This window comes from Moraxella macacae 0408225 (genome assembly GCF_000320365.1).
Lineage (GTDB): Bacteria > Pseudomonadota > Gammaproteobacteria > Pseudomonadales > Moraxellaceae > Faucicola > Faucicola macacae.
Window position 1 is genome coordinate 57,672 of sequence record NZ_ANIN01000001.1, and the last position, 57,671, is coordinate 115,342.

48 protein-coding genes and 2 tRNA genes (1 of these 50 only partly in view) are annotated in these 57,671 nt (G+C 39.0%); 25 read left to right on the forward strand and 25 right to left on the reverse strand.

All coding sequences use genetic code 11. The features are described 5' to 3' along the window. Positions 1-1,110, forward strand: partial view of a restriction endonuclease subunit S gene (locus MOMA_RS00230; RefSeq protein WP_009501175.1) — the 3' portion only. The gene continues 81 nt to the left of window position 1, outside the view; the window shows 1,110 of its 1,191 coding nt (coding positions 82-1,191); its start codon lies off the left edge, out of view; its stop codon occupies positions 1,108-1,110. A gap of 2 nt (positions 1,111-1,112) precedes the next feature. On the opposite strand, the gene gspF is transcribed toward MOMA_RS00230, so the two are convergent. Then, complete coding sequence (gspF, locus tag MOMA_RS00235; protein ID WP_009501176.1) at positions 1,113-2,318, reverse strand: type II secretion system inner membrane protein GspF; 1,206 nt, start codon at positions 2,316-2,318, stop codon at positions 1,113-1,115. A gap of 124 nt (positions 2,319-2,442) precedes the next feature. Here gspF and MOMA_RS00240 point away from each other — a divergent pair, with 124 nt between their 5' ends. Both MOMA_RS00240 and ligA read left to right on the forward strand, forming a co-directional pair. Continuing rightward, positions 2,443-3,054 carry a 5-formyltetrahydrofolate cyclo-ligase gene (locus MOMA_RS00240; RefSeq protein ID WP_009501177.1) on the forward strand — a complete coding sequence of 204 codons (612 nt, stop codon included), beginning with the start codon at positions 2,443-2,445 and terminating at the stop codon, positions 3,052-3,054. 94 nt (positions 3,055-3,148) lie between these two features. After that, positions 3,149-5,152, forward strand: coding sequence for an NAD-dependent DNA ligase LigA (ligA, locus tag MOMA_RS00245; RefSeq protein ID WP_009501178.1), 2,004 nt, complete (start codon positions 3,149-3,151; stop codon positions 5,150-5,152). Positions 5,153-5,184: 32 nt separating this feature from the next. On the opposite strand, the gene MOMA_RS00250 is transcribed toward ligA, so the two are convergent. The 3 genes from MOMA_RS00250 to lon form a co-directional block, all read right to left on the reverse strand. Then, entirely contained in the window at positions 5,185-6,318 is a 1,134-nt protein-coding gene (locus tag MOMA_RS00250; RefSeq protein ID WP_040624859.1) for a restriction endonuclease subunit S, read from the reverse strand. Between the two features lie 122 nt (positions 6,319-6,440). Next, positions 6,441-6,516, reverse strand: a tRNA-Lys gene (locus MOMA_RS00255). Between the two features lie 74 nt (positions 6,517-6,590). Then, positions 6,591-9,065 (reverse strand): endopeptidase La, encoded by a 2,475-nt coding sequence (lon, locus tag MOMA_RS00260; RefSeq protein ID WP_227498074.1) that lies wholly within the window; start codon positions 9,063-9,065, stop codon positions 6,591-6,593. A gap of 319 nt (positions 9,066-9,384) precedes the next feature. On the opposite strand from lon, the gene MOMA_RS00270 reads away from it, so the two are divergent. Next, positions 9,385-10,767 carry an FAD-binding oxidoreductase gene (locus MOMA_RS00270; RefSeq protein ID WP_009501182.1) on the forward strand — a complete coding sequence of 461 codons (1,383 nt, stop codon included), beginning with the start codon at positions 9,385-9,387 and terminating at the stop codon, positions 10,765-10,767. Between the two features lie 128 nt (positions 10,768-10,895). On the opposite strand, the gene MOMA_RS00275 is transcribed toward MOMA_RS00270, so the two are convergent. The 3 genes from MOMA_RS00275 to ndk form a co-directional block, all read right to left on the reverse strand. Next, positions 10,896-11,819, reverse strand: a complete 924-nt coding sequence (locus tag MOMA_RS00275; RefSeq protein WP_009501183.1) for a cell division protein ZipA C-terminal FtsZ-binding domain-containing protein — start codon at positions 11,817-11,819, stop codon at positions 10,896-10,898. 202 nt (positions 11,820-12,021) lie between these two features. After that, a complete protein-coding gene (locus MOMA_RS00280; protein ID WP_009501184.1) occupies positions 12,022-15,798 on the reverse strand; it encodes a chromosome segregation SMC family protein in 3,777 nt (1,258 codons plus the stop codon). Between the two features lie 261 nt (positions 15,799-16,059). Next, positions 16,060-16,491: a nucleoside-diphosphate kinase gene (ndk, locus tag MOMA_RS00285; protein WP_009501185.1), complete on the reverse strand. Its 432-nt coding sequence runs from the start codon at positions 16,489-16,491 to the stop codon at positions 16,060-16,062. Between the two features lie 157 nt (positions 16,492-16,648). Between ndk and MOMA_RS00290 the strand changes: the two genes are divergently transcribed. Beyond that, positions 16,649-16,725, forward strand: a tRNA-Ile gene (locus tag MOMA_RS00290). Between the two features lie 239 nt (positions 16,726-16,964). Next, a complete protein-coding gene (dapE, locus tag MOMA_RS00295; protein WP_009501186.1) occupies positions 16,965-18,143 on the forward strand; it encodes a succinyl-diaminopimelate desuccinylase in 1,179 nt (392 codons plus the stop codon). Positions 18,144-18,244: 101 nt separating this feature from the next. Here the strand turns inward: dapE and purH are convergent, their stop codons facing one another. From purH to MOMA_RS00315, 3 genes are all read right to left on the reverse strand, one after another. Next, the gene (gene purH, locus MOMA_RS00300; protein WP_009501187.1) at positions 18,245-19,828 is read right to left on the reverse strand and encodes a bifunctional phosphoribosylaminoimidazolecarboxamide formyltransferase/IMP cyclohydrolase; all 1,584 of its coding nucleotides are present in this window, start codon (positions 19,826-19,828) and stop codon (positions 18,245-18,247) included. A gap of 196 nt (positions 19,829-20,024) precedes the next feature. Continuing rightward, positions 20,025-20,801 carry a pteridine reductase gene (locus MOMA_RS00310; RefSeq protein ID WP_009501189.1) on the reverse strand — a complete coding sequence of 259 codons (777 nt, stop codon included), beginning with the start codon at positions 20,799-20,801 and terminating at the stop codon, positions 20,025-20,027. Between the two features lie 3 nt (positions 20,802-20,804). Then, a complete protein-coding gene (locus tag MOMA_RS00315; RefSeq protein WP_009501190.1) occupies positions 20,805-21,611 on the reverse strand; it encodes an HNH endonuclease in 807 nt (268 codons plus the stop codon). Between the two features lie 174 nt (positions 21,612-21,785). Here MOMA_RS00315 and MOMA_RS00320 point away from each other — a divergent pair, with 174 nt between their 5' ends. Together MOMA_RS00320 and MOMA_RS00325 are read left to right on the forward strand one after the other, a co-directional pair. Beyond that, the gene (locus MOMA_RS00320; protein WP_009501191.1) at positions 21,786-22,958 is read left to right on the forward strand and encodes an acyl-CoA dehydrogenase family protein; all 1,173 of its coding nucleotides are present in this window, start codon (positions 21,786-21,788) and stop codon (positions 22,956-22,958) included. A 108-nt stretch (positions 22,959-23,066) separates the two neighbouring features. Further along, the gene (locus MOMA_RS00325) at positions 23,067-24,428 is read left to right on the forward strand and encodes an FAD-dependent oxidoreductase (RefSeq protein WP_009501192.1); all 1,362 of its coding nucleotides are present in this window, start codon (positions 23,067-23,069) and stop codon (positions 24,426-24,428) included. 127 nt (positions 24,429-24,555) lie between these two features. On the opposite strand, the gene MOMA_RS00330 is transcribed toward MOMA_RS00325, so the two are convergent. Continuing rightward, positions 24,556-25,323, reverse strand: a complete 768-nt coding sequence (locus MOMA_RS00330) for a hypothetical protein (RefSeq protein WP_009501193.1) — start codon at positions 25,321-25,323, stop codon at positions 24,556-24,558. Positions 25,324-25,566: 243 nt separating this feature from the next. On the opposite strand from MOMA_RS00330, the gene MOMA_RS00335 reads away from it, so the two are divergent. The 4 genes from MOMA_RS00335 (at position 25,567) to MOMA_RS00350 (ending at position 29,658) form a co-directional block, all read left to right on the forward strand. Beyond that, positions 25,567-26,460 (forward strand): energy transducer TonB, encoded by an 894-nt coding sequence (locus tag MOMA_RS00335; protein ID WP_009501194.1) that lies wholly within the window; start codon positions 25,567-25,569, stop codon positions 26,458-26,460. A 44-nt stretch (positions 26,461-26,504) separates the two neighbouring features. Beyond that, positions 26,505-27,311: a tRNA pseudouridine(38-40) synthase TruA gene (gene truA, locus MOMA_RS00340; RefSeq protein WP_009501195.1), complete on the forward strand. Its 807-nt coding sequence runs from the start codon at positions 26,505-26,507 to the stop codon at positions 27,309-27,311. 66 nt (positions 27,312-27,377) lie between these two features. Continuing rightward, on the forward strand, positions 27,378-27,599 hold the full coding sequence (gene infA, locus MOMA_RS00345) for a translation initiation factor IF-1 (protein WP_009501196.1): 222 nt from the start codon (positions 27,378-27,380) through the stop codon (positions 27,597-27,599). A 460-nt stretch (positions 27,600-28,059) separates the two neighbouring features. Further along, entirely contained in the window at positions 28,060-29,658 is a 1,599-nt protein-coding gene (locus tag MOMA_RS00350; RefSeq protein WP_009501197.1) for an aromatic hydrocarbon degradation membrane protein, read from the forward strand. A 117-nt stretch (positions 29,659-29,775) separates the two neighbouring features. On the opposite strand, the gene ruvB is transcribed toward MOMA_RS00350, so the two are convergent. The 3 genes from ruvB to MOMA_RS00365 form a co-directional block, all read right to left on the reverse strand. Continuing rightward, entirely contained in the window at positions 29,776-30,807 is a 1,032-nt protein-coding gene (gene ruvB / locus MOMA_RS00355; protein WP_009501198.1) for a Holliday junction branch migration DNA helicase RuvB, read from the reverse strand. Positions 30,808-30,855: 48 nt separating this feature from the next. After that, complete coding sequence (locus tag MOMA_RS00360; RefSeq protein WP_009501199.1) at positions 30,856-31,335, reverse strand: hypothetical protein; 480 nt, start codon at positions 31,333-31,335, stop codon at positions 30,856-30,858. 194 nt (positions 31,336-31,529) lie between these two features. After that, complete coding sequence (locus MOMA_RS00365) at positions 31,530-32,000, reverse strand: hypothetical protein (RefSeq protein WP_009501200.1); 471 nt, start codon at positions 31,998-32,000, stop codon at positions 31,530-31,532. Positions 32,001-32,176: 176 nt separating this feature from the next. Here MOMA_RS00365 and MOMA_RS00370 point away from each other — a divergent pair, with 176 nt between their 5' ends. From MOMA_RS00370 to tuf, 6 genes are all read left to right on the forward strand, one after another. Next, positions 32,177-32,440, forward strand: a complete 264-nt coding sequence (locus MOMA_RS00370) for a helix-turn-helix domain-containing protein (protein WP_009501201.1) — start codon at positions 32,177-32,179, stop codon at positions 32,438-32,440. A 56-nt stretch (positions 32,441-32,496) separates the two neighbouring features. Next, positions 32,497-33,564, forward strand: a complete 1,068-nt coding sequence (locus MOMA_RS00375; RefSeq protein ID WP_009501202.1) for an EcsC family protein — start codon at positions 32,497-32,499, stop codon at positions 33,562-33,564. Positions 33,565-33,859: 295 nt separating this feature from the next. Continuing rightward, positions 33,860-34,234, forward strand: a complete 375-nt coding sequence (rpsL, locus tag MOMA_RS00380) for a 30S ribosomal protein S12 (RefSeq protein WP_007116468.1) — start codon at positions 33,860-33,862, stop codon at positions 34,232-34,234. Between the two features lie 151 nt (positions 34,235-34,385). Beyond that, the gene (gene rpsG, locus MOMA_RS00385) at positions 34,386-34,859 is read left to right on the forward strand and encodes a 30S ribosomal protein S7 (protein ID WP_009501203.1); all 474 of its coding nucleotides are present in this window, start codon (positions 34,386-34,388) and stop codon (positions 34,857-34,859) included. A gap of 146 nt (positions 34,860-35,005) precedes the next feature. Then, entirely contained in the window at positions 35,006-37,132 is a 2,127-nt protein-coding gene (gene fusA, locus MOMA_RS00390) for an elongation factor G (protein WP_009501204.1), read from the forward strand. A gap of 190 nt (positions 37,133-37,322) precedes the next feature. Then, positions 37,323-38,513 carry an elongation factor Tu gene (tuf, locus tag MOMA_RS00395; protein ID WP_009501205.1) on the forward strand — a complete coding sequence of 397 codons (1,191 nt, stop codon included), beginning with the start codon at positions 37,323-37,325 and terminating at the stop codon, positions 38,511-38,513. 174 nt (positions 38,514-38,687) lie between these two features. Here the strand turns inward: tuf and MOMA_RS00400 are convergent, their stop codons facing one another. From MOMA_RS00400 to MOMA_RS00435, 8 genes are all read right to left on the reverse strand, one after another. Next, positions 38,688-39,410 carry a histidine phosphatase family protein gene (locus MOMA_RS00400; RefSeq protein WP_009501207.1) on the reverse strand — a complete coding sequence of 241 codons (723 nt, stop codon included), beginning with the start codon at positions 39,408-39,410 and terminating at the stop codon, positions 38,688-38,690. Between the two features lie 82 nt (positions 39,411-39,492). Next, positions 39,493-40,194 (reverse strand): orotidine-5'-phosphate decarboxylase, encoded by a 702-nt coding sequence (gene pyrF, locus MOMA_RS00405; RefSeq protein ID WP_009501208.1) that lies wholly within the window; start codon positions 40,192-40,194, stop codon positions 39,493-39,495. 72 nt (positions 40,195-40,266) lie between these two features. Beyond that, positions 40,267-40,617, reverse strand: coding sequence for a lipopolysaccharide assembly protein LapA domain-containing protein (locus MOMA_RS00410; protein WP_009501209.1), 351 nt, complete (start codon positions 40,615-40,617; stop codon positions 40,267-40,269). 177 nt (positions 40,618-40,794) lie between these two features. Continuing rightward, a complete protein-coding gene (locus tag MOMA_RS00415) occupies positions 40,795-41,094 on the reverse strand; it encodes an HU family DNA-binding protein (RefSeq protein ID WP_009501210.1) in 300 nt (99 codons plus the stop codon). Between the two features lie 340 nt (positions 41,095-41,434). Next, the gene (rpsA, locus tag MOMA_RS00420) at positions 41,435-43,108 is read right to left on the reverse strand and encodes a 30S ribosomal protein S1 (RefSeq protein WP_009501211.1); all 1,674 of its coding nucleotides are present in this window, start codon (positions 43,106-43,108) and stop codon (positions 41,435-41,437) included. A 182-nt stretch (positions 43,109-43,290) separates the two neighbouring features. Next, entirely contained in the window at positions 43,291-44,019 is a 729-nt protein-coding gene (cmk, locus tag MOMA_RS00425; RefSeq protein ID WP_009501212.1) for a (d)CMP kinase, read from the reverse strand. A 225-nt stretch (positions 44,020-44,244) separates the two neighbouring features. After that, positions 44,245-44,592, reverse strand: a complete 348-nt coding sequence (locus MOMA_RS00430; protein ID WP_009501213.1) for a PilZ domain-containing protein — start codon at positions 44,590-44,592, stop codon at positions 44,245-44,247. A gap of 54 nt (positions 44,593-44,646) precedes the next feature. Next, positions 44,647-45,828 (reverse strand): DNA-directed DNA polymerase, encoded by a 1,182-nt coding sequence (locus MOMA_RS00435; protein ID WP_009501214.1) that lies wholly within the window; start codon positions 45,826-45,828, stop codon positions 44,647-44,649. A 216-nt stretch (positions 45,829-46,044) separates the two neighbouring features. Between MOMA_RS00435 and MOMA_RS00440 the strand changes: the two genes are divergently transcribed. The 3 genes from MOMA_RS00440 (at position 46,045) to MOMA_RS00450 (ending at position 51,323) form a co-directional block, all read left to right on the forward strand. Then, the gene (locus tag MOMA_RS00440; RefSeq protein WP_009501215.1) at positions 46,045-48,360 is read left to right on the forward strand and encodes a site-specific recombinase; all 2,316 of its coding nucleotides are present in this window, start codon (positions 46,045-46,047) and stop codon (positions 48,358-48,360) included. 46 nt (positions 48,361-48,406) lie between these two features. Then, entirely contained in the window at positions 48,407-49,216 is an 810-nt protein-coding gene (locus MOMA_RS00445; protein WP_009501216.1) for a Nif3-like dinuclear metal center hexameric protein, read from the forward strand. Positions 49,217-50,201: 985 nt separating this feature from the next. After that, positions 50,202-51,323 (forward strand): transglycosylase SLT domain-containing protein, encoded by a 1,122-nt coding sequence (locus tag MOMA_RS00450; protein WP_227498075.1) that lies wholly within the window; start codon positions 50,202-50,204, stop codon positions 51,321-51,323. Between the two features lie 111 nt (positions 51,324-51,434). On the opposite strand, the gene MOMA_RS00455 is transcribed toward MOMA_RS00450, so the two are convergent. The 3 genes from MOMA_RS00455 to MOMA_RS00465 are packed head-to-tail and all read right to left on the reverse strand — an operon-like array spanning position 51,435 to position 54,285. Then, the gene (locus tag MOMA_RS00455) at positions 51,435-52,208 is read right to left on the reverse strand and encodes a DNA-methyltransferase (RefSeq protein ID WP_009501218.1); all 774 of its coding nucleotides are present in this window, start codon (positions 52,206-52,208) and stop codon (positions 51,435-51,437) included. A 45-nt stretch (positions 52,209-52,253) separates the two neighbouring features. Beyond that, entirely contained in the window at positions 52,254-53,090 is an 837-nt protein-coding gene (locus MOMA_RS00460) for a symmetrical bis(5'-nucleosyl)-tetraphosphatase (RefSeq protein ID WP_009501219.1), read from the reverse strand. 19 nt (positions 53,091-53,109) lie between these two features. Beyond that, complete coding sequence (locus MOMA_RS00465) at positions 53,110-54,285, reverse strand: AI-2E family transporter (protein WP_009501220.1); 1,176 nt, start codon at positions 54,283-54,285, stop codon at positions 53,110-53,112. Between the two features lie 227 nt (positions 54,286-54,512). On the opposite strand from MOMA_RS00465, the gene purM reads away from it, so the two are divergent. The 4 genes from purM (at position 54,513) to rpsI (ending at position 57,362) form a co-directional block, all read left to right on the forward strand. Continuing rightward, entirely contained in the window at positions 54,513-55,556 is a 1,044-nt protein-coding gene (gene purM, locus MOMA_RS00470; protein WP_009501221.1) for a phosphoribosylformylglycinamidine cyclo-ligase, read from the forward strand. A 98-nt stretch (positions 55,557-55,654) separates the two neighbouring features. After that, complete coding sequence (purN, locus tag MOMA_RS00475; RefSeq protein WP_009501222.1) at positions 55,655-56,326, forward strand: phosphoribosylglycinamide formyltransferase; 672 nt, start codon at positions 55,655-55,657, stop codon at positions 56,324-56,326. A gap of 210 nt (positions 56,327-56,536) precedes the next feature. Further along, positions 56,537-56,965, forward strand: coding sequence for a 50S ribosomal protein L13 (gene rplM / locus MOMA_RS00480; RefSeq protein ID WP_009501223.1), 429 nt, complete (start codon positions 56,537-56,539; stop codon positions 56,963-56,965). 10 nt (positions 56,966-56,975) lie between these two features. Beyond that, positions 56,976-57,362, forward strand: a complete 387-nt coding sequence (gene rpsI, locus MOMA_RS00485) for a 30S ribosomal protein S9 (RefSeq protein ID WP_009501224.1) — start codon at positions 56,976-56,978, stop codon at positions 57,360-57,362. Positions 57,363-57,671: the final 309 nt, after the last annotated feature.

Consider the following 57,671-nt stretch of genomic DNA (forward strand, 5'->3'; position numbering starts at 1 on the left):
ACAGGTTTAAACCCGAGAAATTTTTTTCAATTAAATACTAATGACGCAGATAATTATTATATAACAATTAGAGAATTACAAAATCATGAAATTGTTTTTACAGATAAAACAGATAAAATAAATGATGAAGCCTTAAAATTATGCAATAACCGCTCAAATTTAGAAAAGGGCGATGTATTGTTTTCAGGAACTGGTACAATTGGAACGGTTGCTTTGGTGAAAGAAACGCCAAAAAATTGGAATATTAAAGAGGGCGTTTATGCAATTAAACCCATTCAAAGCGAAATTATACCAAGTTTTTTATTGTATTTATTTGAAACGGATTTTATTAGAAATGATTTTTTAAGCAAATCAGCTGGTGGCACTGTTAAAAGTGTACCAATGAAAGAAATGGCAAAAATAAAAATCCCAATCCCACCCCTAGATGTGCAAAATGAAATTGTACGCATATTAGACAAATTTACTGCATTAAATAGTGAATTAATAAAAGAGCTTGATTTGCGTAAAAAACAGTATGATTATTATCGTGATAAATTGTTAACTTTTGGTGATGAAGTGGCGTGGAAAACACTAGACGAAATTTTTGCTATTTTTGCAGGCGGCGATGTACCAAAAAATGCATTTAGTAAAATACAAACAAACGAATTTAATATTCCGATTTTATCAAATGGCATTGGCGAAAAATCACTTTACGGCTGGACAAATATAGCAAAAATTAATCAACCAAGTTTAACTATTTCTGCAAGGGGTACAATTGGTTGGACAAGTTATCAAGAAAATCCATTCTTTCCAATCGTGCGTTTGTTGGTTTTAACACCTAAAATTGAATTAAATATAAAATTTGCTTATCATTTTATGAAATTAATTGAAAATGATTACAAAATTCCTAAATCTGGTATCCCACAATTAACCAAACCCATGATTAAAGATTTAAAATTTCCAATTCCATTAATATCAGAACAAAAACGCATTGCCGATATTTTAGACAAATTTGAAACCCTAACTAATTCTATTACCGAAGGCTTGCCCAAAGAAATACAATTAAGAACAAAACAATACGAATATTACCGCGAACAACTGTTAACTTTTGATAAATCTTTTGATAAATAAAACTAGCCTGCCAAATCATTCATATTGACAATTGGCAACATCACCGCCATCACAATCGTCATGACAATCACGCCCATCAATACAAGCATTAACGGCTCAAGCAGTGCAAGCAAGGTGCTTATCATATTGGTGGCCTCGTTTTGTTGCATGTCGGCTGCTCGGCTTAGCATGTTGTCAAGTTCCCCTGACTGCTCGCCACTTTTTATCATCTGCACCATCATCGGCGGAAAGTAGTTGCTTTTTTCCAATTGTCCGGATAAATTTGCCCCCTCGATCACCTTTTCGGTTGCACGCTCCACTGCATAACGAATATGTACATTGCCAAGCACTGCACCGCCAATTGCCAAAGCCTCTACCAAAGGTACGCCAGATCGCACAAGAATTGACAAGGTACTGGCAAACCGCGATGCGTTTAGATTATAAGAAAGTTTTGCAAAAATCGGCAAACGCAACACCAAAGCATCAAACGTCGATCGCCCTGCACTGGTTTTAACAAATTTTATCAAAATAACCAACCCACCAACAATAACCAACAACAATAACCACCACCAAGTGGTTAAAACATAAGACACAGCCAACACAAATTGTGTAATGCCCGGCAACGCCTGATCGGATTGTTCAAACACTTTTACAATTTTTGGCACAACCAACGTCATCAAGCCTACCACCACAGCAATTGCCATAATCAGTAAAATAATCGGATATACCAACGCCCCTTGAATTTTTTTTTGCATCGCAAAACGGTTTTCGGTATAGTCAGCAAGCTGATTTAAAATCAAATCCAAATGCCCGGATCGCTCGCCTGCAGCTATGGTGGCGGTATAAATTGGCGGAAAATTACCCGCATCTTGCAAGGCATTTGCCAAACTATACCCCTCCAAAACTTTAGAACGCACCGCCAAATTTAACGCCTTGATGTGGGTTTTTTCGCTTTGTTTGGCAACGGCATTTAACGCTTGTTCAAGCGGAATCGACGATGCCAAAAGCACCGACAATTGTCTGGTAATTAATGCCAAATCATACGCACCCACGCTTTTTTGTCCAAAACGTTTTTTGCCTGAATTGGCTTTTTGTACAGCATTGACTGCCACAGGCAACAAGCCTTTTTCACGCAATTGTTGACGAATTTGGCGTGCAGAGTCGGCTTCGAGCAAGCCTTGTTCGGTTTTTCCATTTTGGTCTAAGGCTTTGTATTGAAAAGCAGGCATATTTTTTCCGTTAAATGTTCCGTTAAATCAAGACAACCAAAAGATAAAGTTGCAAAAAAGATCAATTAGTGTAGCATAAGTAACCTTATCAATTCAAAATAAAATCAACCTTAAGCCTAAAATTATGCCACAAACCACAACCAACCAAACCAAAACCCTGCGCCAAAAACTGCGCAACCAACGCTTACAATTAACCCCGGCTAACACCAAACGCTTTGGATATTTGGCTGCTCGCCAGTTTCAACAGATAAAGCATCGATCTTTGCACAAAAATGCCAAAATCGCTGTGTTTGTCGATGCTTTTGCTGAATTGCCAACGCAAGCCTTGATTGATAAACTGACACGGCGCGGCTGTGAGATTTATTTGCCTGTGGTTACGCACCGAACCAAACCGCTAAGTTTTGTAAAACTAAACCACAACAAATTAAGCAACAATCGTCTTATCACGCACCGTTTTGGTATGCAGCAGCCTGCTAAGGGCAAACGTTTGCGTGCCAAACAACTTGATGTGATTATCATGCCACTGGTTGCCGTGGATAAACAAGGGCATAGGCTTGGCATGGGCGGTGGTTTTTATGACAAAAGTTTGGCAAAATGCCACCAAAAACCGCTTAAAATCGGTTGGGCGTATGATTTTCAGTTGGTAGACAATTTGGTTGTCAATGCGTGGGATATTGGCGTGGATATGGCGGTTTTTCCAAGCCTTGCGTTACGATTTTGTCGCTATTTGATTTAAGCAAACCGCTTAAAAAACCACTTGAGAAAATCAACAAAATGCCGTAACATTGGCAACATTTTACCATTGTATTAAAATTAAAACAGATATGCCAATGAACACCATTTACGCACAAATGCGCCGTTTAATTCACCAATTAAAAACCCACAACCACGCTTATTATGTGCTGGATAACCCAACAATTAGCGATGATGAATATGACCGGCTGCGCAGGCAACTGATTGAACTTGAACAACAAAATCCAAGCCTTATCCAAACAGACAGTCCAATTAACCAAGTGGGTGATAAACCACTGCCTTTTTTTAGTCAAATCACCCACACAATCCCCATGTTATCACTAGGCAATGTGTTTAACCAAGAAGATTTGCAAAATTTTATGCGCAGAGTCAATGACAGGCTTGCTGACAATCAAAAAAATCCCACCTATGAAGTGGAGCTAAAATTAGACGGTCTCGCCGTGGCACTCATTTATGAAAAAGGCATACTCACCCAAGCTATAACGCGCGGCGACGGCCAAATGGGCGAGGACATTACCCAAAATATCAAAACCATTCGCAATTTACCGCTGATATTGGATCATAAAGTTGAACGTTTAGAAATTCGTGGCGAGGTGTTAATGCCAAAAGCAGGTTTTGCCAAACTAAACGCACAGACTCAAAAAAACGGTGAAAAAACTTTTGCCAACCCACGCAACGCCGCCGCCGGTAGTTTACGCCAACTTGATCCTAACATTGCCAAAAATCGCCCGCTTGCGTTTTATGCCTATTCAGTGGTGCAAGGGTTGCCAGATGAAATTCATACCCAATTTGACGCATTGGCTTGGCTTAACAGTCTTGGATTTAGTTTAAGTGATGTTAAACTATGTAACCACGCAGATGAACTGCACGATTATTATTTATCCGTGATTGAAAAACGCCAAAACTTGCCTTTTGAAATTGACGGTCTTGTGATTAAAGTCAATGACTTAAATCTACAAAAACAGCTTGGTTTTTTAAGCCGCGAACCACGTTGGGCAACTGCTTATAAATTCCCCGCTCAAACTGTAATGACACGCCTAAACGCAATAGAATGGCAAGTTGGACGCACAGGACAATTAACCCCAGTTGGTAAATTAGATCCGGTTAATATCGGTGGTGTTACCGTAAGCAATGCCACTTTACACAACATCGGTGAAATTCACCGCCTAGATGTGCGCGTAGGCGACTTAGTCAGTGTGCATAGAGCAGGTGATGTCATTCCAAAAGTTACGCGAGTTTGGAAAGATGAACGCCCAGCCAACAGCCAAACAATCACCCTACCCACACATTGCCCTGTATGCAATTCACCTGTGATCTTACCAGAAGATGAAGCCTTGGCACGCTGTAGTGGCGGACTGTATTGCCCTGCCCAACAACAAGAAGCCCTGATCCACTTTGTCAGTCGCAAAGCAATGGATATTGATGGTTTGGGTGAACGCTTGTTGATTGGTTTTTTTGCTCATGGGCTTATCAAAAACGTGGCTGATATTTATGATTTAAAAAATCATGCCAGTGAGTTAATAAAACTTGAAAAATTGGGCGAAAAATCGGTTAACAATTTGCTTAACGCAATTGAAGTTAGCAAAAAAACCACGCTGCCACGCTTTATTTATGCCTTAGGAATTCGAAGCGTGGGTGAAAGCACGGCGTTAAATTTGGCAAAACAATTTGGTGATTTAGACAGTTTAATGCAGGCAAATATCGATGCATTACAAAAAACTCCCGATGTTGGTACAATCACCGCCGATTCAATCGTGGATTTTTTTCAAGCCGAACATAACCGTAAGGTGATTGAGCGTTTGTTACAAGCCGGCGTGCATTGGGATAGCATGGAACATACAGATGCCAACAATCAGCCACTAGATGGACAAAGTTGGGTAATTACAGGCACGCTAACCAGTATGGGACGCGATGAAGCCAAAGCCAAATTGCAGGCCTTAGGCGCTAAAGTATCAAGCAGCGTATCAGCAAAAACTTCTGCCCTGCTGGCAGGAGAAAAAGCAGGAAGTAAGATCGATAAAGCCCAAAACTTAGGCATAAAAATCGTTACAGAGGCGGAGTTTTTGGCAATTATTCTTTAATTGCCTAATTTTGTAAAATCACTTTGGCAACATCATTTATCAAAAGTTAACAGTTGTTCGCGGTAATATTCATATTGTTTTTGGCGTAAGTTTATTTCTTTTGGTAAACCGTGAGAAATGGAATTGGTTAGGGTTTCAAATTTGTCTAAAATAGTGATTATTTTTTGTTGCGTTGCTATTGGCGGAATGGGAAATTTAAATTCCATAATTAAATCTTTATCACCCCTTGGCATTTTTGCACCTTTTGAATTTTTGATATTATACAAAAAGAACTTTTCATCTGATAAAATATAAAATAAATATTTTGGCAAAAGTTTTTCATAAGTTGCACGAATAACTAAAACATCGCCGTTTGTTCCGCCACAATTATCCGCAAACCATATTTTTCTTAAATAAGGTCTAATATTACCCAATAAAATATCATCTTGTTGATATTGAATTAATGTGCCGTTTGTTGGCAAAGTAGTGGAATTAATTTTTCCTTTTCTGTCTTGCAATAGATTATTAACGCTAATATGATTGCTTGCATTGACTTTATTAAAGTTTATTCTGTCTTTTGAATATTGTGCCACTTCGCTAAGTGTTTTATATTCCACTTCATCGCCAAAAGTTAACAATTTATCACGATAATAACTATATTGCTTTTTACGCAAATCAAGTTCTTTTATCAATTCGCTATTTAATGCAGTAAATTTGTCTAAAATTCGGACGATTTCATTTTGCACATCTAGGGGCGGAATGGGGATTTTTAAATCTTTAATCATGGGTTTGGTTAATTGCGGAATGCCAGATTTAGGAATTTTGTAATCATTTTCAATTAATTTCATAAAATGATAAGCAAATTTTATATTTAATTCAATTTTAGGTGTTAAAACCAACAAACGCACGATTGGAAAAAATGGTTTTTCTTGATAACTTGTCCAACCAATTGTACCCCTTGCAGAAATGGTTAAACTGGGCTGATTTATTTTTGCTTCATTTGTCCAGCCATAAAGTGATTTTTCATTAATGCCATTTGATAAAATCGGAATATTAAATTCTTTTGTTTGTATTTTACTAAATGCATTTTTAGGCACATCACCGCCTGCAAAAATATCAAAAATCTCCCCTAAACTTTTCCACTCAACCGCTCGCCCCTGTAACAACCGCTCAATAAATCCAATCATTTCACCGCTCCCATCTATAATAAATTTTAAAACAGTAAATTGTAAAACCCAGCTTTTACACGCAACCAGTTTTACACGCAACATAGCAAAAACCCCTCTCTAAAAGAAAGGGGTTTTGTATATGGTGGATCGTCCGCGACTCGAACGCGGGACCAACGGATTAAAAGTCCGCTGCTCTACCAACTGAGCTAACGATCCAATGAGTGCGTATTATACGCATATTTTTGTAGATTGCAAGTTTTTTTTGGATAATTTTGTAATTTTAACAAAAATTAATTCTTTAGGGCTTTGTTTCCTGCCAAATCCATTGCCAAATCCGCAGGTTTTAACGGCGTTGGTGCCTTGACAAAACTTGCCAAAAATACCTCATCGATGTTTTCTACCGCCTGAATGGTTAAACCCTCTTTGACATTGTCAGGAATGTCTACCAAATCACGCTCGTTGGCTTTTGGAATAAGAACATGCTTAATGCCACCACGGTGAGCGGCCAACAGTTTTTCTTTTAAACCGCCAATACGGAGCACTTTACCGCGTAAAGTTACCTCGCCTGTCATCGCAATATCCGAGCGAATAGCAATGCCTGTCAAGGCCGATGCCAATGCCGTGGTTAGTGCTATCCCTGCTGATGGGCCATCTTTTGGCGTGGCTCCTTCAGGCATATGCACATGAATGTCCGTGCCTTTAAAGTTTTCGTAACTTATGCCTAAACTTTCACCGCGAGCTCGCACTACTGTCATAGAGGCACGAATCGACTCTTTCATCACATCACCAAGCGAACCTGTAAAATTAAGCTCGCCTTTGCCTTGAGTTGCAACAGCCTCAATGGTTAGCAATTCACCGCCAACTTGTGTCCACGCCAAACCTGTAATCCGGCCAATTTCAGGATCTTGTTCTGCCAGGCCAAAATCATAAGGCTGCACACCAAGGTAATCATGGATATTATCAGCGGTTACAGTTACAGTTGGTGCGGTTTTGCGTTTTTTGCTATTAGCGGTTTTGCTTTTAGATGGTTTTTCATGCTCCACATTGGTTTTTACCACTTTGCGTGCAATTTTGTTAATTTCACGCTCCAAATTTCGCACGCCTGCCTCGCGCGTATAACGCTGTACAATTGCCTGAATCGCATCGGTTGTAATGTCAATTTCGTTGTCAATCAGGCCGTTTTGGTGCACTGCTTTTGGCAACAGATATTTGTCAGCAATGTTAATTTTTTCATCTTCTGTGTAACCCGATAGACGAATAATTTCCATACGATCAAGCAACGCAGGCGGAATGTCCATGCTGTTGGCGGTGCAAATAAACATGACTTGCGACAAATCCAAGTCCATATCCAAATAATGATCATTAAAACTGTGATTTTGCGACGGATCAAGCACCTCAAGCAAAGCCGATGCAGGATCGCCACGAAAATCTTGTGCCATTTTGTCAATTTCATCAAGCAAAAACAGCGGATTTTTTACCCCAACTTTTGCCAATGATTGCACGATTTTACCTGGCATCGCACCGATATAAGTGCGTCTATGTCCACGAATTTCCGCTTCATCACGCACACCGCCCAAGGCCATACGAATAAATTCTCGCCCTGTTGCACGTGCAATAGACTCACCAAGCGATGTTTTGCCCACACCCGGTGGCCCCACAAGGCATAAAATTGGCCCTTTTAGCTTATCTACGCGAGATTGCACCGCCAAAAATTCCAAAATACGATCTTTAACATCTTTTAAACCGTAATGATCATTGTCAAGCACTTGCGTAGCTTTTGGCAAATCAATATGCACATCACTGGCTTTTTGCCAAGGTGTGTCCAAAATCCACTCGATATAAGTCCGAACAATGGCTGATTCTGATGATGCAGGAGGCATCATTTTAAGTTTACGCAACTCGCTTTCGGCTTTTTTTCGCACCATATCAGGCAAATTGGCTTCTTTGATTTTGGTTGCCAAATCATCTATGTCATCGTCATCGCTTAGCAATTCAGGCTCGCCGTTTTCTTGACGCATGCCGTTTAGCTCGTTTTTAATGACTTTCATTTTTTCATTTAAAACGTATTCACGGTGATTGTTTTCCAGTTGATTGCGAACTTTTTCTTGCAATTCTTGTTCGATATTTTGGTCGGCTTCTTGTTTAACCAAATAATCCATTAGATTTTCAAGGTTGGTTCTAAGATTGTCATTTTCCAAAAAGCTTTGTTTTGCTTCAATGTCAAGTGATACGCGCGTTGCAATAAAATACAGCAATTCTTCCAAACGTTCGATTTTGTCAGCAACTTTTAACAATTCTCTAAAATTACGCAACCGTGATTGGGCGTATTCGGCAAACAAGCCAAGCAGTGTGTCTTTGTATTCTTGTTGTTGGGTTTTGTTGATTCGGCTTTTGTTGGGTTTTAGGGCAATATGTGCAATTAACACCTCATCATAAATATTGCTGACATCTTCTAATTTGGCACGGTATAACCCCTCAATGAGTACTTTCACCGCGTTTTTATCGCTTTCGTGGGGCATGGTGCTAATAATGCGACATACCGTACCGTATTGGTATAAATTGTCAGGGTTTATCTCCTCAAACATAGAATCTTGTTGTGCAATGACAAAAACCAAACCGTCATGTTCACTTTTGGCAAGCTCCACTGCGTTAACCGATGCTTCACGACCAACAAATAACGCAATTTGCATATAGGGATACACCACCACATCTCTTAGAGCAACAAGTGGCAACGGTTGAATTTCGCTTGGGGTTGTCATAATCATTCCTTACATCTTGCTTTATGTTACATTTGCTTCTTTATGTTACATTGTGTTGTGTTACATTGTGTTGTGTTATATCTTATTGTATTGTAGTTTGTTTCATTTTACAAAACCTAAAACACAAAAACTAAAACTTAAGTGGCGGTTGTTTTTAAAAATGCAAGCCATCTATTTAGATTTTGTATGGCTTTTTATAAATATGTTATACTTAACTGATTATCAAGCAAAATTTAGTTTGGTATTAACTTAGCTTGGTACTAATTTAGCAACTTGGTAAAATTTAACCAACAAAATTTAACCAACAAAAGAAAAGGAATGTCTTATGAATCCAGCCCGTTTTGCCGATGCAATTGCCGATTTACAAACACGTTTTGACAAACAATTATCCACCAACTTAACCACGCGCAAACAACACGCCCATACCATGACATGGCTAAAAAATCAGCCAGCAGATGCGGTGCTAACCGTTAATGACAAATTTGACATCTCAGACGCTATCAAAATCTGCAATAAGCATAAAATGCCTGTTATCGCCTTTGGTATTGGATCGTCGCTTGAGGGGCAATTAAACGCACCTAAGGGCGGATTGTGCATTGACATGAGCCAAATGAATGCCGTCGTTGCAGTCAATGAAGAAGACTTAACCGCTACTGTACAAGCAGGTGTAACTCGTGAACAGCTTAACCAATACTTAAGAGCAACTGGCTTGTTTTTTCCGCTTGATCCTGGAGCGAACGCAACCATTGGCGGTATGGTATCAACGCGTGCAAGCGGTACAAATGCGGTGCGTTATGGCACAATGAAAGATGTAACCTTGGCATTGGAGGTTGTCATGCCAAACGGTGAAATTATCCACACCGGCAGCCGTGCCAAAAAATCAGCGGCCGGTTATGATTTAACCAGGCTAATTGTTGGCAGCGAGGGTACGCTTGGCATTGTAACTGAAATCACCGTGCGACTTTTTGGACAACCTGAAGTGGTTGGAAGTGGTATTTGTCATTTTCCAAGTATTCACGATGCCTGTCAAGCAACCATTGCTACCATTCAATTGTGCTTGCCAATTGCCAGAATCGAGCTTTTGGATCCAATCCAAATCCGTGCATGCAACCAATATTCCAATTTAACCTTATCCGAACTGCCTACGCTTTTTGTAGAATTTCACGGTTCAAAAAACGGGGTTCAAGAGCAAGCCAATATGTTTGCTGATATCATTAAGGATTTTGGTGGTAACAATTTTATTTGGGATACCGATGAGGCCGCTCGCAAAAAACTCTGGACAGCCAGACATAATGCGTATTTTGCCAGTTGTGCATTGCGTCCTAATGCCAAAGGTTTGTCTACTGATGCGTGCGTGCCAATTTCACGCTTGGCTGAGTGCGTGGTAGAAACCCAGCAAGACATTGAAAAATCAGGCATGCTGGCTCCGATTGTCGGACATGTCGGTGATGGCAATTTTCATGTATTATTGCTTGTAGATACAGACAGCGAACAAGAGTTGATAGCCGCCGAGGAGATTTTGGCACGCCTAGCCAACCGAGCAATTAGTATGGGAGGCACATGTACAGGCGAGCATGGTATTGGACAAGGCAAGCGCAAATACATGACTCAAGAGCATGGCGGTGCTATTTATTTTATGAAAGCTATCAAAACCGCCTTTGATCCAAACAACATCATGAATCCTGACAAAATTTGGTATAACGATTAATTTTTCTTATCAAAATCAATCTTATCAAAATCAACCTTTTGCCAAACTTATCAAATTTGTCAACAAATAAGTTGGTTAAATTGCTGGCTTATTTGTTGTTATGCAACGTATTTATTGTGATAAATGCTTTATTTGGCAAAATTAAGTGCAATTTCACGCATTTGTTGAATGTTTTCTTTGTTTAACGGTTCGCCTGTTTCATCGTACAAGTAGGCTTGTAAATCCTGAGACAACAAGCCTGAAATACTCACCATACTGTCAAAACCGCGTGATGCTTCAGGGTGCGGTAAAGACACAAACATCACCAAGCCTTTTACATATTGGTTTGGCAATTTGTTCAAATCAAACGGTAAAATCCCCTCTTCGGTTACCATCATCACGCTAAACCACAAAAGCCCCGTACCGTCTTTGTTGGCATAACGATGAAACATATTCATCGCTCCAAATTTTAAGCCGTATTTGTCAAATAATTTTAACAAATCCCTACCTAAAATCCGTGAAAATTGTTCTTTTGGAAATAAACTAATGTTGAGATTTTGCACAGCGTGATTTAGCGGACTGTCTTGATCATTGTCAATTTGGGCTTGGATATGATCATCTAAAATCGGACTGGTATCACTAAAACCGTCTTTTTTTAGCTTGCGTTCATCATAAGTTTGTACCACAGGCGTGATGGTTTCTGTTGCATTTGCCAATGCACTAAACGCATCTTGTTGAGTGGCTTGTGCAGATTGGGTTTCGTGCTGCGATGCATGATGGTCAGTTTGATTTGGCGTGGTGGTTTTTGAGCTGGCATCTGGTTCGGTAAAATCGGTATTTTTTGCTGATAGCGTAATGTTTTTTTTGGCTTCGGTTTTGTCATCAGAATTTGGATTGTCTGAACTTGGACGTTGATGACGCGGTAAAATTGGCAAACCGTCTTTATCCGCCGGACTATCGGATACATTTTCTAAACTGGGTTGTTTGGAATTTTTTGCCGAAAACAACACATACGCACCCCAAGCAATAGCAACTACCGCCACCACAATTAACAAAAAATTCATCACAGTCATACTCAATCCTTAAACCCAAATGTGCAAATTTTGTTAAAAATCAACACATAAAATGTATAACAAATAAAAACTTATATAAAATAAAAACATATATAGTAGCATGCCTGACAATTTCGAGCTACTAAAAAGCGATGTAAAAAATGCAATTTTTGCCAATTTTTTTCGTATTTTTTGCCAAAATTGTTAAAAATTATTACCAATTTTATTGCACCGCCTTATCCGATTCTAAATACGCCGCCACTTCATTCATATCCACACTAACAAGCCTTGAAACCCCTGCTGTTGGCATGGTTACGCCTTTGAGTTCATCTGCTGCCTGCATGGCCAGTTTGTTATGACTGATAAAAATAAACTGCACATCTTTGGCCAATTCACCAATAAGGCTTGTAAAACGTGCCACATTGGCATCATCAAGCGGAGCGTCCACTTCATCTAGCACACAAAACGGCGCAGGCTGTTGTTTAAAAATCGCAAAAACCAAACTAAGTGCCGTCAAGGTTTTTTCACCGCCTGACAACAAGGCCAAACGGCTATTTTTCTTGCCCTTCGGTTTAGCCATAAGTTCAAGCCCTGACTGCCAACTGTCATCTACCAACACCAAGCTTGCCTGCCCACCGCCAAATACTTGTACAAATAGCTGATTTAAATCCACATTGACCTGATTGAGCATATTCATGAACAATTGTTTGGTTTGACTGTCAATTTGCCTAATTGCTTCACGCAACTTGTCAATACTCGCGGTTAGATCATTTATCTGCTCTGACAGTGGTGATAAACGTTGTGTAATTGTGTCCAATTCTGCCAAAGCTGCGTGATTCACCGCCCCAAGCTGTTGCAAATTTTGTTGCAACTGGCGCAAGGCTCGCCGTTTGACATCTACATCATTCACACTCAACAACACTTGGTTTTGTAACGCCTGCTCTTGTGTTGGCATTGCCACGCCTTGATTCAACATTTGTTGAGAAATTTGTTCAGATCGTTGATTAATCAAGGCCAATTCGGTTTGTTTGTCATAACCTTGTTGTTGTAGGTTTTGTAGCTGTTGTTGTTTGGCTTGAAACTTATGCTGCTCGTTGATTTTTTGTTGCTCCAACTCAACCAATTTGGCATCAATCTCCTCCAAAACCGATGTGCTTTGCGCCAAACGTTGCTGACACTTATCCACTTGCTCAACAAAAGTTGGTAATTCTTGTTGCAATTGGGTAAAAGACTGGATTAATGTCTGCAATTGTTGTTGTTCGTGCTGTTGTTGATGGTGTAATTTTTGTTGGATTTGAAGTTGATGCTGTTGTTGTAGCTCGGCTTTGTTTAGTGCAAGGCTTAACTCATGGTATTGATTTTCATAGCTTTTTTGTTTTGCGTGTTGGTCGGCTAATTCTTGATCAAGCGTTTCTTGCACCTGAATTTTTTGATTTAAGCGCGGCTGTATTTCTGCCAGTTGCTGACGGATACGCTCTGCATCGGCTTGATGATTTTGTATCGTTTGGCTAATTTGTGTTTGTTCGCCAGTTAAACGATCAAGCTCCTGTGCCAAATGCCGCTCATGGGTTTGTAATTGGCTGATTTCGTGTTGATATTGCAACCTGTCATGGCTAAGCTGTTGTTTTTGTTGGTTTAATTGTAATAATTCATTGCGACTGGCTTGATCTTGGGCTTGCCATTCTTGTAACGCGATCGCCTCTACTTGCACTTGATTTGCCAAACGCTCACAAATCGGTCGCTGTTTGTCTATCAGATCTTGTAACGCTTCAATGCGTTGTTGCTGCGAAAAATACTGACTCATCGCAGGGATTGGTGTTGGTTTGGCATGGTTTTTTTCACCAGAACCCAGCCCCCATACCAAAGCGTGCAAATCCAAACACAAATGTGAATTAAGCAATAAAATTTCATCATGCTCACCAAATATCAACAGCCAATCACTGGGCAAAAAATGTGGCAACTGATGAATTAAACTTAACAATACATCATGATTATCAATAAAATCTTGTTGGCAAAGCGGTTGTTTTAACAGCCAAACGTGAGAAAAAATTGGTAAATCTGGCGTTATTAACAATGCACTTAAACAGATCCAATGCTGATTTTCCAGTCTCTGCTCTGTCTTTGGCGGATCTGTCTTTGGTACGGTTTCTGTCTTTAGCGAAGTTTTATGCTGCAATTGTGTCAACTGATTGGTAAAAAACGCATCAAACAGCACCGCTTTTTTACCAAACAATACCGAAAAATCAAACAAATTTTGCTTCTCTGATAAAACAGGAGTTAATACCAACCATTGAGTCAATATTGCCAAACACTTATCCAACTGTTTACTAAACAATTTACCCCGCGAACTTAAATTTATCTTCGTCAACAACAAGTGTAAATCCAAATTTGTCGGAGTTTTTTGATTGATCTTGTGTTGATTTTGGGCAATTTTTTGCAAAAATTGATCATAATCATCTACCAACTTTTGCAAGGTTTTTTGTTCGGTTTGCCATTGTTCTTGTTGTTGTAAGGCTTTATGATGTTGACGATCCAAACTTTCCAGCGTATCGGCTTGATCGGTGATTTGTTGTTGCCGATCAAGTATGATATTTTCCAGTTGATGAATTTTTTCGGTTAACACAGTGATTTGATTGTCATCAAATTTTGCATGTTTGGCCACGTGGTCTTGTTGTTTTTGCTCAAAAATTGCTTGATTTTTTTGGTGTTGTTGTTGGTGCAAGGTAAGTTTTTGTGCTTGCTGCTGTGCGGTTTTTAGCAAATTTTCTACAATCGCCAGTTGTTTTTCATACTCTTGTTTTTGTTGCTGTAATTGACTGATTTCACCGGTGATAATTTGGCGTTGTCGCTCGGTTTGTTGCCAAACTTGTTGCTTTTGTTCAATGGTTGTCTGTAAAGCCATCAGTTTATTTGGCAAGGTTTGCAAGTGTTTGGCATTGGCGTGTTGTTCGCTGCTAATTTGGTTAAGCTGCGCGGTTAAATTTTGTTCGGTTTTGGTTAATTCATCAATTTTGGCTTGCTGCTGATTAAGTAAATTTTGCTGTTGTTGGTATAAACTTTGGGCTTCGTGGTGCTTTTGCCAATAATTTTGACACAGATTCTGCTGTTCTTGTTTGGCAAGCTGTTGTTCATAGATTTTTTGTTGTAATTGCTTGTCCTGCTCGGTTAATTGATTAACAGCATTTTGCGCTTCTGCAATTTTTTGCTTAAGATCTTGCTGTTGATTGTGTAAATTTTGGTGTTGCTTCGATACTTGTACGGCTTCATTAATCAACAATTGTGTGTTAATTTCATCGATTTGTTGCTGATATAAATGAGCCTGCTTGGCAATTGTGGCTTGTTTTTCCAATCGTTTTTGTTGAGCGGTAAGTTCACCTGTCATGTCATTTAGGCGGTTTAGGTTGTCATTGGCATGATCGAGCTGTTTTTGAGTTTCCTCGCGGCGATGTTGATACCGCGAAACGCCCGATGCTTCTTCAATAAACTCGCGCAATTGCAAGGCATTCGCCTCGATAATTCGCCCAATCATACCCTGCTCAATCACCGCATAACTTCTGGCACCAAGCCCTGTCCCCAAAAACACATCTACCACATCGCGGCGTCGCACTTTTGTGCCATTGATAAAATAATCCGACTTGCCCTCACGGCTCATTTGGCGGCGCACCGACAATTCATGATACAAATTGAGTGAATGCTGAATGCCACTTTTAGCATAAGTTTGATGCAAGGCATCGCCTTGTGTGTTTTCAAAAATCAGCTCCACACTTGCCAAACTTTTGGCGGATTTTTGTTGTGTGCCTGCAAAAATTACATCGCTCATTGCACCACCGCGCAACTGTTTGGCAGAACTTTCTCCAAGCACCCAACGAATGGCATCGATCACATTGGATTTGCCACAACCATTTGGACCAACAATCGCGGTGATGTTGTGCTTAAAATGAAACGTCGTGGGGTTGGCAAAAGATTTAAAGCCTGCTAATTTGAGTTGTTTTAAACGCATAATCGGATAATTTTTGCTGATTGACTGATTTTTAAAAACAATTAATTTAAAAAAACAATTAATTTAAAAAAAACAGTTTAAAAAACAGTTTGGTGATTAAAAAATAGGCTATTTTAACATTTAAGCCAAAATTTGCCAAAAATAATTTTGCCAAAAACCTAAAACCAAAACAAAAAGCGATCGAAACATTTCAATCGCTTTTGACTTGCAGTTTTTAATTAAAGTTTTAACTAAAAATTGTAGTTAAAATTGTAGTTAAAATTAACGCGTGCGTGGACAAACTTCATGATCTGCAAAAAAATAGGCAATTTCACGTTGTGCAGAAGCTGTGCTATCTGAACCGTGCACCGCATTTTCGTCAATGCTTGTTGCAAAATCACGGCGGATAGTGCCTTGAGCGGCATCTTTTGGGTTTGTTGCACCCATGATCTCACGGTGAGACAATACCGCATTTTCACCCTCTAATACAGACACAACCACAGGGCCTGAAGTCATAAAACTTACCAAATCACCATAAAATGGGCGTTCTTTGTGTTCGGCATAAAAACCGCCCGCTTTTTCGTCGTCTAAGTGAAGCATTTTTGCTGCAACGATTTTTAAGCCTGCTTTTTCAAAACGAGCATAAATCTCTCCAATATGATTGCCTGCCACGGCATCAGGTTTGATGATAGAAAGCGTACGTTCAATTGCCATGATAAGCTCCTAAAAAGTAAGTAATGAAAATAATAAAATAAAAACGCCCACTATTATAACGCAGTCTTAAACTAAAGTAAAAGCCTAGATCTACAATTTTTATAAAAAATTCTTGCAAAAAATTTTTTTTAAGGTATCATAGTATCGTTAAGTTTTAGGGCCTATAGCTCAGTTGGTTAGAGCAGAGGACTCATAATCCTTTGGTCCACAGTTCAAGTCTGTGTGGGCCCACCAAATTTAACATATTCTTTTAAAAGGTTCTTTTAAAAGGTTGTGATTTAGCAACAGTCTAAGTTGTGATAAAGTCTAAAATCCAGTTATTGAAATGCAGTCATTAAAATACAGTCATTAAAATTGAAACCTTGTAATTTTTACAAGGTTTTTTAATTTATGCAATTACCAATAAAAATACACAACACCAATAAAAATACTAACAATGTACCCACATTGCCACCAAAAACCTTGGAAAACCTATGACCAAAACCCTAAACCTATCCATCGAACTGCTCAAACAACCATCTATCACACCAAAAGACGAAAATTGCCAAGATATTATTGCCAAACGCTTAAAAGATGTGGGGTTTAGCAGTGAGTTTTTATATTTTGGTGATAAAAACGATAGCGGACGAAACAGCGAGGTAAAAAATTTATGGGCAAGGTGTGGCAATCAAGCACCGCTGGTTTGTTTTTTAGGGCATACCGATGTAGTTCCTGTTGGCGATGTCGCAGATTGGCAATTTGACCCATTTACGCCAACCATCAAAAACGGACAATTGTACGCTCGTGGTGCATCCGATATGAAAACAGCAATTGCCTGTTTTACGGTTGCCTGCGAAAATTTTATTCACAATCACCCCGATCATATCGGTTCAATTGCCCTGCTTTTAACCTCAGATGAAGAAGGCCCATCAATCAACGGCACAGCAAAAGTCATACAAACACTAACCGATCGTCATGAAAAAATTGATTATTGCTTGGTTGGCGAACCATCAAGCAGCAAAATTGTGGGTGATGTGATTAAAAATGGCAGGCGCGGTTCGCTTGGCGGCGTTTTAACCGTTACAGGCAAGCAAGGACATGTTGCATATCCACATTTGGCCGTCAACCCCATTCATGAAGCAAGTTTGGCATTGTCAGAGCTTGTTGGACAAACATGGGATAAGGGCAACGCGTTTTTTCCGCCCACAACCATGCAAATTTCCAACATCAACGCAGGAACAGGGGCAAATAACGTCATTCCAAATACGCTAACAGCCGAGTTTAATTTTCGTTTTTCAACCGAAACCACAGAAGATGAATTAAAGCAAAAAACCCATGCAATTTTTGATAAACATTTTGCCAATGCAAAAGCAACCTATCAAATTGACTGGAAATTGTCAGGGCAACCGTTTTTGACCGAACAAGGCAAACTGGTGAGTGCATGCCAAAATGCAATAAAAACCGTCATGAACATTGATACCAAGCTGTCCACATCTGGCGGTACATCTGATGGGCGGTTTGTTGCACCGACTGGCGCACAAGTGGTAGAATTAGGGGTATTAAATGCCACCATTCATCAGATCAACGAAAATGTAGCCGTAGATGATTTAGAAAAATTAACCCAAATTTATGAGCAAATTTTAAAAAATTTATTGTTAAAAAGAAATTGTTAAAAAGAAATTATTGTTAAATTAGCACTTGATAAACCTCTTTTGTGCATTTAAAAGAGGTTTATTGTCATTAAGCCAATGTTAAAAAAAATCAATGTTAAAAATCAATGCCGAAAATGACGCATGCCTGTAAACACCATAGCAATGCCGTGTTCATCTGCCGCCACTATCGTTTCATCATCACGCATTGATCCACCTGGCTGAATAATAGCAGCAATGCCTGCTTTGGCAGCATTGTCAATGCCATCACGAAATGGAAAAAACGCATCCGATGCCATGACCGCTCCTATGGGTGAAAGACCTGCATGCTGTGCTTTTATCCCTGCAATACGTGCTGAATTAACCCGGCTCATTTGCCCTGCCCCTATGCCTATCGTCCGCTTGTCTTTACCGTACACAATTGCATTAGATTTGACGTATTTTGCTACATTCCAAGTAAAGAGCAAATCTTCTAGTTGGGCTTGGGTGGGTTGTACTTTGCTAACCACTTGTAAATCATCAAGGGTAATCAAGCCTAAATCTTGATCTTGCACCAACAAACCGCCAGTTACACGCTTAAAATCAAATTTGGCTTGTCGCTCTTTGGGTTTTGGCAATTCACCACAAACAAGCACGCGCACATTCTTTTTTGCACCCGTGATCGCCAGTACACCCTCTTCTATACAAGGAGCAATGATAACCTCAACAAATTGTTGTTCAATAATGGCTTTCGCTGTCGCTATGTCCAATTTACGGTTAAAGGCAATGATACCGCCAAATGCAGATTCAGGATCGGTTAAAAAGGCTTTTTGGTAAGCATAAGTCAAATTATCGTCCAGTGCAACTCCGCACGGATTGGCATGTTTGACAATCACACAAGCCGGTGTCTCAAAGGATTTGACACATTCTAAAGCAGCATCGGTATCAGCAATGTTGTTGTAGGATAATGCTTTGCCTTGTAACTGCTTGGCTGTTGCAATACTGGCTTCTGGTTTGGCATTGGTGGGGGTTTTTTCCACATAAAAACTGGCTTTTTGGTGCGGATTTTCACCATAACGCAGATCTTGAGATTTATCCATTTGTAGGTTAAAAGTGCGTGAAAAATCATCAGCATTGTCAAAATCATGCAATCGACGCCCTAAAAAGTTGGCTATCATACCATCATAATGGGCGGTATGTTCAAAGGCTTTTATTGCCAAATCAAAACGCGTTTTTGCCAATATTGTACCGTTTGCTGTCAATTCACCCAAAATACTGGCATAATCATTGGGATCGGTAACAATACTCACATGCTCATGATTTTTGGCGGCAGCACGCACCATGGTAGGGCCGCCGATATCAATATTTTCAAGGGCATCTGTTTTGTTCACATCAGGTTTGGCAATGGTTTTGGCAAAAGGGTATAAATTCACCACCACCATGTCAATACGCTCAATGCCATGCAATGCCATCACCGCATCATCAAGTCCGCGACGCCCCAAAATACCGCCATGAATTTTTGGATGCAAGGTTTTGACGCGTCCGTCCATCATCTCAGCAAACCCTGTATATTGAGCAACTTCCAAAACCTCAACACCATGATCTTTAAGCAATTGATACGTTCCCCCTGTAGAAAGCAGGCGAAAGTTGTGTATTAACAAACCTTTGGCAAAATCAACAATGCCAGATTTATCAGAAACAGATAACAATGCAAATGGTTGTGTCGTCATAAAAAACCTAACTTATATAAAATGAGTATCCAAAAAACAAAAAGAAAATTTAAAAAGCAAACACTGGTTTAGCATAAATACTAGTTTATCATAAATATAACCTAATTTTGCTAAAAAATTTAGCCAGTTTTGTAATTGGTTAATTTTGCAATTCATCAGTTTTTCATCAGTTTTGTATTGCATATCAAAATTAAAATCACACATGTTGCATTGGATTTCCAGCCAAAGTCAAACTGCGACCGCCATCAACTGCCAACACTTGTCCGGTAATATAGCGAGCCTGCGCCAAAAAAAGCACCGCATCAGCAATATCTGACGGCTCACCTACGCGTTGTAGCGGAATACTTTGACAAATGGAGGTGATTTGTTGTTTTGTTAACGATTGTTCACTATTTTCATCAGGCAAAATGTTAACGCCAGGAGCAACGCCGTTTACGCGTACGAATGGAGCAAGTTCTAAAGCCAGCGATTGCACCAACATTTGATGTGCAGATTTTGCCATATTATACACACTATAGCCCACAAACGGACGAGCATTGGCATGAATATCCAAAATACTAATAATACAACCGTGATTTTGCTGAAGATTTTTTGCTAAGGCTTGGGATAAAAATAGCGGTGCTTTTGCATTGGATAACATCAAATTTTGCCAATCTTTAGGGCAAATTGTTCCAAAAGGCGTCGGATAAAAACGCGATGCGTTATGCACCAACACATCAATACGTCCAAATGCAGTTAAAATTTTATCTGCCAGTTGCCAAATTTCATCAAAATTTTCTAAGTTTGCTTGGATAATTTTCGCTGAATTTGGACGAATTTGATTAAGTGATTTGGCAAGATCGCTGGCAGCTTGTTCGCTGTGATGATAATGAATGACAACCTGATAGCCCATCTGATGAAAAGCGGTAACAATCGATCGTCCAATGCGTTTTGCACCGCCTGTGATACAAGCGACTTTTGTGCCGTTTTTCATAACTCAACCTTTAAAAATATATCGGTGATGATAATCCAAAAACTCCTTATTTGGTAAAAAACGTTTTGGTAAAATAATTGGTTTTTTATCAAAATCAAAAAAGAATTTATGCAAACTTTCATCTGACTGTAAGTCTTGTAAATACGAAGACACTTTTATGGTATAATCAAAATCTACGGTAATCAATCCCCTATCAAAGGCTTTATCGTGTAAATTGTTTAAGCACAAACCATTTTCAGGATTAAGACGGTTACTCTCATCTTTTGACCATGGTACAATATGACTGGCTACAAGCAGGCTAGGAATATTAAGACCTGTTAAACAACATTTATTTTCATAAGCTGACAAAATCATTTTTCTAAAAAAGTTTTGATTTGCTCTGATTTTTACGAGTTTTTCAGCGGCTAACCCCTCTTTCTCTTGGTAAAGAAAGTTATCCATATCAATAAAATCAATCTTTTTAATATCGTTATCAATATCAACTATTCGTTGCAATTGATTATTTTTTAAATTACTCAGAATAAGTTCGCTTTCATAAATCATTTTTTCCCAGTTTTGAGAAAATTCGTCAAAAATGACTTTATCTGCTTTACTACCATTGCTCGCCCCTTTAATTCCTTGAGCTTGTAAACTTGGATCGAGACTGGCAAAGTTTACAAGTTTCCATGAAACAGCAGATGGTGTACGCCCAATCAAACTCGCCAAATCAACAACCTCTTTTCGTTTTGCATTAGTAACACTAAATGGCAATTGACAATATAAATTAAAAACAACAATCAATTCTTCTCTTGTCCAGTTTTTTCTTGCCATCTGAAATACCCTTTAACAAAACCGTCAATACTATAGTTCATTTAACTGATAAATTTAATATTTTATCATAATTTTTAACTTCATAAAATTTTATTTACTTATGCAAAATTAGCATAAAGACCCATGTATTTATTGCTTTATAATAGGCTATTTTTTATACATTTTAGGCATATTATGACAAATTTAGTTATGACAAATTCAGCACAAGATCACTTGGTTGCACAACTTATCAATGACTGCCAAAACCACCAACTTTTGTTAAATAACGTCAGTCAACTAGCCAACAAGATTTTAACTCCAAAAGTATTAGCCATTGACAAGGGTTATTATCCGCTTCCAGAAATGAGTAAACTTGCCAAAGCCGGGGCGTTTGCACCACATTTGACAGCATTTGGCAATCGTTTTGATGTGGCAATTGACAGCACGGCCAAAATTGCCGAAGTTTGTGGCACAACGGGTTTTTTGTCATGGTGTCATCAAGTTATGGGTTTATACCTTGATCAATCTGAAAATAGCACTTTAGCCCAAAAAATCCTGCCAAATCATCTGCTTGGCAATACTTTTGGAGGAACAGCTCTATCCAATCCAATGAAAACTTTTGCCAATATCGAGTCTATGATTTTGCGTGCCAAAAAAGTAGACGGCGGCTATGTCGTATCCGGTACTTTACCGTGGATCAGTCATATCGCACCAAATCAGTATTGCGGGGCAATTGCAACGGTTGAAAGTGATACAACCAACAAAAAAGATGTGTTCTTTTTGTTAAGATTTGATGAGACAAAAAAAGCACAGTGGCAATTAAACCCATGCCCTGCTTTTAGCGGTATGGAGGGTTCTAGCACTTGGCAAATTAAACTCAATGATTATTTTATACCAAACAGCGATCTGATTGCAGATCCTGTGAAACCTTTTATTGAAAAAGTGCGCGGTGCGTTTGTGCTTATGCAAATGGGCATAGGCATAGGCATTATTCAAGGAGCCATTAACGACATTAACGCGGTAGAAGATCAACTTGGACACGTCAATCAATTTTTGGCAGATCAAGCAGACGGCTTACAAGAAGCCTTAAACAGTACAATTGCCCAAACGCATACCCTTGCCAAAACCCCATTTGATAGCAGTAAAGATTTCTTTTTAGATGTACTGGATTTACGCTGTCAAGGCGCAAAATTAAGTCTAAAAGCCACCCAAGCATCTCTACTACACCAAGGTGCAAGAGGCTATCTGATGACAGCAAATCCACAACGCCGTATCCGCGAGGCTCATTTTGTGGCAATTGTTACCCCTGCAATTAAGCATTTGCGTGCGTTATCACATCAGTTAATGCGTGAAATTTCACCCAATTGACATCATTTTTATTAAATAATTTTATTTATTAAATGATTTTTTATTAAAAAATTTTATTAAAGTTATTTTTTAGAATAATTGTAAATATTCATAAAACCAGAGCAAAAAATGAACACAGACAAACATGACAACCCCACAGACGGACGCGGCAATTGGCGACAGTTTTTATGTCGCGCTTGTGGTTGGATTTATGACGAAAAAACCGGCGATCCTGACAGTGGATTGCCAGCAGGCACACGCTTTGAAGATATTCCAGATGACTGGGTTTGTCCTTTATGTGGTGTAAGCAAACGTGATTTTGAACCCTTTGAAAAACGCCAAATTGCCATCGATAAACCATCAGTCAACCCCTTAACCGACAGCAACGGCGTGTTGGTCATCGGTGGTGGCACGGCAGGGTGGAGCGTGATTGAGGCCTTGCGCAAACTTGACAAAAACCTACCAATCACCCTAATCACAGCCGACAGTGGCGATCGCTACATGAAGCCACAATTATCCATTGCCATAAGCCAAAACAAAACCGCCGATGATCTTATCCAAAAATCCGCCAAAGATCTAAGCGAAAGTTTAGACATTGGCCTTGTTGCACACACGTTTGTCATTCACATTGACAGCAACAAAAAACAAGTGCGTACCACGCGCGGAGATTTTGATTATCAGCAGTTGATTTTGGCATTGGGAGCAACGCCAAACCTACCCACAAGCCTGCCTCCTGACAGTGTTTGGCGCGTTAATCATGTGGATATGTTTGCCAAATTACAACAAAAACTACACGCCAAACCAAACCAACACATTGCAATTATCGGCGCAGGCATGATTGGCGTGGAAATTGCCGAGGACATTGCCAAATCAGGGCATAATGTTACCCTGATTAACCGCGACAATTTACCCTTGGCGGAAGTTTTACCGCCACTGGCTGCAGAGCGTATCAAAAACGCCCTCATTGCACAAAACATCAATTATCTTGGCAATACAGTGGTCGAACAAGTAAACGATTTTAGCGAAAAAGGCAACACCAAATACCATATTTGCCTATCAAACAACCAGTTAACTTGCGATCATATCATTGCAAGCACAGGGCTAAAACTTGACGAACGCCTACCAAAACGTGCCAATTTAAGCTATTTGCCACAAGGCATTGTGGTCGATGAAAACACACTACAAACTTCCAATCCTGACATTTTTGCAATTGGTGATTGCATTGCAATTAACGGACAAGAATGTCGTTTTGTTGCACCGCTGCGTGAACAAGCAGCCACGATCGCACATCAGATTTTGGATTTAAAGCATGACGGTTATCAGCATAAAACGCCGGTGATACGCCTAAAAAACAAATCTTTTTCATTGACTGTAACAGGCGATATTGACAAACAACAAGGTTGGCAATTGGTTGAAAATACAGACAATTTGTTGATTTTACACCAAAAAAATGGGGATAATATCCGTGCAAAAATTGAATTAAAACATTAAATTTTTTTAAGAATTTTTAACTGTTTTTAACTGTTTTAACTTTGCTTTAAATAATTTAATAATTTAATTATTTAAATTAAAAAACCACTTATAAATTTAATTTAAGTGGTTTTTGATTAAGTGGTTATTAATTTTGTTGTTCGCTTTCGTTTTGTGTTTGGGCGATAAAATTTGGGTTATCCGCTTCACTGATCAGTTGTTTGCCTGCATCAAAATTAATCATTTGCGACAAATTAACATTGGCTTTTAACACCAACTGCTCTTCTGCCAAAAAACCATGATTAACCTGTACTTTTTTTAGTATACCCATGATTTTGTTGTTATTTTTTAACCAACGTCCAAGATCAAGGTATAAAATATCTTCTTTTTGATGCACAAGGTTAATTTTACCCAAAATCATACCAAGCGGATCTTGTTTTAACACTTTGTGGAAAAACCACACCGCCAATCGTATCGCTTTGGTTTTAAAATAATTGTCTGTATACAGACTTAATACATCGGTATTGCTAAGTTGTCCAAACACAAAACGCTGATACCGCGCATCAAGCTGAGCATGCACCAAGCGTAAATTTACAGCAACTTTGGCAAACACCCCTTGGATATTTACCGTTGCATACAAACGCAACCAATTTTCATGCAAATCCAAATGCAAATCAAGCACCGCATCTACATTTTGCGTTACAAATTGATCCAAGGCTTGATTGATTTGGGATTGGCTTGCAGGGATAAAAAACTCTTGCTCCACACTGGTTTCTAATTTGTCATAACCATTGCGTGAAAACTCAGCAAGCGATCGCAACCAAAAATCCAACTGTTGTTGACTAAAATCATGCAAAAAATCACGCATTTTTTCGCCAAATGTTTGCATATTTTGGGTAAAACTGGCAGAATCCACAACACTTCCTTCTTTACAGGGTTATTTTGTTGCATTTTAACAAAAAAGCGTGCAACTGTGTGAGATTTTCACAATAAATTGGTAAATGGGTTTAATTTAACCTAAAAAAATTTTATAATAACCGTTTTTATAAATCGTTCTTTATTGTTTTAGTTTTTTATTGGTTTAGTTTTTTATTGGTTTAGTTTTTTATTGGTTTAGTTTTTTTATAACAATCGTTTTGCTTTTTGCGTGGATTTTACGTTGACACACATCAAAGACAGTCGCAGTTATCATTTTGTCAAACATCAGCACCACAATGACCGTGTCATGTTGTTTTCTACGGTAATAGCGGTGATGTTGCACGCCTTGTTTATTTTTGGGGTAAGTTTTGCTGATAACGCATCGCCAACTGCGGTGGTAAAAGACGTAACCACAGTATTAACTGAAAATTTAGAAAAAAACGAACAGGCTAATTTTATTGCCAATGCCAGTCAACTGGGAGGCGGTGAAACCGATGACAAGGTGCGTTTTGAAAACAATACCATCAGTCCGATAAATGACGATACAATCAATCCAACCGATGACATCGTAAGCCAACAACAACAAAAACGCAAGCAACTTTACCAAGAAAGCTACCTAAAAACCACGCTTAGTTGGGAAAAAGTTAACAAAGAAAATCTCAACAAAAAAGATGAAAAACTCTCCGAATTAAAAGATCAAGAGCAACGCCTACGCCAACAAATTGCCACACTTGAAACCAAAATCAGCAACAACCAACAACTGCTTGCCAAAAAATCAGCCGTAGCAGTCGTAAACAGCAATTCCACCACCACAGGTGCTGCAGCCAAATACATTGAAAATTTTCGCCAACAAGCGTATCGCATTGGCAATCAACAATACCCCCAAGAAGCCCGCGCCAAAGACTTAAAAGGTGATGTGCGTCTTATGGTGATTATTGATCCAACTGGCAAAGTCAAAGCCATTCAAATTCTAGAATCTTCAGGATCAAAAATATTGGACGAGGCTGCCAAAGAATCGGTCAGAAAATCCGCCCCATTTGGAAATTTTAGCAAAGACATGCAAGACATTGTTGAGTTGCGCATTATTCGCACATGGAGATTTGGCAATGAACTGGGCGTGGATATTGATGAATAATTCATTGACTTATTAAAATTGATAACAATCCAATTGAGAAAAAAATGCCCAAAACTTACGCCATTAACTTAGAATTTATCGGCACACATTATCGCGGTTGGCAACGCCAACAACACGATCACACCACCATTCAACAAACCTTAGAAACCGCCTTTAGTAAAGTTGCCAATGAACCAATTGAAATCATAGCATCAGGTCGCACGGATGCCGGCGTCCATGCATCTAACATGATCGCCCACTTTTGTACCAATGCCAACCGCGATCCGTATAACTGGCTACGCGGCGTTAATGCCCTCTTGCCAAATGATATCGCGCTTCGTGCTGTTACCCCAATGAGTGATGAATTTCACGCGCGTTTTTTGGCAATTGCGCGCCGTTATCGCTATGTTACATTAAACCAAACCTTTCGCCCTGCAATTTTGCACGGACAAGTTACTCACGTACACACCCCTTTAAACTTAGAAAAAATGCAACAGGCTTGTCAATTTTTAGTCGGTATGCACAATTTTACCAGTTTTAGAGCCTCGCAATGCCAATCCAAACAGCCTATCCGTCATGTGCATTTTGCCAACTTGATAGCCCATGGTGATTTTATTGTACTGGACATTCAAGCCGATGGTTTTTTGCACCACATGGTGCGCAATATCATGGGAAGTTTATTTAGCATTGGACGCGGCGAACACACACCAGATTGGATAAACGATCTGATTTTGGCAGAAGACCGCACCTTGGCAGCACCAACTGCACCTGCCGATGGCTTATATTTTGTCAATGCGCTATACCCCACTCACCTACAACAAACCTTACCAAAAATTCGTTTATCGCCCGTTTGGCTAAATTTAACCGAATAAAGTTGCTATTTTTATGAAACCAAACTATAATAGCATGCTAATTTTTAATTAATTTTTGATAATACTATGGCAAAAAAAGACGACATCATTGAGTTTGAAGGCGAAGTCATCGACACTCTACCCAATACGTTATTTAAAGTTCGCTTAGAAAACGGACACGAAATCATCGCCCATATTTCAGGTAAAATGCGTAAAAACTACATTCGTATTCTAACAGGTGATAAAGTTAAAGTTGAGATGACACCGTATGATCTTGACAAAGGTCGCATTACTTACCGCGGACGCTAATTTAACGCCAAATTAATACGCTTTTACATATTAATTTTTTACATATATTAATTTACATATATTAAGTTGTATGCGTTAAGTTACACAACATTTCATCTTTTATGAACTTTAGTTTTTGCAACAATCCATGACTTTTTCTCATGGATTTTTGTTGTTTGTGTTTGTTTGTTGTTGCTGATGCTTGGTTAACCATGATTAAGTGAATTTTGAACCATCACTGACATTGATTGTAGCTGACAATTGTTGGCTAAAATTTAAAAATACCCTGATTTTTTGTAAATTCTGCCCTTTTTGACAAATTTTTAGTTGCTTATTTGTAAGAATTTGATTATTCTTAGCAACAGCAATTAACGGTAATTAGATAATTTGTAAACTTCATAACGAATTTAAACAGTAATTATCCAGTATCCTTTAAAGCCAATGTAAATTTTTTATAAGTCAATGTAAAAGGGAGCATTTCATGTCTTTCAAAATCCGCCATTTAGCGTTTGCTATCGCCTCACTTTCCACCATTTCAGCCCATTCTGCAGGTCTTGATCGATCAGGTCAGGATATTAGTGCATTTTTACAAGATGGCATGTACGCCGAAACGGTTTATACTTACATTGATGCCAATGTATCAGGCAAAGACAGTGCAGGCAATAAAGTCGATGACATTGCCAAAAAATATGACTTTTTTCGCTATGGCGTAAAAACCGATGTTAACGATACCTTTAGCGTTGGTGTGATTTATGATGAACCTTTTGGTGCATCGGTAGCATATAAAGGCAACAACAACTTTACAGGCAATGCCAATGCAGTTGCACTTGGTGTCATTAACACTGTTACCAGTGAAAAACGTCAAGAAGAATTAACCAATCAAGCCGTGGATTTTTTTGGCAAAGCCAATACCGCCGCCACCAATAAAAACGCAGATGAAGCAGCAGCTTACCTAGCCCTTGCTGAACTGTTTGGCGGAACTCAACAAACCCTAGAAAACGTAAAAAAAGCCGTTGATGCCGGTGCAACACCTAAGATGATTGCCCAAAGCCTAAAAGATTCGTTACCAAAATCAGCTCAAGCCAGTCAACAGCGCGTTGACACAATCAAAAAATCTTTGGCAAGCCAAAATGTGTCCGCTCAAGCAAAAGCAGAACTTACAAAACATTTAAATGATTTTAATCAAAGTGCCAGTGCATTACAACAAGCACCCAAAGTATTGGATCTGTTAAGCAGTGATAATGGCAATACCAATGTTGATGTGCATACCAGAAACCTAACTGGCTTGGTAGGTATGAAATTTGGTGCAGACAAAAACCTTCAAGTGTATGCCGGCCCCGCTATACAACACATAGCCGGTGAAGTGCATTTGCGCGGTAATGCTTATAAAGGCGCTACCAATTATGATGCTGTCATTAGTCCAAACACTGCTATTGGTTGGGTGGCTGGTGTGTCTTACGCCAAACCTGAAATTGCCCTAAAAGCAGCTTTAACTTATCGGTCAGCAATAGAACACAAATCTGATATTTCTGAGGTATTGCCTTTAGCACCTTTGGGTAATTTGCCTGTAAGCCAATCCAGTAAATTTAAAGTCAAAACCCCAAAATCTTATAACTTTGATTTTCAAACAGGTTTAAGTGCCAAACATCGTTTATTAGGTACTGCAAAAATACGTTATGTGCCTTGGTCTGGTTTTAAAGTAACACCACCTTTATACAACCAAGTATCAAAAGCCGCCAATCCAGCAGGTCTTAACTTGGTAGATTATGGTAAAAATCAATGGTCTGGCGAGGTTGGACTTGCAAAACAAGTCAACGACAAATTAGCCGTTTCAGGCACGGTTGGCTTTGATACAGGTTCAGGCAACCCTGCAACAACACTAGGTCCAATTAAAGGCTATTATAGTGCAGGCTTAGGTGCAAAATACAGTGTAACACCACAATTGGCAGTTTCTGCAGGGGCAAAATATCTAAAATTTGGCAATGCAACCGCACAACTGCCTGATCTTTCACGCGTTGGTGAATTTAAAAACAATAATGGCTATATCTTTGGAGTAAGACTGTCTTACCAAAATAAATAAACCAACAATTAAGCATTGTTAGCATATAAAAAGCCCTTAATTATATTGGGGCTTTTTTGTTTTTATGCTTTTGTGTTTTTGTTTCTATAACAAATAACAAGTTGTTTGATTGACACATCAAATCAACTGGTCTTTTGCCATATCGGTTAATACCCGCCCTCGAGCGGTTCTCACCACAAAACCTTGCTGAATCAGATACGGTTCGATCACATCTTCCAATGTCCCTCTATCTTCTGCCAAAGCCGCTGCAATGGACTCAACCCCAGCAGGGCCACCAGCAAAACGTTCATGCAACACATCTAAATAACGCCGATCAAGGTTATCAAGTCCACGTTTATCCACCGCAAGCATATCCAAAGCACTGTGTGCCATTTGGGCGGTAACTGTCCCATCGCCTTTGACTTGGGCATAATCGCGCACGCGACGTAACAACCGATTGGCAATTCGCGGCGTACCACGCGAACGATGTGCCACTTCCAACGCACCATCTTCTGTCATTGCCACACCAAGTAAACGCGCCGAACGTGCCACAATCGTTGTTAAATCCGCCACATTATAAAACTCCAAACGTTGCACGATACCAAAACGATCACGCAATGGCGAAGTTAGTAGCCCCGCTCGAGTCGTCGCCGCTACAAGCGTAAACGGTGGCAAATCAAGCTTAATAGAACGAGCCGATGGCCCCTCACCTATCATGATATCCAACTGAAAATCTTCCATCGCAGGGTATAAAATTTCTTCGATCACAGGGCTTAAACGATGAATTTCATCAATAAACAACACATCACCCGCTTCCAAATTGGTGAGCATAGCCGCCAAATCCCCCGCTCTTTCCAGTACAGGCCCTGATGTCGAACGCAGATTGCCACCCATTTCACGCGCAATAATATTAGCAAGCGTGGTCTTTCCAAGTCCAGGAGGGCCAAAAATCAGTGTGTGATCCAAGGCCTCTTGCCTTGCCCTAGCAGCTCCAATAAATACCGACATTTGTTCTTTTACCACTGGTTGTCCGATGTATTCATTTAACACACTTGGGCGAATATGACTGTCTTGCTTATCTTCGCTATACCCTGTTGGATTAATTAGACGCTGGGTTTGCAAGTTTTTGCTTAAGTTTTGATGAGACTGCTGTGAAAAAGGTGGTATCATAAGTTGCTTTAAATGGGTATTATATAATAAGTTGTGGTTAAGACATTGTTAAGGTAAAATTCGCTTTAACGTCATATTGCACTGCTTGCCCTCGCTGTCATTGCACCATTGCATGGTATTATTGTCAACTTTGACATGCATCAAAAAAATATCGCCAGTTTGGTCAATTTGATCGCCTGAACAATCTTTGGCATTATTGTCGTATTTGGTTTGTATTGCTATCACATACAGTTTTTTGTCTTTATCTATATCACTAAACAAATACTTGCCATATGACATTTCTTTGCCACTTTGCCCCAAAAAAATATCATTGCGTCCAAAATTATAGCGCTCTTGACAATTTGACAACGCTGGATCTTTTTGGTTAAGTTGCTTTTGGTTAAGTTGTAATTGCCATTGCCCTGCAATACTTGGTAAAACATAGGTTGAGACTTTGGCAACTTGTGGTTTTTCGCTCGGTTGCTCCACACCGCCACCCATTGCCAGCATGGATAAAATACTGGCAAAACTGACATTCATAAAATCCATTCATTCGTCCTTATTTAACATTTTAAATTTTTAACATTTTAAATTAATCTTAAGTTGTTAAACTTAACCTTAATTTCAAACTTAACACATCGCACACTATTTAGTGTAGGAAGTTTAGTACAACACAATTTAGTGCATCACAATTTAGTGCATCACAATTTAGTGTAGCACACTCGGCGTAACAATGGCAAAATTTACCAACCTGTGCGAAACAACACACCCGTTGCCAAAAATACCACCGAAAGCCCCGTAACCGCTAAAATATGCCCCACAAAAAAATATCTGGCTTTGGCTGAATTCGGATCGCGTCTGATACGCGGAATGGCGATCAATTGTGCTGAAATTGCTGTTAATACCGTCAAAAGTAGCCAACACAATTTCAACGTTAGCAAGATTGACAACTGACGCAGTGGGTTTTGTGCACCATGTTGCAACAACAACCCCCAGTTTGGCAACAAATTATCCGCCATTTTAACGCCAGTTAGCACTTGGATAATTAACGCACTCATGCCTAATTTTTCAAAACTTGCTTCAAAATCCAACAACATTTGGCTATTTTGCCGATAAATTGCCATCGGTACAATACGCAATGCCAAATACAAATGCCCACCGACCCAAATGCTCGCACCGGTTAAATGTAAAAACAACAGCCAAAAATTATTCATCACGCACCTTTTATTGCCAATACATTTCTTATGCTTATTATATACCAATATACATACCAATTTATACAAAACAGTTGCAAAAAACAGTAAAAAACGCATTGTCATCAGCAAAAAACCACATTAAAATAAAGGCTTTCTTACCATTAACCAATATTGAGAATAATTTTGAGTTTTCTATGTCAACCAAAACCATAAACCCACGCCAACAAGCCGTTACGTTAGGTAGGCATATTGAATTGGTGGTGAATCAATATTTTAAAAACTTAGGGAATGAAGCACCCAGTAATTTGTACGACATCATGCTCCAACAATTAGAAAAACCCTTGTTAAAAGTGGTGCTTGAGCAAACGCGTGGCAATCAAAGCAAGGCCTCTGAAATCCTTGGACTAAATCGTGGCACGTTACGCAAAAAACTCAAAAATTATGAACTTGACCATTAACTCAAATAACCCAAAATCCAATAAAAACAAAATACAAAACCAAAAAAGGCAAAATAATGAAATCTAACAACCCATCTGACAATAACACAAGCAACACAAGCAATTTTCAACCAACCAACAAACTTGGCAACCTGATCCGCGTTAATTTGGAAAAATTAGGCAAAAATATTCATAAAATCAATAAAAACAATCCGTTACAACAAAACCACTTGGTTGATTTGGATCTTGATAAGTTTTATTACCACCACCAAACAAGCAATGATCCAAACCATTACAAACGCACAAAAAATGTCTTTGATCAACAAATTCCAAAACTGTCAAAACGCCTGTTTCGCCTATCAAAAATTGGCAAATACAGCCTGCTATTAGACAAAATCGCTCCAAAAAACAGTCTTGAAAAACTGTTGCATTTAAGCCTAAACCGCCTGGCAACTACTGCACAAGCTTGGGCAAATTTTGATTTAAATCACGATGATCGTTTTCATGACAAACTTGATGCCAGTGAACGCCACGCATTGGCTTACGCAATTGCCAACCAAAACCGCACCCTTGCCACAATCGGCGGTATCAGTAACGCCACAGGTTTAATCGGAATTTTTATAGATACATTGTGGCTATTATTGGTAAGTTTACGCAGTATTTTTCAGATTGCCAAAATCTACAACAAACCACTGACAGGTAAAGTGGGTGTTTTGATTGCTTTTGAAATTTTAAGCCATATTGATTTACAAAAACTACAAGAAAAACAAACACTTTTGGCAGGTTTGGGTATTTTGGATATTATGGCAGATAACAGTTTTGAACAATACCAACGTTTACAAAAACATCAATTTCAACACATCAAAAACAATCGCAACAACAACGATCATTTAAGCACAGAACATGATGAAGATCAGTTAAATCTTTACCAAAACTTAAAACAATTTGAAGAAATTGCCAAGCAACTTAACATTGATTTACAAAACTTTAATTTGGCGTTTTTACACAGACTGTTGCCCTTAACCGCCGTTACAATTGGTTCGGCATACAACAGCATGATTATTGAAGAAATGCTGCAAGTTGCACTTAGGATTTTTGCCCCCACACCAAAAATCACCAATACCGCAGATGCAACAACCATTTAACCGCTTATGTTTAGTAACTTATGTTTAGTAACCTATAGTTTAGTAAAAAGCACTTGAAATTTTAACCGCTATCATTTATAATACATCGTCCAAAAATAGCCAGTATCATGAATTTGCTTGTCATTAATTTATTTGTCATTAAAATGTGATATTGGCAAAAATTGGATAATTATTTTTAATAAATTATTTTTAAATAAATAATGCATTTTTTAAGAAATAATACATAATGTTTTTAAATTTGTTAAGGGATTGTTCAATAGGATAACCTCTTAACCACAACGGGAGAAGGTGCCTTATGGCAACTACAAATCAATTAATTCGTAAAGGTCGCAATACCATTACCGAAAAATCAAAAGTGCCAGCGTTAAAAGCTTGCCCACAACGTCGTGGCGTATGCACTCGTGTGTATACAACCACACCAAAAAAACCAAATTCAGCCATGCGTAAAGTATGCCGTGTGCGTTTGACTTCAGGCTTTGAAGTGTCAAGCTACATCGGTGGTGAAGGTCATAACTTACAAGAACATAGCGTGGTATTAATCCGCGGTGGTCGTGTAAAAGACTTGCCAGGTGTACGTTATCACACGGTTCGTGGTGCATTAGACTGTGCTGGCGTAAAAGACCGCAAACAAGGTCGCTCAAAATACGGTGCAAAACGTCCTAAAGCTTAAACTTTAGCCGTTTTAATCTTTCATTAACATTGTTTGCATTGAAATTTGTGTTGTTTATAACTCGTCGTTTATCACTTAACGATAACACACAAACAATGCAGTAAGGCTGGTGTTAGCTACCAGACTACCCTGAATACACAAGGAATTTATTATGCCAAGACGTCGTGTCGTTGCTGCTCGTGAGATTTTACCAGATCCAAAATTCGGCAGTAAAACCATTGCTAAATTCATTAACCACGTTATGGTTGATGGTAAAAAATCAGTTGCCGAAAAAATCGTTTACGGTGCGTTAGATCGTGTTGTTGAAAAAAATAAAATCACCGATCCTGTTGAGTTTTTTGAAGAAACATTAGAAAAAGTTCGCCCAATGGTTGAAGTTAAAGCTCGCCGTGTGGGTGGTGCTACTTATCAAGTGCCTATGGAAGTACGCCCGTCCCGTCGTACTGCCTTAGCGATGCGTTGGTTGGTAGAAGCCGCCGCCAAACGTTCAGAAAAATCAATGGCATTGCGTTTGGCAGGTGAACTTGCTGATGCTGCTGATGGTAAAGGCAATGCCTTGAAAAAACGTGATGAAGTTCATCGTATGGCAGACGCTAACAAAGCATTCTCTCACTACCGTTTTTAATTGTTTAAAGTTAATCGTAGTGTATTTAGACAGGTTTGTTATGCTCTGCAAGTTAGCAACAGCATAGCAAACCTTGTTTATCTTAAAACATCTTGTTTTAATTAAATTTGTTTTAATCAAATTAATCATTGCCCCTAGGAAATACTATGGCACGTAAAACCCCCTTAAATCGTTACCGTAATATCGGCATCTCTGCCCACATTGACGCTGGTAAAACCACAACCACAGAACGCATTTTGTTCTATACAGGCAAAAGCCACAAAATTGGTGAAGTGCATGAAGGCGCTGCCACCATGGACTGGATGGAACAAGAGCAAGAACGTGGTATTACCATTACCTCTGCTGCTACCACTTGTTTTTGGTCAGGCATGGCAAATCAATTTCCAGAACATCGCATCAACATCATTGACACTCCCGGCCACGTTGATTTCACCATTGAAGTAGAACGTTCCATGCGTGTGTTAGATGGTGCTTGTATGGTGTATTGTGCTGTTGGTGGCGTACAACCTCAATCAGAAACCGTATGGCGTCAAGCCAACAAATATAAAGTACCGCGCTTGGCATTTGTTAATAAAATGGATCGCGTTGGTGCAAATTTCTTTCGCGTGGTTGACCAAGTAAAACAACGTTTGGGTGGCAACCCTGTACCTGTCGTTGTGCCAATTGGTGCTGAAGATACCTTTGAGGGTGTTGTTGACCTGCTTGAAATGAAAGCAATTATTTGGGACGTTGAATCGCAAGGCATGAAGTTTGAATACGGCGACATTCCTGCTGACTTGGTTGATACAGCCAATGAATGGCGCAGCAACATGGTGGAAGCCGCTGCTGAATCTTCAGAAGAATTGATGGATAAATACCTTGATGAAGGGGATTTGTCAAAAGAAGACATCGTCGCTGGTTTGCGTGCTCGCACCTTGGCTGGCGAAATTCAACCCATGCTGTGTGGTACTGCCTTTAAAAACAAAGGGGTACAGCGTATGTTGGATGCGGTGATTGAATTTTTGCCTGCGCCAAATGACGTTGAGGCAATTAAAGGTGTATTAGATGACAAAGATGAAACCATCGCCAGTCGCGAGTCGTCTGATGATGCACCATTTTCAGGCTTGGCATTCAAAATCATGAATGACAAATACGTCGGTAACTTAACGTTTGTGCGTGTTTATTCAGGGGTTGCCAAACAAGGCGACAGCGTTTACAACCCAGTAAAAATGAAGCGTGAACGCATTGGGCGTATCGTTGAGATGCATGCCAACTCACAAAACGAAGTTAGCGAAGTGCGAGCGGGTGATATTGTTGCTTTTGTTGGCTTAAAAGATGTAACCACAGGTGATACTTTGTGCGATGAGGATAATGTCATTACTTTGGAGCGTATGGAATTTCCAGATCCGGTAATTTCATTGGCAGTTGAACCAAAAACCAAAGCTGACCAAGAAAAAATGTCCATTGCCTTAAACCGCTTGGCAAAAGAAGATCCGTCATTCCGTGTACACACAGATGAAGAATCAGGACAAACCATTATCTCTGGCATGGGTGAGTTGCACTTAGAGATTTTGGTTGATCGTATGAAACGTGAGTTTAACGTGGAAGCCAATGTTGGTGCACCACAGGTGGCATATCGCGAAACCATTCGCAATACCGTTGAACAAGAAGGTAAATTTGTACGTCAAACAGGTGGTCGTGGTAAATTCGGTCATGTTTGGCTACGTCTTGAGCCGCTTGATACCGCTGATGGCAAAGAGTATGAATTTGCCGAAGAAGTGGTTGGTGGTGTTGTACCAAAAGAATACTTTGGTGCGGTGGATAAAGGCATTCAAGAACGCATGAAAAACGGTGTGCTTGCAGGTTATCCAGTCGTTGGCGTAAAAGCAACACTGTACGATGGTTCTTACCACGATGTTGACTCTGATGAATTGTCGTTTAAAATGGCAGGCTCAATCGCATTTCGCAAAGGCTTTATGGCTGCAAACCCCGTGTTGCTTGAACCTGTGATGAAAGTTGAGGTAGAAACACCAGAAGACTACATGGGTGATATCATGGGTGACTTAAACCGCCGTCGTGGCATGGTGCAAGGCATGGACGATATGTTTGGCGGTGTTAAACAAATTCGTGCCGAAGTGCCTTTGGCAGAAATGTTTGGTTATGCAACCACTTTGCGTTCAATGTCGCAAGGTCGTGCAACCTACTCAATGGAGTTTGCAAAATACGCAGAAACACCACGTAACGTTGCGGACGAAATCATCAAGAAATTCACAAGTAAAGATGATGATGAATAATTAAATGAATTTTCAATCAAATTCATTTAAAATGCCAATGCTTATATTAGTGTTGGCATTCTCAAAATGTTAAAACAAGGGTATTTTTATCCAGTCACTTATTATCATTCACTTATTGACAATTTAGTGATTTGATAAAATAGTGATTTGATAAAATATTAATTATCACCAAATAAAAGAGGATTAAATTATGGCAAAAGCCAAGTTTGAACGTACCAAACCACACGTCAACGTAGGTACTATTGGACACGTTGACCACGGTAAAACCACATTAACCGCAGCGATTGCAACCGTAGCAGCAAAACACAACGGTGGTGAAGCAAAAGACTACGCCTCAATCGACTCAGCACCAGAAGAACGTGCTCGTGGTATCACCATTAACACAGCACACATTGAATACGACACACAAGCACGTCATTACGCCCACGTTGACTGCCCAGGTCATGCTGACTATGTCAAAAACATGATTACTGGTGCCGCTCAAATGGACGGTGCAATTTTGGTTGTATCAGCAACAGACGGTCCAATGCCACAAACTCGTGAACACATTCTATTGTCTCGCCAAGTAGGCGTACCATACATCATGGTATTTTTAAACAAATGCGACATGGTAGATGACGAAGAGTTGCTAGAGCTTGTTGAGATGGAAGTACGTGAATTGTTGTCATCTTATGACTTCCCTGGTGATGACACACCAATCATCAAAGGATCAGCCCTAGAAGCCCTAAACGGCAAAGATGGCAAATACGGTGAACCTGCTATCCTAGAACTACTAGACACATTGGACAGCTACATTCCAGAACCAGAACGTGCCATTGATAAAGCATTCTTAATGCCAATTGAAGATGTATTCTCAATTTCAGGACGTGGTACTGTGGTAACAGGTCGTGTTGAATCAGGTGTTATCAAAGTTGGTGAAGAGATTGAAATTGTTGGTATTAAACCAACCATCAAAACCACCTGTACTGGGGTAGAAATGTTCCGCAAAATGCTTGACGAAGGTCGTGCTGGTGAAAACTGTGGCGTACTATTACGTGGTACAAAACGTGAAGAAGTACAACGTGGACAAGTATTGGCAAAACCAGGTTCAATCAAACCACATACCAAATTTGATGCTGAAGTTTATGTACTAAGCAAAGAAGAAGGCGGACGTCATACCCCATTCTTAAATGGTTACCGCCCACAATTCTACTTCCGTACCACAGACGTAACAGGGGCAATCACCCTACCAGAAGGCACTGAAATGGTTATGCCTGGTGATAACGTTGAAATGGCTGTAGAACTTATCCACCCAATTGCAATGGATCAAGGTTTACGCTTCGCTATCCGCGAGGGTGGTCGTACTGTTGGTGCAGGTGTTGTTGCTAAAGTAACTGAATAACAAGTAACCGAATAACATAGCATCAGCAAAAGCAAAACAAAAAAGTACAAAAACACAAAAAGAGTCGCTAAGGTGGCTCTTTTTTGTGGGTTAATTTTTTTGTAAATTATTAAACCAAACTAAATTATAAATATAGATTTAATTTATAAAGGTATCGGCTTTCTACATTTGCGGTTAATTTGGAATTAAATCCATTAACAACCGGTCATAAATTTTACCACGCCAAATAAAATGCACTTTGGCCTGTGCAAAAGGTTTATCATCAAACCATAAAAACACACCCTCCATCATTTTTGGCCAGTCATTCCAACCAATCTGCCTTACCCCCATCACCACACCTAAAAAAGCCGATAACAAGGTATCATGACTCACCGCCAACAACAAATGTCCATAAGCTGGCTGATGATGATAAAACAAATCCAGTAAATCCAAACCGCCTTGCTTTGGAGATTTTGTGCCAATTAATTCACTTGCCAAAAAACGATTGATAAAATTTAACGCCCCAATCTCTTTAAAAATTTCGCCAACCGCTTCAGGATCGACCACCAAACTTCCTGGTTCAACTAACAACGACTGATGCGACACATTGCGACTTACCCCTGCTCCTTCTTGCATTAAAACCGCCGTATCAATACAACGCTGGATTGGACTGCTGATACTATCAACGTCCATAGAATAGCTTAAATTTTCAGCAAGCCAACGTCCCCACGCTGATGCCAACACGCGGCCACTTGGTGTGAGTGGCAAGGCGTAACTGGCAAAGCCATTTTTATCCGAACGCTCTCGCAATGAATGTCGCGTAAATAAAATTAAGCGAGCATTTTTTGGTAGTAATTTCACCGATTCAATCATGCTTGGTGGCAAATGAGCAGGTGCAGGAGCAACTTTTATACGCATGGTTTGTCAATTTTCTAGGTTTTTGTCTAAGTTTTTGGTTTCGTTTTTGGTTTTTTAAATTTGAGTTTTATCAAACAAATGATTAATGGCTGCCAGAATGTATCGTTGCTAAAATTTGTTGCAATTTTGCAGTTGGATTGGCTGCCTTGGTAATAGAACGCCCAATCACCAAATAATCCGAACCATTGGCAATTGCTTGCACAGGGGTACAAATACGCGTTTGGTCATTATTATCATCATCGGCCAAACGAATGCCTGGCGTTACCAACAAAAAATCTTGGCCACAATGTTGTTTTAAAAATTGGGCCTCTTGAGCAGAACATACCACACCATCAAGTCCTGAGGTTTTGGCTAAACTAGCCAAGCGTTTGACATGATTGTTCAGGCCATCTTGTATTCCAATATCTTGTAAATCTTGCTCCGACATGGAGGTTAACACCGTTACTGCAATCACCAAAGTTTTATAATTTTGCTCTATTAGGCGTTGTTTTAGCGTTTGCATGGCTGTTTTGCCACAACTTGCATGGACATTAGTCATCCATACACCCATATCGGCGGCCGCCAATACCGCTTGGGCGGTGGTATTTGGAATATCGTGAAACTTTAAATCCAAAAAAATCTCAAAATCACGAGCGTGCAACTGTTTGATAATGCCAGCACCATATTTAGTAAACAACTCTTTGCCAACTTTGATGCGACACAAGGCCGGATCAAGGCTATCTACCAATGCCAATGCCTCATACTCATTCATATTATCCAATGCGACCACAATCGGAGAATTCATTTTTATTCCTTATCTTATCGTGTTTATCAAGTTTTAATCATCAAAAATTTTTAATCATTAACATTTTAACCATTAAAGTTGTGGTTGTTTTAAACTTTCAATTGGCAAACCTGTGTCTTGATGTTGGCTTAAATGCTGTTCAAGATTGTTTTGGGTTTGCAATAATTTTTCGCGCGTTTGGCTTAATTCTTTGTTAAGTCGTTGATTTTCCAGTCTAATTTGTACTACTTTAAACAGCATGATGGACAACAACACCCCACCAACCACACCAAGCAAAATACAAATGATTAACAATAAACCCAAATTCATCTGTGGCACTTGACTAAAAATTAAGTTCACTTCTGCTTGATTGTTGTTTACGAGCACCAACATCAATGAATAGGCAAACACAATAAACAGCAAAATCGCAATCAAATAACGCATAAGCTTATCCTTTTTAAAAAACAGCTTTGAAAACGAAAAAAATTACTACTATTAATTACCACTATTATACGGTTTTTCCAAACAAAAGGGCGATTTTTTTATCGCCCTTTGACATTCCTTAATTTTAAGGATACGGTATAACCTTAATACAATAAATTGGTTTTTGGTTGCAAAAACTCAAACACTGCCTTTATTGACCGCTTCACGCAACGCTTTTCCTGGTTTAAAATGAGGAATTGCAGTAGATTCAACAGGAATTTTTTCACCCGTTTTTAGATTGCGTGCGGTTCTTGGTTTGCGATGGTGCAGACTAAAACTACCAAAACCACGCACCTCAACACGCCCATCATTAGCAAGCACATTTGCCATTAAATCAAGCAGTTGTTTTGTTGCCTCTTCAACCGTGGCTTCAGATAATTGACGACATTCAGCTGATAATTTATCAATCAAATCTGACTTGTTAATTACTTTTTCCATAAAACCTCTTTACTCACACACCGTGTTATACAAATATTGCATAAATACTGCAATACACGATGTTATCTTTATTTGATTTTACCAAATGCGATGATTGGCAGAATAATAAAATTATTTGTTGCGAATATATTGTAACCAAACTTTACATTTTATTACGTTATTTGCACATTATAACAAAAGCCAAGCCAATTTACTCTATTTTTTTGATTAGATTACCAAAAAAACGATAAAAAACAACACACAAGCCAAAAATTTATTCATTTTTAGCCATCTCATTCAATAAAAAACGACTAACAGCGTGATGCTTTTAGTCGTTTTTTATTTTTAGCAAAACAAATCGTTATTGATTGTTTTGCTGTTCTTTGATTAAATCACCAATGGTTTTTGGCTGTACATCAGTGTTATTTGCACTCAATGCTTTAATGGCATCGCGCTGTTCTGCTTCGTCTTTGGCTTTAATTGACAAGTTAATTGAGCGCGATCTGCGATCAACCCCTGTAATTTTTGCTTCAACTTCATCGCCTACGTTCAACACAGTAGAGGCGTCTTCTACTTTTTCTTGTTGAATTTCTGATGCACGCAAATAACCCTCAACTTCGTCAGCCAATTGTACTTTTGCACCTTTGGCATCAACTTCGATCACTTTACCTTTAACAATCGCACCGCGTTCATTAGCCGATGCATACTCGTTAAATGGATCGCTGTTAAGTTGTTTAATGCCTAGGCTAATACGGTTATTTTCAGCGTCTACAGACAATACTTGAGCTTCTACGCTATCACCTTTGTTGTAGTTGCGAATCGCTTCTTCGCCGTTTTCAGTCCACGACAAATCTGACAAATGAACCAAACCATCAATACCGCCTTCTAAGCCGATAAAGATACCAAAATCAGTGATTGATTTGATAGTTCCAGTTACTTTGTCATTTTTGCTGTATTTTTTGTCAAACTCTTCCCAAGGATTTGGCATGGTTTGCTTAATACCTAGGCTAATACGACGGAGTTCTTCGTTAATATCCAAAATTTGAACCATGATTTCATCACCCACTTGCACAACTTTTGATGGGTGAATGTTTTTGTTGGTATGATCCATTTCTGAAACGTGAACAAGCCCTTCGATACCGTCTGCAATTTCTGCAAAACAACCGTAATCCATCAAGTTAGTAACACGCGCTTTTACGTTTTTGCCTTTTGGATAGTTGTTTAGCACATCTTGCCATGGATCAGTGCCCAACTGTTTTAAGCCCAAACTTACACGGTTGCGTTCGCGATCAAATTTCAAAACTTTAACTTTTAATTCTTGACCAACTTCCACCACTTCTGATGGGTGCTTAATCCGACGCCACGCCATATCAGTAATGTGCAATAACCCATCAATGCCACCTAAATCAACAAAAGCACCGTAATCAGTTAGGTTTTTCACCACGCCAACAACTTCTTGACCTTCTTCTAAACTTGACAACAATTCTTCACGTTCTGCTGAATTTTCAGCCATCATCACCTCACGGCGACTTACCACAACATTGTTGCGTTTTTGATCCAGTTTAATGATTTTAAACTCAAGCTCTTTGCCCTCAAGATGAGCGGTATCGCGCACCGGACGAGTATCCACAAGCGAACCTGGTAAGAATGCACGCACTGAACCGATGTCAACGGTGAAACCGCCTTTAACTTTACCAGAGATAAGGCCTGTTACAATTTCATTGTTCTCATGGATTTTTTCCAACACACTCCAAGTTTCTACGCGTTTTGCTTTTTCACGTGATAGCAGTGTTTGCCCCATACCGTTGTCAACCGAATCAACAACTACTTGTACTTCATCACCAATCGCTACTTCAAGCTCGCCTGCTTCGTTTAAGAACTCTGTGCGATCAATCACCCCTTCGGATTTTAGACCTGTATCAACGATAATACGGTCAGCGTCAATTGCAACCACTGTACCCGTAATTACCGCACCACGCTCTACTTGAAACGATTTTTGACTTGCTTCAAACAGTTCAGCAAATGATTCCATCATAAAAATTACCTTTATATAGCCGTATCCTGTCCAGCCCAGTACGGTTCAAATGATGACTTTTTACTAACAAATTGCTGGTTTTGGTGTTAATAAAAAATCAAAAATTCTATAAGCATTGTTAAAAAAACAACGGTTAAAGTTAAAAACAACGGTTAAAAATAGTTGTTAAAAACCATAAAAAATCAGTGCGTTAAACCTCGCTGCTGACACAATTGCCAAACTTGTGCAAACACTTGATTGGCGTCCATGAATGAACTGTCAATCACAATTGCATCTGTGGCAGGTTTGGCCGGAGCTATCTTGCGTCCACTGTCTCTGTCATCGCGTGCGATAATTTGTGTCAAAATTTCGCTAAAATCAGCAGGCTTTCCTGTTTGTAACAACTGCTTTGTTCGGCGCTTGGCTCGTGATTTGGCCGATGCAATCAGATAAATTTTTAATATTGCATCAGGAAATACCACCGTTCCCATATCTCGCCCATCAGCAACCAAACCCTTAACCCCAACCGCCATATTTTTTTGCAAATCCAACAAGGCCATACGCACTTTGGCAAAAACCGCCACTTTAGATGCATATTCACCGACTTTTTCGCTGCGAATAACCTCACTAATGTCTTGTTGATTGACAATCACGCGAATATGTTCAAAATTGGCTTTGTCAAAACAAATGTCAAGGCTTTTGGTTAATTGAGCCAACGCATCTTCATTTGGTGCATCTGGCGAATCTTCATTTAATAAGCCTTGTTGATAAGCCATAAAGCCCACGATCCGATACAAAGCCCCTGAATCTAATATTTGGTAGTTTAGTTCGTGAGCCAAACGAGCGGTTAACGTACCTTTACCCGAACCGCTTGGACCGTCAATGGTGATGATTGGCGTTGTTGTTGGCGTGGTTTGAGATTGATTTGGCATTAATGAATTGGCTGTGATTGGTTAAATTTAAACAAATATGGGTTTTTAAATCAATGCTTTTAAATAAATGTTTTTTAAATGTTTTTAAACGAATATGGCTTTATGCGTTAAAATTTTGCAAAAATTGCTAAAAATTATACTATGCTAGCATAATTTTTAGCAATTGGCAAATTTTTATTGCACAACAAAATACAAAATTTTTAATAAAAAACTTTTAATACAAAATTATAACGTAAACGTTGGTTTTTCCGACTCCAATTGCCCTGCCAATAAACGTTCAATTTCGTTTTTGATGCGTAAACCCGCCTCATCTTTACCCAATTGCAACGCATAGCCTGCAGGGCGGTTGCCTTGTGAACGGTGATGTACCCATACCACTTTGCCATTTAAGGGCATACGATTGCTGCTGCCTGGTAGCGTAATGGTTACGAAAGTCTGTACGCCCATTGCTTGCTCTTGATTGCTTGGTACAAAAATCGCACCGTTTTGCATATAAGGCATATAACAAGCGTAAAGTTTTTCAACAGTATCATAATTAATCGTGGTAATACCACCACGGGCCGGCATTGCCATAAGATTTTCCTTATTTACAACAAAATTGAGAATATTTAACAAATTGCGTGTATTTTAACACATTTGTAAAGCATTTATTAGCTTATCATAACATAATTTATCTTGGATATGTTGCCGTCTGTCGAGCCAAATTTGATTAATCACATTTTGCAAATGTAAAATCGCCCTTAAATCAGGTTTTGGCTGTAATTTGTCAAATTGAATGTCTGTCTGTGCTACTGGCAAATCGTTGCAATAATTGCCAATTTCAAGCAACATAAGCTGAGATAAATACAAAAAATCACTTAAACTTAAAGTTTTTTGCCAATAATCGCTGGCTTGAATCACGCCACGACTGGCGGAACGCACCGCTTGCCAACTGTTAAGCCAAATTTGGCGCTGCTGATACCATTCACTATACAGCATGTCCATTGCCACAAATGGGGCAAATCCTGACATTTGGTTCACTTGCTTTAAATCAAATAGATCAAAATCACTTGGATCGACGTTAGCCAAACGCTGCTGCATAAAATCCAACGATTGTTTAGGATTGATATCGCTTACATTAAAAAATTGTAGCCTTGAACGAACGGTTGGCAACAACTGTGAGGGCGTATCGCTAATCAAAAATAAAAGCACATTGGGTGCAGGCTCTTCTAGAGTTTTTAACAAGGCATTGCTTGCTCCAAGCGTCATGCTATCGGCTTGATGAATCACAACCATGCGTATACCATCACTGGATTGTTGTACAAACGGTTGCATTTGGCGAATGTCGTCAATTTTGATTAAGGCTGAGTGTTGATGCGTAGGACTTTGGTCTTGTAATTGATTGGTTTTTTTTGGTTTTTTGTCTATCTCACTGACAGCAAGCGGTGGAATTTGATACAAGTTAGGGTGCGTATTGGCAAGCAACCATTGACAACTTTCGCATTTGCCACAAGCGGTATCGATATTTGATTTTTGTTGGCAAAAAGCCCAAGCCACAAAACGATAGACAAACGCTCGCTTGCCCGTCCCTGCGTTGCCAGCAATTAACAGTGCATGTGGCAATTTAACCCCATCGTTAAAATGCTCGGTAAAATATTGCCAAGTGGTGCGTTGCCAAGGCAATAGGTCATCAAACAACCAGTTTTTTATCACGGTTTGATCAACAGGATCGATTGGGTGATACACGGTTGAATCTTTTGGCTTGTTGTTTGATGATAAGTTTGATGGTAAGTTTGGTGATGGGTTTGATGAGTTTGGTGCGTTTGTCATAAAATTTAAGGTGATAACATTCAAATAGGTGATAACATTCAAATAATTGTGTAAACATCGGTTATTTAATCATAGTTTGTTGCAAAAAAATAGTAGATTTTTCACAAAAAGTAGATTAAATTTGCATTTTTTATACTAACCACACAATCATTTGCATGCAATTTTATGTCAAAATAACAATTTATGCCAAAACAATTGTGCAAAAGGTGATGAATTTTGAGTGAATTGTTCAAAAAATTAGAATACAATCAATTAGATAACATGAATTTATCGTTGCATGATGTCCTGCGACGTGAATTGTCTCGCATTTTGCAAAGTATCGAAACCGAAAAAGAAATCCCTGATATTACACTGTTTAAACGCTTGTTGGATCATTTACGCGAAAATTCCGATGACGAAATTTCCGCCAATCAACACATGTTTATTTTTATTCGGCTGTTGCGCGATAATCCAAATTGGGCGGACGGCTTGTGTGTGTTTTTGTTAAATTTAATTGGCAATTACCGACAAACGGTTGTTTTTACCGATATGGGCGTATTGTCAGATGCAAGTTTTTTATCCCAGTTTCATGCCTTGCTCGGTCAAAGAATATTACCGCCTGTACCTGATGACAAAGATTTGATTTCGTTGTTTCATTTGTTGTTTGAGGGCGAAACCCGCGATTGGATTGAGCTTGTCAATCAACGTTCGTGGCTTGAGCTTGTCATTTTATTAAACCCTCCTGCAGGCACAGAAAAAGCAGTTGATCAGTTAAAATTAAACATTTTAAAATCCATTACCATTTTATCACATAGAATTAGCGGTATTGGACTACATGCTGATATGATAAAAGTATTTCCAAGTGCATTAGCCAATCAAAATACCTTTATTGAGTTAACGCATGAAGTGCGTGAATTTGTGCAACATTACGAAGCCAATCATTTATCCCAAAATCAGCAAAGTTTGCCAATGATTGCCGCCGATAGTTGCCAAATCTTTGTGCTAACCGATCAATCACAAAAGATTTTGCAAAGCATACGCAGACGCATTCACAAAACAGGGATTACCATTCGCACCACCAATATTTTGGTTCGGTTGGAGCAAAATATTGAACGCTTAGAATTGTTGTTAACCGTGTTATCCTCAGACAAAAACCGCCAAAAAAAAGCATTGGTAGAGCTTATTCACACACTGTATGAAGGATCGTACAGTCGCAGCAGTTTTAAGTATTTGTTTGGCATTAATACTGCCCTACTTTCGCGTAAAGTTACCGAAAATGCCAGTAAAGTCGGTGAGCATTATATCAGCACTGACAAAAAAGGCTATCACAAAATGTATAAAAAAGCCGGGGTTGGAGGCTTGCTTATCGGTTTTATGGCAACCTTAAAAATCTTTGCTTCGCATTTGGATATTGCCCTGTTTGGCATTGCGTTTATTTATAGCATGATTTATGGCTTAGGCTTTGTTTTTATTCATATTATTGGCGGTACGGTAGCAACCAAACAACCTGCAATGACTGCAGCGGCAATTGCCTCAACCATTTCTGAAACCACTGGCCGTAAAGCAGAACAAATGACCAAATTGGCTGAATTGGTGGTGGATATTTTACGCACCCAATTTATTGCAATTATGGGAAATGTGTCAATTGCAATGCCAATTGCGTTAATCATTTCGCTGTTTTGGTTTTATGTACTGGGAGAGCCACTTGCCTCCATCAAAAAATCAGATTATCTGTTGCATGAATTAAACCCATTTACCTCGCTTGCGGTATTTCATGCAGCAATTGCAGGGGTGTATTTGTACATATCAGGGTTAATTGCAGGTTATTATGACAATTTGGCGGTGCATAGTCGCATCGGTGATCGTCTGCGTGCCCATCCAAAACTCAAAACCTATCTTAGTCCGATTCGCTTAGAAAAACTTAGCGGTTTTGTGGAAAGCAATTTGGGTGCGATTATGAGTAATTTTTTATTTGGCGTGTTTTTAGGCAGTACAGGCACGATTGGCATTATTTTGGGTTTGCCCTTAGACATTCGTCATATTGCATTTTCATCGGCAAATTTTATCCACGGCGTGTTTAATATGTATGCCAATACAGGATTGTTGCCTGATATCGGTATTATTTTGGTAAGTTTGCTCGGTGTGATTGTGATTGGCATGATTAACCTTATGGTGAGTTTTTCGTTGGCATTGATTACCGCCTTGCGCGCCAGAAATGTTAGAATTTTTGAATGGAAATATCTGTTTGGTTTGGTTGCATCGCATTTGGTTAGTCAACCGTCTGACTTTTTTATTCCGCGTAAAGAACCAATGAAATACGCCTTGATTGACAATGATGGCAATGTGATTTATCACGATGACAAAATCGAAAAAAATCATTTTGAAAAACCTGAAAACAAAACGGATCTAAGCCCTGCAGAAAAACTGGCAAAAGTAGAAAAACTTAGCCAAGATGAAATTAACGAGAAAAAACAAGCCATTAAAGAAAAAGCGGTAGAAAAAATATTGGATAACATCAGTCCAAGCGACACGGCCAACAAACTACCAAAATAAACAATTCACCAGAATAAACAATTCACCAACATAAACGAAAATAACAATGTCAAACAACTTTCAATCTTTAAAAACACCACTTGCAACAACACCAAACACCATTCAACCAACCAAACTGGCCAGTTATTTAGATGAATTACTGTCTGTCAACGAGTTTCAAGACTATTGTCCAAACGGCCTACAAGTAGACGCCAATACACCGATCAGTCATATTGTTACAGGCGTGAGTGCCAGCTTGGCCTTGATTGAACAGGCAATTGAAAAACATGCCGAGGCTATTTTGGTACATCACGGCTATTTTTGGAAAGGCGAGGCTGCCGTGCTAACTGGCATGAAAGGCAAGCGTATTCGCGGTTTGTTACAACACAATATTTCACTGCTTGCGTATCATTTACCGCTTGATGCCCATCCGATTTTTGGCAACAACGCCCAGTTGGCACACGCCCTTGATTTAACCCTTGATGAAGCACTCTATCCTGATGAAAAACACCCCATTGGCAACATTTGTAACCTGAAAACACCGATAAAAACCACTGATTTTTGCCAAAAAATTCAGCAAGTATTAGGCAAAAAACCGCTGCATTTGGTCGGTGGCAACTCAACTTTATCACGCATTGGCATTTGCACAGGAGCCGCCCAAGACATGCTGGAACAAGCAGCCAAACAAGGCTGTGATGCCTATCTGTCAGGCGAGGTATCCGAACGCACAACGCACATAGCACGCGAACTTGGTATTGACTATTTTGCCTGTGGGCATCATGCCACTGAACGAGGGGGCGTACAAGCATTAGGCAATTATATCCAACAAAATTTTGGTATTAAAGTCAGTTTTGTTGACATTGATAATCCTGTTTAATCAATTATTTTTATTAATTTAATCAATTATAATCAAGCACAACCCTTTGATTTTTAAATTTTTTTAATCAAACAACCTTGCAAAAATTGTTGCAAAACAAGCCCTACTTCACAAAATTTACGCAAATTTACATGACGGCTGATTAATTTTGTAATAAAATATGTCTAATTATGTATTGCCATGCTTTGCCAAGCTAGCGCATGACATACGTTGACAGACGTTAAATTTTATTTTTGGGTATGTTTGGTTATTATTTGAAACAATTGATTGAAACAATTGATTGAAACAAACAACTGATTTAAACACCGATAACCGACGGTTACATCAAAACAGGCTTAATACAACAAAAATAAGGCAAAATGCCTTGATGAACCAACCAAACGCAACTTCCCAAAAACCGACCGTAATACGGTTTTATATTGTTTGATACGATGGTTTTTTACTTGATGTAAGAAATTATCAACGTCCTAGGTTTAAAAAGAGATAGCCAGTTTTATCTCTTTTTTTAGCGTTTATATGGTAACGACCTATTGATGAGAACCTTTTTGAATAGTTGTAATTATTAAATCATTGTGTTTTAAATAAACCTTAACAAACCTTGCTAACATTTTTATCAAACCAAGCAAGTTTACCAAATCAAGCAGGATTTAATAATTTCAAAAATGTGTTCATGAACCGTTTTCATTTGGCATAGTTCAACCGTATTTAATTTAACGCTCACAACGTGTGTGTGCAACTGGAGCTACACATGCAACCAATTTTTATCGACCAAATTGACCGTTTGTCTTTAAAAAGGACATCGTCAATTTCATTAACAACCTTAAATCTAAAACAACATCAATTTATTTTAACAACCAGCCAGATCGGTAACAATCGTCTAGCAAATACAACCAAACCTAAAAACACTTTTCATAAATTTTTTAAAATCAAATCATGGCTAAAACTATTTGGCGTGTTAAGTTTTGTCTTGCCACTTGGTTATTTTATGACGTCCAATGCTGGGAGTTTGGATAAAGCCTTGTTTACACCCGTTCACTCTGAAACAAACGCAAGCATTAACAATGATTTAGAACAAATCATTGTTAATGACACGCTGACCGTTGCCACCTCAAATGATAGCAGTCTGTATTTTGGTGAAGACGGTTATGAACATGGTTTTGGAGTAGATGTGATGCGTGGCTATACCGATAAACTTGGCGTTACCCTAAATACCATCGTTGCAGCCAATGACAGCGATGCGTTAAATTTGGTAAAAACAGGACAAGCGGATGTAGCCTTAACCACAGCTTACCCGTCCAATTTTGACAAAATCAGCAAAACAGACACGCAAACAGCACAATTTAACCACATTCACTTAAGCTGTGGACAAGATTATTTATCCTCACATGGGCTAAACCAACAAATTAGCCTACAAGTGCCAAGCAGCAGTACAAAACTTAGCAAAAGTGCCAATGAGTTTTTGTGCGATAGCAATGTCATTAGCACCAATCAGCGTTTGGCAGAGTTTTATACGCAAAACGTGTTTGACAATGATTATAGCGAACAAAAGTTTGCCAAAGTTATGCAAACCAATTTACCAAATTACAAAACCGCTTTTCAAAACAATGCCAAAAAACACGATTTAGACTGGGAATTATTGGTTGCTATGGGTTATCAAGAATCACAACTTAATCCGCTTGCCATATCACCAACTGGGGTGCGTGGCTTGATGATGTTAACCAATGATACCGCCGATGCAATGGGGGTTACTGACCGCATTAATCCAAATCAAAGCATTCATGGTGGTGCAAAATATTTTAACCAAATCCAACAAATGTTTGGTGATATACCAGGAAGCGATCGCATTTGGTTTGCACTGGCATCGTATAATATGGGGCCACAAGCGGTAAAAAATATCCAAGCCAACCTTAACCAACAAGGTAAAAATGGCAACAGTTGGGCACAGGTATATCGCTATATGGCAGAACATCGCAACAGCAACCGCCGTTATGTGCAATGTATGCACTACGTTACCAACATTCGTGGTTTTTTAGAAACGTTAAAATTGGGTAATCCAAACAGTGCTAATGACAGTTTTAATGATAACTTAATGGTAAAAGTGTCTTAGCCGTTTTTTGGCTTTTATAGCAATAGCCTGATTGTTTTTGGGTGGTTGTTTGCCAAACAATAAAACCAAGTTTGATAATAAGCCAATAGCTTGGTTTTTTAGTTTGTATTGCTAGATGTATTGGTATAAATTATTGGCAAAATCTACATACTCTTTATTTTTTTCACAACCAATAAAATTTCTACCTAATTTTTTTGCGACAATTGCTGTTGTGCCAGAACCCATAAAACAATCCATGATTAAATCATTGGGATTAGAACTAGCCTTAATAATTCGTTCAATTAAATCATGCGGTTTTGGCGTAATATGATTTAATTTTACCACTTTACCATTTACTTTTGCTTTATGCCTTTGGCTGCTAAAATGCCATACTTCGCCACACAATCTGCCGTTTGCATTTGGAAACCAACGCTTACCATTTTTAAGTATACCTTTTTCTTTGGCATGATTTATTCTTTCGGTGCTTTCATAAGGCACGCGAATATCATTAAAATTAAAAGTGTGATTTTTGGATTTGGTGAAAAATAAGATTGTCTCCTGTCCTGTTGAATAGCGTCTTTTTGCCGCCCCCATACCGTCTCGTTTATCCCATGTTATCCAATTTTGAAAAATCATGCCTTGTGAAACAAGATATTGACATAAAAAAGCACTATTAAATGGCGTATTAAAAACATACAGCGAACCACTGGGTTTTAATTTAGCAATTGCTTTATCAAGCCATTGATAACTAAAATTTAAAAAACTTTCATGATTTTCAAAACTATCCCAATCTGCTTTATTCATATTATAAGGCGGATCAGCAATAATCAAATCAATGCTATTGTTATCTAATTTTTCCAAAAAATCCATACAATCCATATGATGGATTTTATTGATTTTAAGCATTTATCAATCCTATAGAAATGAGTTAGCAATTGATAATAAAAACCATCAACCAAGATAGCCTTTACAATTTTGGCAAAAAGTTTGCTCATCACCGAGCCGATAAGCCATCAACGCCCCATTCCACACACAACCGGCATCCAAGGATCGCACCGTATCGGTTGCAACTTTGGCTTTTAGCCCCGCCCAATGTCCAAACAAAATTTTACGCTCTCTGGTTACCTGCCAATCAAACCATGCTCGATAGCCATTTGGCATTTTATCATCAAGGGTGGATTTAAAGCCAAACTCCAACGTACCGTCCTGTTGGCATAAACGCATACGGGTAAAATAATTGCAAATTTGACGCATCCGCTCATAACCCAGCAGATCTGGCGACCATTTTTCCTCATCATTACCATACAAATTTGGCAACAACCGATCCAAATGCCAAAGACTGCCTTGTAGTTGGTTTTGTAATTCATTGGCATAAAGTTTAGCCTGATCGATCGTCCAATTTGGCGGAATGCCAGCATGAACCAACACGGTTTTGTCATCAGGAAAATGCAACAAAGGCTGAAAACGCAACCAGTTTAACAATTCATCACAATCATCTGCCTCAAAAATCGCCCAAGTTTTGTCTTTTTTCTTGATTTTTGACACACCGCGCCACACAGCAATTAAGTTGATATCATGATTGCCCAGTACAGTATCAGCGCAGCCTTGATCTGACAAGCGTTTCACCAAGCGTAACGCCGCCAACGAATCTTCACCGCGAGCCACGATATCCCCTGCAAACCATAGTTTGTCTTGTTCTTCATCAAATTCAATGCGTTTTAGTAATGCCAACAAATCAGTATAGCAGCCTTGAATATCACCGATGACATATTGATGACGAAAATACATAAATCACCTGTTTTGATTTTTAAGAATCAGGATTGTTAGCAGAATTGTTGACAGGGTTGTTGGCAACATCATTGACAATTAGCACATGTTGTTGATGGCTTTTTGTATTATGGTTATTCTTATAATAATCGCTACGAATATACCATTGAAACACATGACGAGCAAATACATTTAACACCGCCGCCACAGGCAAAGCAATAAGCATGCCAGTAATTCCCATTAAACTTGCCCCTGCCAAAACCGAAAAAATCACCCAAAGTGGCGATAGCCCAATTTTATCACCGAGCAATAACGGCTGTAAAATATAACCCTCTACCGCTTGTCCTACCATAAACGCCCCAACAATCATGCCAAATTTTACCCAATCAAGCCCAAACTGAAAAAACCCTGCAATAATCGCCGCCACAAATCCTATGATAAAACCCAAATACGGTACAAAACTTGCAATTCCCGCCGCCATACCAATAATCAAGCCCACTTTTAACCCAATCAATTGTAGTTGCACCGCATACACAATTCCAAGCAACACCATAACCAAAAATTGTCCTTTGACAAAGGACATCAAAGCCTCATCGCTTTCTTTGGCAATTTGGCTAACTTTTTGCAAATACGGACGTGGCACTGCATTTTTCCAAAATCGCAAGCGTTCGTCCCAATTATACACAAAGTAAAAGGTTAAAATTGGAATTAACACCAACATACCAAATACATTGGCAATATTCATACCTTGTAAAAACAGTTTGTCAAACAACGATTTTGCATCGTTTGCACTGTAATGTTGTTGTGCGTATTCCAACAGGCCTGTTGACCAATATTTTAACGTAACGGTTGGCATTTTTATCGAGAAATTTTGACGCACCCAACCGCGAGCTGTATTATTATACCAATCAATCATCGAGGGCACGGACAACCAAAACGACTGGGCTTGCTCCCAAACAAGCGGAATCAGCCACCAAAGAGCAACCAACACCCCAAAACCTACGCCAAAATACACAAGTAAAATCGCCAACCAACGGCGAATACGCAACATTTTATGTAATTTTGTAACCATAGGGTTTAGCAAATACGCAAGCACAAATGCCACCAAAAACGGTACAATCACCATATTTAACCGATAAATGACGTACAAAAAAACACCCAACGTTGTTAAAACAAATAAACGGTAAAAAAAGGGGTCAAATTGACGTGATTGCATGCTAAAATTCCTTAAAGTTATAAGTCGGTTTATTGTAACGTTTTTTTTTAAAATAGCCAGTAGAAAAGCAACAAAGCAAACAATTTTTTTGTAAAATTTAACAACGTTTTGGCAAAATTTTGGGTATAATGTTGTTAATTTTTATCCGTTATTTTTAAGCAATCGTTGTTCACAAATTATCAATCTTAAAAAATTATCAATCTTAAGAAAATTTATAGAGGATTATTATGAGTTTAAACCAATCATTAAGTTATAAAGATGCAGGCGTGGATATTGATGCAGGTGAAGAGCTTGTTTCTCGCATTAAATCTGTCGCCAAAGCTACTTTGCGTTCTGAAGTCATCGGTGGTTTGGGCGGATTTGGAGCGTTATGTCGCATTCCACAAGGCTATAAATCACCGCTGCTTGTATCTGGTACGGACGGTGTTGGCACAAAATTAAAACTTGCTTTGGCATTAAACCAACACGATACCATCGGTCAAGATTTGGTTGCTATGTGTGTCAATGATTTATTGGTATGCGGTGCAGAGCCGTTATTTTTCTTAGATTATTATGCCACTGGCAAATTAGATGTAGATGTCGCCGAATCTGTGATTAAAGGCATAGGCGATGGTTGTAAACTTGCAAACTGTGCGTTAATTGGTGGTGAAACTGCAGAAATGCCCGGCGTTTATCACGATAATGACTATGATTTGGCGGGTTTTTGTGTGGGCGTGGTTGAAGAAACTGAAATCATCACAGGCAAAAACGTTGCCAAAGATGATATCTTAATCGGCATCGCATCAAGTGGTGTGCATTCTAATGGCTACTCACTTGTGCGTAAGATCATTGAAATATCAAACACAGATCTAGCCTGTGAAACACTGGACAAAAAACCGCTAAAAGATCTGCTGCTCGCTCCAACCAAAATCTACGTCAAATCCATTCAAAACTTGCAAAAAACCCTTGGCAATGCCAACATTCATGCAATGGCACACATTACTGGCGGCGGTTTGACAGAAAATCTGCCACGCGTATTGCCAACCGAACTTGCCGCCCAAATTGAGCTAGCCTCTTGGCAATTTCCACCCATTTTTAAATGGCTGCAAGAAAAAGGCAATATCACACTTATGGAAATGGTACGCACCTTTAACTGTGGTGTGGGTTTTGTGGTTGTTGTGCCTTGTGAAAAAGCCGATGAGGCCATTAAACTGTTAAACAACAGTGGCGAAACCGCTTGGCAATTAGGCAAAATCATTGAAAGAAACGACACTGCTGTGGTTTATCAATAAATAAACCCAACCGTCTATAAATTTTTTTAACCTTGATTGTTAATGTTAATTTGTTAATGTTAATTGTTAACGTTAACTTTATAACCGATTAAAAAATAATGAACAAAAATCCCTTAAAAATCGCCGTACTTGTCTCTGGCAATGGCAGTAATTTACAAGTTTTGATTGATAAACAATTAAACAAAACTTTAAATATTGACATTGTTGGTGTCATTAGCAATAAACCTTGTGCTTATGCACTCACGCGTGCCAAAACCGCCAATATCCCAACAGTCATTATTGACAAAGATAGCAATGGCAAAAAACACACGCGTGTTGGTTTTGAAACCCATGCACTCCAAATTTTGAAGCAGTGGCAACCTGATTTGGTAATATTAGCCGGTTTTATGAAAATCTTAACACCGCTATTTATTCATGGTGTAACCATTGATCTAAATATTGCCATGATAAATCTGCACCCATCGCTGTTGCCAATGTATAAAGGCTTGGACACACATCGGCGCATCTTAAAATCAGGTGAAAACCATCACGGTTGCTCGGTGCATTTGGTAACCACAGAACTGGACTCAGGGCAAGTCATCGCCCAAGCGGTTACGCCGGTTATGCACAGCGAAAACCGCGATGCACTGCAGCAAAGAATTCATAAACTGGAACACCAACTATTGCCCATGGTGGTAAATTTATTTGCCGAACGGATTTTAATGTTTAACCAACAACAGTTAACCAACAAAATAGGCATAAATTTGCCCTTAAAATTGTTTTTTGACTAAGTTTATTTTGGTTACGTTTGGTTGCTTTTTCAGCTGCTGTCTAATCAAAATAAGCCAAAAGTTCATTAAAATTAGCCAAAAGATTAAAAAAAACGCCTTGACATCTTGCAACTTATTGACAGAACACCTATAATAACCGTTCTAATTTTGAGAGCCCTCGTTTCCCAGACATTCACTCTCAACTATTAACTTACATTAAGGTTTTTAAACATGAAAACTATCAGTGCTAAACCACATGAAGTGACTCACGATTGGTATATCGTTGACGCTGAAGGTAAAACGCTTGGTCGCCTAGCGAGCGAAATTGCATCTCGCTTACGTGGTAAGCATAAGCCCTCATACACACCACATGTTGATACAGGTGATTATATCGTTGTTATCAATGCTGACAAAATTGCCGTAACTGGCAAAAAAGCCCAAGATAAAAAATATTATCGCCACACAGGCTATCCAGGTGGTATCAAAGAAACCAACTTTACCAAACTGCTTGCACACAAACCAGAAGACGTTTTGCACAAAGCTGTTAAAGGCATGTTACCAAAAGGTCCATTGGGTTACGCGATGATTAAAAAGTTAAAATTATACTCAGGTACTGAGCACCCTCATACCGCTCAACAACCTCAAGTATTAGACATCTAAGGAGCAGCACATGGAACGCAACTACGGTACAGGTCGTCGTAAAACTTCAACAGCACGTGTGTTTTTATCAGCAGGTTCTGGTAAAATCGTTGTAAATGGCAAACCATTAGATGAATATTTTGGTCGCGAAACGTCTGTGATGGTCGTTCGCCAACCTTTACAATTGCTTGATTCTGCGGATAAATATGATATCTATGTTACTGTAAAAGGTGGCGGTATCAATGGTCAAGCAGGTGCTATTCGCCACGGTATCACGCGTGCATTAATTGAATCTGACGAAACATTAAAGCCAGCATTAAAAGAATCTGGTTTTATAACTCGTGATGCTCGTGAAGTTGAACGTAAAAAATTGGGTCTGCGCAAAGCTCGCAAACGTCCACAATACTCAAAACGTTAATTTTAGATCCGTTTTGTATGGATTTTTTACAAAAAAGCCCTTGTTTTTGCAAGGGCTTTTTTTATTTTTCATTTTGCAATTTATTTTATGTAAAAAATAGCTTAAAATAAGCACAATTTGTAAAGTTTAGGTAAAGCAACAGTAGCATTTAATCGCTAAGTGTTTTAAAATAGCCGTATAAACATTGTGGTTTTAATTGATGTTTTTCATCTTTTTTGATTAATGTTGGCTTTTCATTATTTTGTTTTCATGATTTTGTGTTTTCATGATTTTGGATGCGTTAGCATTATTTTTGACTGGGTATTTACA

Coding starts and splice junctions, on each gene's coding strand:
- gspF (WP_009501176.1), bottom strand. CDS start 2,318: ATGCCTGCTTTTCAATACAAAGCCTTAGACCAAAATGGAAAAACCGAA.
- MOMA_RS00240 (WP_009501177.1), top strand. CDS start 2,443: ATGCCACAAACCACAACCAACCAAACCAAAACCCTGCGCCAAAAACTG.
- ligA (WP_009501178.1), top strand. CDS start 3,149: ATGAACACCATTTACGCACAAATGCGCCGTTTAATTCACCAATTAAAA.
- MOMA_RS00250 (WP_040624859.1), bottom strand. CDS start 6,318: ATGATTGGATTTATTGAGCGGTTGTTACAGGGGCGAGCGGTTGAGTGG.
- lon (WP_227498074.1), bottom strand. CDS start 9,065: ATGATTATGACAACCCCAAGCGAAATTCAACCGTTGCCACTTGTTGCT.
- MOMA_RS00270 (WP_009501182.1), top strand. CDS start 9,385: ATGAATCCAGCCCGTTTTGCCGATGCAATTGCCGATTTACAAACACGT.
- MOMA_RS00275 (WP_009501183.1), bottom strand. CDS start 11,819: ATGACTGTGATGAATTTTTTGTTAATTGTGGTGGCGGTAGTTGCTATT.
- MOMA_RS00280 (WP_009501184.1), bottom strand. CDS start 15,798: ATGCGTTTAAAACAACTCAAATTAGCAGGCTTTAAATCTTTTGCCAAC.
- ndk (WP_009501185.1), bottom strand. CDS start 16,491: ATGGCAATTGAACGTACGCTTTCTATCATCAAACCTGATGCCGTGGCA.
- dapE (WP_009501186.1), top strand. CDS start 16,965: ATGACCAAAACCCTAAACCTATCCATCGAACTGCTCAAACAACCATCT.
- purH (WP_009501187.1), bottom strand. CDS start 19,828: ATGACGACACAACCATTTGCATTGTTATCTGTTTCTGATAAATCTGGC.
- MOMA_RS00310 (WP_009501189.1), bottom strand. CDS start 20,801: ATGAAAAACGGCACAAAAGTCGCTTGTATCACAGGCGGTGCAAAACGC.
- MOMA_RS00315 (WP_009501190.1), bottom strand. CDS start 21,611: ATGGCAAGAAAAAACTGGACAAGAGAAGAATTGATTGTTGTTTTTAAT.
- MOMA_RS00320 (WP_009501191.1), top strand. CDS start 21,786: ATGACAAATTTAGTTATGACAAATTCAGCACAAGATCACTTGGTTGCA.
- MOMA_RS00325 (WP_009501192.1), top strand. CDS start 23,067: ATGAACACAGACAAACATGACAACCCCACAGACGGACGCGGCAATTGG.
- truA (WP_009501195.1), top strand. CDS start 26,505: ATGCCCAAAACTTACGCCATTAACTTAGAATTTATCGGCACACATTAT.
- infA (WP_009501196.1), top strand. CDS start 27,378: ATGGCAAAAAAAGACGACATCATTGAGTTTGAAGGCGAAGTCATCGAC.
- MOMA_RS00350 (WP_009501197.1), top strand. CDS start 28,060: ATGTCTTTCAAAATCCGCCATTTAGCGTTTGCTATCGCCTCACTTTCC.
- ruvB (WP_009501198.1), bottom strand. CDS start 30,807: ATGATACCACCTTTTTCACAGCAGTCTCATCAAAACTTAAGCAAAAAC.
- MOMA_RS00360 (WP_009501199.1), bottom strand. CDS start 31,335: ATGGATTTTATGAATGTCAGTTTTGCCAGTATTTTATCCATGCTGGCA.
- MOMA_RS00365 (WP_009501200.1), bottom strand. CDS start 32,000: ATGAATAATTTTTGGCTGTTGTTTTTACATTTAACCGGTGCGAGCATT.
- MOMA_RS00370 (WP_009501201.1), top strand. CDS start 32,177: ATGTCAACCAAAACCATAAACCCACGCCAACAAGCCGTTACGTTAGGT.
- MOMA_RS00375 (WP_009501202.1), top strand. CDS start 32,497: ATGAAATCTAACAACCCATCTGACAATAACACAAGCAACACAAGCAAT.
- rpsL (WP_007116468.1), top strand. CDS start 33,860: ATGGCAACTACAAATCAATTAATTCGTAAAGGTCGCAATACCATTACC.
- rpsG (WP_009501203.1), top strand. CDS start 34,386: ATGCCAAGACGTCGTGTCGTTGCTGCTCGTGAGATTTTACCAGATCCA.
- fusA (WP_009501204.1), top strand. CDS start 35,006: ATGGCACGTAAAACCCCCTTAAATCGTTACCGTAATATCGGCATCTCT.
- tuf (WP_009501205.1), top strand. CDS start 37,323: ATGGCAAAAGCCAAGTTTGAACGTACCAAACCACACGTCAACGTAGGT.
- MOMA_RS00400 (WP_009501207.1), bottom strand. CDS start 39,410: ATGCGTATAAAAGTTGCTCCTGCACCTGCTCATTTGCCACCAAGCATG.
- pyrF (WP_009501208.1), bottom strand. CDS start 40,194: ATGAATTCTCCGATTGTGGTCGCATTGGATAATATGAATGAGTATGAG.
- MOMA_RS00410 (WP_009501209.1), bottom strand. CDS start 40,617: ATGCGTTATTTGATTGCGATTTTGCTGTTTATTGTGTTTGCCTATTCA.
- MOMA_RS00415 (WP_009501210.1), bottom strand. CDS start 41,094: ATGGAAAAAGTAATTAACAAGTCAGATTTGATTGATAAATTATCAGCT.
- rpsA (WP_009501211.1), bottom strand. CDS start 43,108: ATGATGGAATCATTTGCTGAACTGTTTGAAGCAAGTCAAAAATCGTTT.
- cmk (WP_009501212.1), bottom strand. CDS start 44,019: ATGCCAAATCAATCTCAAACCACGCCAACAACAACGCCAATCATCACC.
- MOMA_RS00430 (WP_009501213.1), bottom strand. CDS start 44,592: ATGGCAATGCCGGCCCGTGGTGGTATTACCACGATTAATTATGATACT.
- MOMA_RS00435 (WP_009501214.1), bottom strand. CDS start 45,828: ATGACAAACGCACCAAACTCATCAAACCCATCACCAAACTTACCATCA.
- MOMA_RS00445 (WP_009501216.1), top strand. CDS start 48,407: ATGTCAAACAACTTTCAATCTTTAAAAACACCACTTGCAACAACACCA.
- MOMA_RS00450 (WP_227498075.1), top strand. CDS start 50,202: ATGACGTCCAATGCTGGGAGTTTGGATAAAGCCTTGTTTACACCCGTT.
- MOMA_RS00455 (WP_009501218.1), bottom strand. CDS start 52,208: ATGCTTAAAATCAATAAAATCCATCATATGGATTGTATGGATTTTTTG.
- MOMA_RS00460 (WP_009501219.1), bottom strand. CDS start 53,090: ATGTATTTTCGTCATCAATATGTCATCGGTGATATTCAAGGCTGCTAT.
- MOMA_RS00465 (WP_009501220.1), bottom strand. CDS start 54,285: ATGCAATCACGTCAATTTGACCCCTTTTTTTACCGTTTATTTGTTTTA.
- purM (WP_009501221.1), top strand. CDS start 54,513: ATGAGTTTAAACCAATCATTAAGTTATAAAGATGCAGGCGTGGATATT.
- purN (WP_009501222.1), top strand. CDS start 55,655: ATGAACAAAAATCCCTTAAAAATCGCCGTACTTGTCTCTGGCAATGGC.
- rplM (WP_009501223.1), top strand. CDS start 56,537: ATGAAAACTATCAGTGCTAAACCACATGAAGTGACTCACGATTGGTAT.
- rpsI (WP_009501224.1), top strand. CDS start 56,976: ATGGAACGCAACTACGGTACAGGTCGTCGTAAAACTTCAACAGCACGT.